This window comes from Streptomyces sp. NPDC055254, from assembly GCF_053606025.1.
Genome location: NZ_JBSGQV010000011.1, coordinates 112,508 through 167,493, shown reverse-complemented (window position 1 = coordinate 167,493; position 54,986 = coordinate 112,508). Strand labels below are relative to the sequence as shown.

Annotated in this window: 57 protein-coding genes (2 of these 57 running past the window's edge); 18 read left to right on the top strand and 39 right to left on the bottom strand. The window is 72.8% G+C overall.

The window, feature by feature from the left end; translation table 11 throughout:
* The 6 genes from ACWFQ8_RS14560 to ACWFQ8_RS14535 form a co-directional block, all read right to left on the bottom strand.
* Positions 1-988, bottom strand: partial view of a phytoene desaturase family protein gene (locus tag ACWFQ8_RS14560; protein ID WP_453786558.1) — the 5' portion only. 602 nt of this gene lie to the left of the window's left edge; 988 of the gene's 1,590 nt are visible here — the first part of the coding sequence; the start codon lies at positions 986-988; the stop codon falls past the left edge of the window.
* Positions 981-1,433: an SRPBCC family protein gene (locus ACWFQ8_RS14555; protein ID WP_453786557.1), complete on the bottom strand. Its 453-nt coding sequence runs from the start codon at positions 1,431-1,433 to the stop codon at positions 981-983. Before ACWFQ8_RS14555 ends, ACWFQ8_RS14560 begins: the two co-directional genes overlap by 8 nt.
* Before the next feature lie 223 nt (positions 1,434-1,656).
* Positions 1,657-1,923, bottom strand: a complete 267-nt coding sequence (locus ACWFQ8_RS14550; protein ID WP_453786556.1) for a DUF4235 domain-containing protein — start codon at positions 1,921-1,923, stop codon at positions 1,657-1,659.
* Positions 1,920-2,384 (bottom strand): DUF3618 domain-containing protein, encoded by a 465-nt coding sequence (locus ACWFQ8_RS14545; protein ID WP_453786555.1) that lies wholly within the window; start codon positions 2,382-2,384, stop codon positions 1,920-1,922. The genes ACWFQ8_RS14550 and ACWFQ8_RS14545 overlap by 4 nt, the downstream gene beginning before the upstream one ends.
* Positions 2,381-2,794 carry a phage holin family protein gene (locus tag ACWFQ8_RS14540; protein WP_453786554.1) on the bottom strand — a complete coding sequence of 138 codons (414 nt, stop codon included), beginning with the start codon at positions 2,792-2,794 and terminating at the stop codon, positions 2,381-2,383. Before ACWFQ8_RS14540 ends, ACWFQ8_RS14545 begins: the two co-directional genes overlap by 4 nt.
* Positions 2,795-2,942: 148 nt before the next feature.
* Positions 2,943-3,989, bottom strand: coding sequence for a YihY/virulence factor BrkB family protein (locus ACWFQ8_RS14535; protein ID WP_453786553.1), 1,047 nt, complete (start codon positions 3,987-3,989; stop codon positions 2,943-2,945).
* Positions 3,990-4,226: 237 nt separating this feature from the next.
* Between ACWFQ8_RS14535 and ACWFQ8_RS14530 the strand changes: the two genes are divergently transcribed.
* Both ACWFQ8_RS14530 and ACWFQ8_RS14525 read left to right on the top strand, forming a co-directional pair.
* Positions 4,227-4,700 (top strand): hemerythrin domain-containing protein, encoded by a 474-nt coding sequence (locus tag ACWFQ8_RS14530; RefSeq protein WP_453786552.1) that lies wholly within the window; start codon positions 4,227-4,229, stop codon positions 4,698-4,700.
* A 99-nt stretch (positions 4,701-4,799) separates the two neighbouring features.
* Positions 4,800-4,961, top strand: a complete 162-nt coding sequence (locus ACWFQ8_RS14525) for a hydrophobic protein (RefSeq protein ID WP_453786551.1) — start codon at positions 4,800-4,802, stop codon at positions 4,959-4,961.
* 346 nt (positions 4,962-5,307) lie between these two features.
* Here ACWFQ8_RS14525 and ACWFQ8_RS14520 read toward each other — a convergent pair whose 3' ends face one another.
* The gene (locus ACWFQ8_RS14520; RefSeq protein ID WP_453786550.1) at positions 5,308-5,718 is read right to left on the bottom strand and encodes an SsgA family sporulation/cell division regulator; all 411 of its coding nucleotides are present in this window, start codon (positions 5,716-5,718) and stop codon (positions 5,308-5,310) included.
* A 413-nt stretch (positions 5,719-6,131) separates the two neighbouring features.
* Here ACWFQ8_RS14520 and ACWFQ8_RS14515 point away from each other — a divergent pair, with 413 nt between their 5' ends.
* Entirely contained in the window at positions 6,132-6,458 is a 327-nt protein-coding gene (locus tag ACWFQ8_RS14515) for a plasmid stabilization protein (RefSeq protein ID WP_453786549.1), read from the top strand.
* Between the two features lie 82 nt (positions 6,459-6,540).
* Positions 6,541-6,768 (top strand): DUF2945 domain-containing protein, encoded by a 228-nt coding sequence (locus ACWFQ8_RS14510; RefSeq protein WP_453786548.1) that lies wholly within the window; start codon positions 6,541-6,543, stop codon positions 6,766-6,768.
* A gap of 45 nt (positions 6,769-6,813) precedes the next feature.
* Here ACWFQ8_RS14510 and ACWFQ8_RS14505 read toward each other — a convergent pair whose 3' ends face one another.
* Positions 6,814-7,293: an MSMEG_6728 family protein gene (locus tag ACWFQ8_RS14505; protein ID WP_453786547.1), complete on the bottom strand. Its 480-nt coding sequence runs from the start codon at positions 7,291-7,293 to the stop codon at positions 6,814-6,816.
* A gap of 250 nt (positions 7,294-7,543) precedes the next feature.
* Here ACWFQ8_RS14505 and ACWFQ8_RS14500 point away from each other — a divergent pair, with 250 nt between their 5' ends.
* A complete protein-coding gene (locus tag ACWFQ8_RS14500) occupies positions 7,544-7,801 on the top strand; it encodes a hypothetical protein (protein ID WP_453786546.1) in 258 nt (85 codons plus the stop codon).
* Here the strand turns inward: ACWFQ8_RS14500 and ACWFQ8_RS14495 are convergent.
* From ACWFQ8_RS14495 to ACWFQ8_RS14485, 3 genes are all read right to left on the bottom strand, one after another.
* On the bottom strand, positions 7,784-8,671 hold the full coding sequence (locus tag ACWFQ8_RS14495; protein WP_453786545.1) for an SDR family oxidoreductase: 888 nt from the start codon (positions 8,669-8,671) through the stop codon (positions 7,784-7,786). The genes ACWFQ8_RS14500 and ACWFQ8_RS14495 overlap by 18 nt on opposite strands.
* Positions 8,672-8,756: 85 nt before the next feature.
* Positions 8,757-10,994, bottom strand: a complete 2,238-nt coding sequence (locus ACWFQ8_RS14490; RefSeq protein ID WP_453786544.1) for a catalase — start codon at positions 10,992-10,994, stop codon at positions 8,757-8,759.
* 218 nt (positions 10,995-11,212) lie between these two features.
* Positions 11,213-12,397, bottom strand: a complete 1,185-nt coding sequence (locus ACWFQ8_RS14485) for a zinc-dependent alcohol dehydrogenase (RefSeq protein WP_453786543.1) — start codon at positions 12,395-12,397, stop codon at positions 11,213-11,215.
* Between the two features lie 169 nt (positions 12,398-12,566).
* Between ACWFQ8_RS14485 and ACWFQ8_RS14480 the strand changes: the two genes are divergently transcribed.
* Entirely contained in the window at positions 12,567-14,111 is a 1,545-nt protein-coding gene (locus tag ACWFQ8_RS14480) for an FAD-dependent oxidoreductase (protein WP_453786542.1), read from the top strand.
* An 8-nt stretch (positions 14,112-14,119) separates the two neighbouring features.
* Here the strand turns inward: ACWFQ8_RS14480 and ACWFQ8_RS14475 are convergent, their stop codons facing one another.
* The 7 genes from ACWFQ8_RS14475 to ACWFQ8_RS14445 all read right to left on the bottom strand — a co-directional run bounded on the left by ACWFQ8_RS14475 (position 14,120) and on the right by ACWFQ8_RS14445 (position 22,812).
* On the bottom strand, positions 14,120-14,938 hold the full coding sequence (locus tag ACWFQ8_RS14475; RefSeq protein WP_453786541.1) for a glycosyltransferase family 2 protein: 819 nt from the start codon (positions 14,936-14,938) through the stop codon (positions 14,120-14,122).
* On the bottom strand, positions 14,923-15,945 hold the full coding sequence (locus ACWFQ8_RS14470; protein WP_453786540.1) for a glycosyltransferase: 1,023 nt from the start codon (positions 15,943-15,945) through the stop codon (positions 14,923-14,925). The genes ACWFQ8_RS14475 and ACWFQ8_RS14470 overlap by 16 nt, the downstream gene beginning before the upstream one ends.
* Entirely contained in the window at positions 15,942-17,009 is a 1,068-nt protein-coding gene (locus ACWFQ8_RS14465) for a glycosyltransferase (RefSeq protein ID WP_453786539.1), read from the bottom strand. The genes ACWFQ8_RS14470 and ACWFQ8_RS14465 overlap by 4 nt, the downstream gene beginning before the upstream one ends.
* The gene (locus tag ACWFQ8_RS14460) at positions 17,006-18,100 is read right to left on the bottom strand and encodes a glycosyltransferase family 1 protein (protein ID WP_453786538.1); all 1,095 of its coding nucleotides are present in this window, start codon (positions 18,098-18,100) and stop codon (positions 17,006-17,008) included. Before ACWFQ8_RS14460 ends, ACWFQ8_RS14465 begins: the two co-directional genes overlap by 4 nt.
* A 228-nt stretch (positions 18,101-18,328) precedes the next feature.
* Complete coding sequence (locus ACWFQ8_RS14455; RefSeq protein WP_453786537.1) at positions 18,329-20,542, bottom strand: S9 family peptidase; 2,214 nt, start codon at positions 20,540-20,542, stop codon at positions 18,329-18,331.
* A gap of 41 nt (positions 20,543-20,583) precedes the next feature.
* Positions 20,584-22,365 carry an N-acetylglutaminylglutamine amidotransferase gene (locus tag ACWFQ8_RS14450; RefSeq protein ID WP_453786536.1) on the bottom strand — a complete coding sequence of 594 codons (1,782 nt, stop codon included), beginning with the start codon at positions 22,363-22,365 and terminating at the stop codon, positions 20,584-20,586.
* 231 nt (positions 22,366-22,596) lie between these two features.
* Complete coding sequence (locus ACWFQ8_RS14445) at positions 22,597-22,812, bottom strand: DUF6766 family protein (RefSeq protein WP_453786535.1); 216 nt, start codon at positions 22,810-22,812, stop codon at positions 22,597-22,599.
* Positions 22,813-23,047: 235 nt separating this feature from the next.
* Here ACWFQ8_RS14445 and ACWFQ8_RS14440 point away from each other — a divergent pair, with 235 nt between their 5' ends.
* Complete coding sequence (locus ACWFQ8_RS14440; RefSeq protein WP_453786534.1) at positions 23,048-24,274, top strand: spore photoproduct lyase family protein; 1,227 nt, start codon at positions 23,048-23,050, stop codon at positions 24,272-24,274.
* 1 nt (position 24,275) lies between these two features.
* Here the strand turns inward: ACWFQ8_RS14440 and ACWFQ8_RS14435 are convergent, their stop codons facing one another.
* The 7 genes from ACWFQ8_RS14435 to ctaD all read right to left on the bottom strand — a co-directional run bounded on the left by ACWFQ8_RS14435 (position 24,276) and on the right by ctaD (position 31,936).
* Positions 24,276-24,551, bottom strand: a complete 276-nt coding sequence (locus tag ACWFQ8_RS14435; protein WP_453786533.1) for an isoamylase early set domain-containing protein — start codon at positions 24,549-24,551, stop codon at positions 24,276-24,278.
* 95 nt (positions 24,552-24,646) lie between these two features.
* Complete coding sequence (locus ACWFQ8_RS14430; RefSeq protein WP_453786584.1) at positions 24,647-25,936, bottom strand: PP2C family protein-serine/threonine phosphatase; 1,290 nt, start codon at positions 25,934-25,936, stop codon at positions 24,647-24,649.
* A gap of 75 nt (positions 25,937-26,011) precedes the next feature.
* Positions 26,012-26,560 (bottom strand): isochorismatase family cysteine hydrolase, encoded by a 549-nt coding sequence (locus ACWFQ8_RS14425; protein WP_453786532.1) that lies wholly within the window; start codon positions 26,558-26,560, stop codon positions 26,012-26,014.
* 230 nt (positions 26,561-26,790) lie between these two features.
* Positions 26,791-28,572 (bottom strand): N-acetylglutaminylglutamine amidotransferase, encoded by a 1,782-nt coding sequence (locus tag ACWFQ8_RS14420; RefSeq protein WP_453786531.1) that lies wholly within the window; start codon positions 28,570-28,572, stop codon positions 26,791-26,793.
* Positions 28,573-28,841: 269 nt separating this feature from the next.
* Positions 28,842-29,762 carry a Rieske 2Fe-2S domain-containing protein gene (locus tag ACWFQ8_RS14415; RefSeq protein ID WP_453786530.1) on the bottom strand — a complete coding sequence of 307 codons (921 nt, stop codon included), beginning with the start codon at positions 29,760-29,762 and terminating at the stop codon, positions 28,842-28,844.
* A gap of 80 nt (positions 29,763-29,842) precedes the next feature.
* Entirely contained in the window at positions 29,843-30,181 is a 339-nt protein-coding gene (locus tag ACWFQ8_RS14410) for a hypothetical protein (protein ID WP_453786529.1), read from the bottom strand.
* A gap of 15 nt (positions 30,182-30,196) precedes the next feature.
* On the bottom strand, positions 30,197-31,936 hold the full coding sequence (gene ctaD, locus ACWFQ8_RS14405) for an aa3-type cytochrome oxidase subunit I (RefSeq protein WP_453786528.1): 1,740 nt from the start codon (positions 31,934-31,936) through the stop codon (positions 30,197-30,199).
* Positions 31,937-32,321: 385 nt separating this feature from the next.
* Here ctaD and ACWFQ8_RS14400 point away from each other — a divergent pair, with 385 nt between their 5' ends.
* From ACWFQ8_RS14400 to ACWFQ8_RS14380, 5 genes are all read left to right on the top strand, one after another.
* Positions 32,322-33,518, top strand: a complete 1,197-nt coding sequence (locus ACWFQ8_RS14400) for a hypothetical protein (RefSeq protein WP_453786527.1) — start codon at positions 32,322-32,324, stop codon at positions 33,516-33,518.
* A gap of 84 nt (positions 33,519-33,602) precedes the next feature.
* Positions 33,603-34,202 carry a hemerythrin domain-containing protein gene (locus ACWFQ8_RS14395; protein ID WP_453786526.1) on the top strand — a complete coding sequence of 200 codons (600 nt, stop codon included), beginning with the start codon at positions 33,603-33,605 and terminating at the stop codon, positions 34,200-34,202.
* A 264-nt stretch (positions 34,203-34,466) separates the two neighbouring features.
* Positions 34,467-34,943 (top strand): DUF1360 domain-containing protein, encoded by a 477-nt coding sequence (locus ACWFQ8_RS14390; protein ID WP_453786525.1) that lies wholly within the window; start codon positions 34,467-34,469, stop codon positions 34,941-34,943.
* A 101-nt stretch (positions 34,944-35,044) separates the two neighbouring features.
* Positions 35,045-35,488 (top strand): DUF4383 domain-containing protein, encoded by a 444-nt coding sequence (locus ACWFQ8_RS14385; protein ID WP_453786524.1) that lies wholly within the window; start codon positions 35,045-35,047, stop codon positions 35,486-35,488.
* A gap of 15 nt (positions 35,489-35,503) precedes the next feature.
* A complete protein-coding gene (locus ACWFQ8_RS14380; RefSeq protein ID WP_453786523.1) occupies positions 35,504-36,193 on the top strand; it encodes a hemerythrin domain-containing protein in 690 nt (229 codons plus the stop codon).
* 26 nt (positions 36,194-36,219) lie between these two features.
* Here ACWFQ8_RS14380 and ACWFQ8_RS14375 read toward each other — a convergent pair whose 3' ends face one another.
* The 6 genes from ACWFQ8_RS14375 to ACWFQ8_RS14350 all read right to left on the bottom strand — a co-directional run bounded on the left by ACWFQ8_RS14375 (position 36,220) and on the right by ACWFQ8_RS14350 (position 41,337).
* The gene (locus ACWFQ8_RS14375) at positions 36,220-37,104 is read right to left on the bottom strand and encodes a cytochrome c oxidase assembly protein (protein ID WP_453786522.1); all 885 of its coding nucleotides are present in this window, start codon (positions 37,102-37,104) and stop codon (positions 36,220-36,222) included.
* A complete protein-coding gene (locus ACWFQ8_RS14370) occupies positions 37,101-37,592 on the bottom strand; it encodes a DUF2243 domain-containing protein (RefSeq protein WP_453786521.1) in 492 nt (163 codons plus the stop codon). Before ACWFQ8_RS14370 ends, ACWFQ8_RS14375 begins: the two co-directional genes overlap by 4 nt.
* Positions 37,593-37,889: 297 nt before the next feature.
* The gene (locus ACWFQ8_RS14365) at positions 37,890-38,558 is read right to left on the bottom strand and encodes a DUF3618 domain-containing protein (protein ID WP_453786520.1); all 669 of its coding nucleotides are present in this window, start codon (positions 38,556-38,558) and stop codon (positions 37,890-37,892) included.
* Entirely contained in the window at positions 38,534-38,974 is a 441-nt protein-coding gene (locus ACWFQ8_RS14360; protein WP_453786519.1) for a phage holin family protein, read from the bottom strand. The genes ACWFQ8_RS14365 and ACWFQ8_RS14360 overlap by 25 nt, the downstream gene beginning before the upstream one ends.
* A 2-nt stretch (positions 38,975-38,976) precedes the next feature.
* Positions 38,977-39,735: a hypothetical protein gene (locus ACWFQ8_RS14355; RefSeq protein WP_453786518.1), complete on the bottom strand. Its 759-nt coding sequence runs from the start codon at positions 39,733-39,735 to the stop codon at positions 38,977-38,979.
* 309 nt (positions 39,736-40,044) lie between these two features.
* Positions 40,045-41,337, bottom strand: coding sequence for a preATP grasp domain-containing protein (locus ACWFQ8_RS14350; RefSeq protein WP_453786517.1), 1,293 nt, complete (start codon positions 41,335-41,337; stop codon positions 40,045-40,047).
* A gap of 228 nt (positions 41,338-41,565) precedes the next feature.
* Here ACWFQ8_RS14350 and ACWFQ8_RS14345 point away from each other — a divergent pair, with 228 nt between their 5' ends.
* Complete coding sequence (locus tag ACWFQ8_RS14345) at positions 41,566-42,456, top strand: SDR family oxidoreductase (protein ID WP_453786516.1); 891 nt, start codon at positions 41,566-41,568, stop codon at positions 42,454-42,456.
* Positions 42,457-42,537: 81 nt separating this feature from the next.
* Here ACWFQ8_RS14345 and ACWFQ8_RS14340 read toward each other — a convergent pair whose 3' ends face one another.
* On the bottom strand, positions 42,538-43,632 hold the full coding sequence (locus ACWFQ8_RS14340) for a carboxylate-amine ligase (protein WP_453786515.1): 1,095 nt from the start codon (positions 43,630-43,632) through the stop codon (positions 42,538-42,540).
* A gap of 151 nt (positions 43,633-43,783) precedes the next feature.
* On the opposite strand from ACWFQ8_RS14340, the gene ACWFQ8_RS14335 reads away from it, so the two are divergent.
* From ACWFQ8_RS14335 to ACWFQ8_RS14325, 3 genes are all read left to right on the top strand, one after another.
* A complete protein-coding gene (locus tag ACWFQ8_RS14335) occupies positions 43,784-44,533 on the top strand; it encodes a DUF72 domain-containing protein (protein WP_453786514.1) in 750 nt (249 codons plus the stop codon).
* A 92-nt stretch (positions 44,534-44,625) separates the two neighbouring features.
* Positions 44,626-46,686 carry a DUF4139 domain-containing protein gene (locus tag ACWFQ8_RS14330; RefSeq protein ID WP_453786513.1) on the top strand — a complete coding sequence of 687 codons (2,061 nt, stop codon included), beginning with the start codon at positions 44,626-44,628 and terminating at the stop codon, positions 46,684-46,686.
* A gap of 8 nt (positions 46,687-46,694) precedes the next feature.
* Positions 46,695-48,254, top strand: a complete 1,560-nt coding sequence (locus tag ACWFQ8_RS14325; protein WP_453786512.1) for a DUF4139 domain-containing protein — start codon at positions 46,695-46,697, stop codon at positions 48,252-48,254.
* Between the two features lie 7 nt (positions 48,255-48,261).
* On the opposite strand, the gene ACWFQ8_RS14320 is transcribed toward ACWFQ8_RS14325, so the two are convergent.
* Complete coding sequence (locus tag ACWFQ8_RS14320) at positions 48,262-48,690, bottom strand: Fur family transcriptional regulator (RefSeq protein ID WP_453786511.1); 429 nt, start codon at positions 48,688-48,690, stop codon at positions 48,262-48,264.
* A 234-nt stretch (positions 48,691-48,924) separates the two neighbouring features.
* Between ACWFQ8_RS14320 and katG the strand changes: the two genes are divergently transcribed.
* Complete coding sequence (gene katG / locus ACWFQ8_RS14315) at positions 48,925-51,114, top strand: catalase/peroxidase HPI (RefSeq protein ID WP_453786510.1); 2,190 nt, start codon at positions 48,925-48,927, stop codon at positions 51,112-51,114.
* Between the two features lie 77 nt (positions 51,115-51,191).
* Here katG and ACWFQ8_RS14310 read toward each other — a convergent pair whose 3' ends face one another.
* The 5 genes from ACWFQ8_RS14310 to ACWFQ8_RS14290 form a co-directional block, all read right to left on the bottom strand.
* Positions 51,192-51,596: a hypothetical protein gene (locus ACWFQ8_RS14310; protein WP_453786509.1), complete on the bottom strand. Its 405-nt coding sequence runs from the start codon at positions 51,594-51,596 to the stop codon at positions 51,192-51,194.
* Positions 51,597-51,724: 128 nt separating this feature from the next.
* Positions 51,725-52,207 carry a hypothetical protein gene (locus ACWFQ8_RS14305; protein ID WP_453786508.1) on the bottom strand — a complete coding sequence of 161 codons (483 nt, stop codon included), beginning with the start codon at positions 52,205-52,207 and terminating at the stop codon, positions 51,725-51,727.
* 196 nt (positions 52,208-52,403) lie between these two features.
* Positions 52,404-52,781: a fic family toxin-antitoxin system, toxin component gene (locus tag ACWFQ8_RS14300; RefSeq protein ID WP_453786507.1), complete on the bottom strand. Its 378-nt coding sequence runs from the start codon at positions 52,779-52,781 to the stop codon at positions 52,404-52,406.
* Positions 52,781-53,020 carry a hypothetical protein gene (locus ACWFQ8_RS14295; RefSeq protein ID WP_453786506.1) on the bottom strand — a complete coding sequence of 80 codons (240 nt, stop codon included), beginning with the start codon at positions 53,018-53,020 and terminating at the stop codon, positions 52,781-52,783. Before ACWFQ8_RS14295 ends, ACWFQ8_RS14300 begins: the two co-directional genes overlap by 1 nt.
* A 57-nt stretch (positions 53,021-53,077) precedes the next feature.
* Entirely contained in the window at positions 53,078-53,737 is a 660-nt protein-coding gene (locus ACWFQ8_RS14290; RefSeq protein ID WP_453786505.1) for a VanZ family protein, read from the bottom strand.
* Positions 53,738-53,867: 130 nt separating this feature from the next.
* Here ACWFQ8_RS14290 and ACWFQ8_RS14285 point away from each other — a divergent pair, with 130 nt between their 5' ends.
* Complete coding sequence (locus ACWFQ8_RS14285; protein ID WP_453786583.1) at positions 53,868-54,554, top strand: DUF4230 domain-containing protein; 687 nt, start codon at positions 53,868-53,870, stop codon at positions 54,552-54,554.
* Positions 54,555-54,633: 79 nt separating this feature from the next.
* On the opposite strand, the gene ACWFQ8_RS14280 is transcribed toward ACWFQ8_RS14285, so the two are convergent.
* On the bottom strand, positions 54,634-54,986 hold the 3' end of the coding sequence (locus ACWFQ8_RS14280) for a SpoIIE family protein phosphatase (protein ID WP_453786504.1). 2,110 nt of this gene lie beyond the right edge of the window; 353 of the gene's 2,463 nt are visible here — the last part of the coding sequence; the start codon falls outside the window, past its right edge; its stop codon occupies positions 54,634-54,636.

Sequence of the window (54,986 nt, the reverse complement as noted above, 5' to 3'; positions counted from 1 at the left end):
CGGTCCACGGCACGGGTCCCGTCAGCGCCCAGTCGACCTTGAACGTCGCGAAGTCCCACTGGAAGCGTTCCAGATCCCGCAGGAGGCGGGCGGGCAGGTACTCCTCGCCGACGAGCTCCTGGTACAGGGCCGGCGCCGAGGTGTCGGCCAGCACGGCCCGACGCGCACCGACGCCCTCCCCGCCCGCCGTCCGGACCCCGACGGCCCTGCCGCCCCGTACGACGACGGACGCGACCCGCTCCCCGCAGCGCAGGGTGCCGCCGCGGCGCCGGAGGCGGCGTACGAGCGCGGCGGTGAGGGCGCCGGCGCCTCCGACGGGGACCGGGAAGCCGTACGTCTGTCCGAGCATCGACATCAGCCAGCCGAATCCGCCACTGCCGGCCGCTTCGGGGGCCAGATCGGCGTGCAGGGCGTTCCCGGCCAGCAGCAGCCGACCGCCCTCCCCGGCGAACTCCTCCTCGCCCAGGCGGCGTACGGGCAGGGCCAGGTTCCGGGCCAGCCGCAGGCCGCCGGTGGCGCGGAGCCGCGAGGCGACGCGCAGGCCGGCCCGGATCGGCGGGAAAGGGGTGAACAGGGCCCGCACCACATCGGGCCCGAGCCGGTTCCAGACCTCGTGCATGTCCCGCCAGGCGTCACCGTCACCGGGCCCGAAGGCCGCCAGACCGGCGGCGGTGTCCTCCACCCGGCGTTCGAGCACGGCGCACCGGCCGTCCACCAGGGGGTGGGCCAGGACCCGTGGGGCGTGGCTCCAGCGCAGGCCCTCGGCCGCGAGGTCGAGGCGGGCGAGGACCGGGGAGGCGGCGGCGAGCGGATAGAAGGCGCTGAAGAGGTCAGAGACGTAGTCGGGGTGGACACCGCGGTCGCTGCGGACCGCCCCGCCGGGCGCCTCCTGCGCTTCCAGGACCTCCACGCTCCAGCCGGCGTCGACGAGCAGGTTCGCGGCCACCAACCCGTTGGGGCCCGCGCCGATCACTACGGCGTCAGGCATGGCCTACTTCGTGGGGCTGCTGCTCCACGAGGGCGGCCAGACGGGCCAGCATGCCCCGGTGCCGGAGTTGGAGCAGGACCTCGACGGCGGAATTGTGGAGGGTTCCGCCCAGGCCGCGCAGGGGGTGCTCGTCGCATACGACCAGGGTTTCCTCACCCCAGGGGCGGAGTTGGAGGAAGATGCGCGCCGTGCCCAGCGACTTGAACGCCGCCTCCAGTTCCAGCTCCCGGCCGGGCTCCCGGTGGCGGACCGTCGTCACCCCCTCGGCGGACCACGGGCCCAGTCGCACCGTGTAGCGCAGACGCGCGCCGACCTCCGGCCAGGACTCGTCGAGCGGCGTGGACTCGGAAGGCCCCACGACCCACTCGCCGTAGAGGTTCGGATCGGCGAGTACCGCCCAAACGGCGTGGGGGGAGCGGTGGATCAGCTGATTTCGGACGGCCATGAGAAAGTTCCTTCTGCTGGAACGGCTGTGCGAGCGCCTCTACCGCAAGGTCATGCCATCGTCCCACCGATCACCGAAGCGGTCGCGTCGGGTGTGGCCCGGGCTCCGGTCGCCGCGCCGCCGCCGCAGCGCCCGCCGCGTTCCGCGTCCTACGGGGGCGGGCGCCCTCCGCGACGCGGAACGCGGAGGGCGCACTGTCCGGTCTGGCGCTCGCCACGGCGGGTCAGCCCGGCCAGGTGCCCGTCACGCGCCGGGTGGCGATGGCGCCCGATCGGTCGACCGCCGCCTTGACCACGGCGAAGATGGCGCCCTGGATGGCTGCGGCGATCAGGATCTCCTGCCAGGAGCGGTTCTCATCCGTCGCGTCGGGCGCGTCGCCCTGGCCTTCGACGACCTTCCAGGCCTGTTTGAACGCGGCCCCGGCGATCATGCCGCTGACGGCGCCCAGAGCCAGCCCGACCGGCCGGTACGCGACCTTGGAGGCCTTCATCGGCGGCCTCGGGCGCGTCGGACCAGCAGGAGGACGACCAGCGCGGCGCCGACGGCGAGCAGCGGCTTGCGGTTGGCGCGCGCCGCCGTCGCGGCCCGGTTGGCCTGGTCGAGCACCGGGTCGGGGGTCTTCTCGGCCGCCAGGTGGCCGGCGCGGGACGTGGCGTGGACGATCCGCTCGGAGACCTGGGCGGCCCGGTCCAGGACGGGGTCGGGCGTCTTGTCCTTGACCACCTGTACGGCCTGCTGGGCCGCGGCCCGGACCTGGTCGGTGACCTGGGCGGTCTTCTCCGCGGCCTGTTCCCTCACGGCGGCTGCCTTCTCCTTCGCCTGGGCCTTCACGTCGGCCTTGCCGGCCAGCGCCTCGACGGTCTGCCCCAGTTCGTCACGGGTGTGCGCGACTTGCTCGCGCAGCTCCTCGGGGGTGGGTGTGCCGATGTTGGTGCGCGGTTCGTTCGTCATCGGTGCGCTTTCTCCTTGATCTCGGCCACGTCGGCCTTCACGCTGTCGATGGTCATTTCCGGGGCGGGGGCACCGGCCTCGGCGATCTGCTTCTTCCCGGCCTTGGCCGCGACGGCGGCGACGATCGCCAGCACCACCGCCAGAATGAGGGCCGCGGCCCATACGGGCAGGACCAGGGCGAGCGCCGCGATGCACGCTGCGATCAGTGCCTGCGCCGCCAGCATCCCGATCAGGCCGGCAGCGCCGAAGAGGCCGCCGCCCTTCCCGAAGCGCTTGCTCTTCTGGGTCATCTCCGCCCGGGCCAGCTGCATCTCCTCGCGGACCAGCTCGGAAATCTGCCGGGAAGCACGCGAGACCAGTACGCTCACGGATTCATCGGTGCTGTGGGTCTGCCGCTCTATCGTGCTCATCGCGTGTCACCCTGCCTTCATCCTCAGTCCGCGTCACTGTCAGTGGCGCGGGTACCCAGCATTGGGCCGGACACCCGTCCCGCGCGCGGTTGATCCTTCGTGGAAGCAGAATGTGAAGGGGCCCGCAGTGCGCGAGCCGGCGCCGCCCTCACTGCTCCATGCGGTGACGGTCCTCGTCGCTCCACGCTCGGGTGTCGCGGGGCTCGACGTACGGTTCCTCGTCCTTGGGCATACCGCCCGCGATCGCGCGCTGGCGGACCATTTCGGCGTCGAATTCGAGGCCGAGGAGGATCGCGAGGTTGGTGATCCACAGCCAGACCAGGAAGACGATGACACCCGCGACGGTGCCGTACGTCTTGTTGTAGGAGGCGAAGTTCGCCACGTAGAAGGCGAAGCCGGCCGAGGCGATCATCCAGATCACCAGCGCGAGGAAGCTTCCGGGCGTCACCCACTTGAAGCCGCGGCCCTTGGCATTGGGAGCGGCCCAGTACAGCAGCGCGATCATGATGGTCACGAGGAGCACGAGGACCGGCCACTTCGCGATCGACCACACCGTCAGGGCGCTGTCGCCGATCCCGAGGGCGGTGCCGACCTGGCGGGCCAGGCCACCGGTGAAGACGACGATCAGCGCGCTGGCGCACGCCAGGACCATCAGGGTCACGGTCAGCATGAGGCGCAGGGGCAGCACCTTCCATACCGGCCGGCCCTCGGGGATGTCGTAGACGGCGTTCGCGGCGCGGATGAACGCGGCGATGTAGCCGGAGGCGGACCACACGGCCACGACGAGTCCGACGACCGCCAGGAGCGAGCCGACGCCGCTGCGGCCCTGCAACTGCTCCACCGCGTCACTGATCACGTCGCGGGCGGAGCCGGGGGCCAGGTTCTGCAGGTTGTCCAGCACCTGCTGGGTCGCGGACGCTCCGGCCACGCCCAGGAGGGACACGAGCACCAGCAGCGCGGGGAAGAGCGCCAGCACCCCGTAGTACGTCAGAGCGGCGGCGCGGTCGGACAGCTCGTCGTTCTGGAACTCTTTGACCGTCCCGCGCAGCACCTCCCGCCAGGAACGCGCGGGCAGTTCCGTGGGCTGGTCCGGGGCCCGCTCCTCGACCTGCGCGTCCGGCCCCGCGTCGGCACCGCGCTCGTTGTCGCCATGTGGGTGGTCGCTGCCATGGCCTCGGTTCGGTAGGAGATTCATACCCAGCGGCTGTCCAGCCGTGCGCCAGTCATGTCAGTGCGGTACCGACCGGGACAAACTTCTTCGTCCCTCGCGCGGCGGCGGCCCGACCGGGTGGGCGCGAGCCGTCAGCGTTCGGCGTAGGGACGTCGCCTGTACGAGGCATCCCGCCGGGCGAACAGTGTCGCCGCCACCCCACCGGGTACACGGGGTCAGGGCGGTCGGCTGTTCGCCCGTGGACGACGCGAAGGAGATCCGGTGGACGGGATCGTGCTGCTCAAGGAAGACCACAAGACGGTCGAGAAGCTGTTCAAGCAGTTCGAGAAGGCCGAGGAAGACGATCACACGACGAAGCGGAAGATCGCCGACCAGGTGATCGAGGAGCTCACCACGCACGCGTGGATCGAGGAGAAGATCTTCTACCCGGCCGCTCGCGAAGCCGCGCCCGACACCAAGGACCACGTCCTCGAAAGCGTCGAGGAGCACCACGTCGTGCTGTGGATGCTCTCGGAACTGAAGGACCTCGACCCGGCCGACGAGCGGTTCGACGCCAAGATGAGCGTACTGATGGAGAACGTCCGCCACCACGTCGAGGAAGAGGAGAAGGAGTGGTTCCCCGACGTCCGCAAGGCGATGGGCCGCAACCGTCTCACGGAACTCGGGGAGCGGATGGAAGAGGCGAAGAAGACCGCACCTGCCGATCCTCTCGCCGTCCCCAGCGCCGACCAGTAGACGCGGCCTCCGCTCCGCGCTCGCTCCTCCCTTGACGCGCCGTCACGTACGCATGCTCTCGTGGCGGTCGGGCAGACGGCGGTTCGGAGGTTGATAACTATGGTTCCCCTGCTGCTCGTTCTGCTACTGGCCCTGGCCCTGTTCGTCGGCGGTTTCGCGGTGAAGATTCTCTGGTGGGTGGCTGTCGCGGTACTGGTCCTGTGGCTGATCGGTTTCCGTGCCCGCCCGCAGGGCGGCAGCGGCCGCTGGTACCGCTGGTAGCCGGCTGACGAGAGCGCCGGACGGTGGTGGCCTGCCGCCCCCTTGATCGAGGGGGCGGCAGCCGCGCGTTGGGGGGGGTGTTCCCCTCGTGGTTACGGAAGAGGGCTCTCGTCGCGCGGAGTCCGGCGTGGCGGGCAGGCGAAAGGCCCGGCCCCACGATGGCGGGGGGATGCCACCACGCGGCCGGGCCTTCTCGGAGCTCCGCGCCGCTCACCGCCGCGGACTCCCGTGTCCACGCGTATGACCGCTCCGCGTCGGGGCAAACGGTCGAGACGCATCTTTTCTCGGAGCGAGCCGGCGGCGGGTCCCGGCCACGCCGCCGGCGGCCGTGTCCCTCGCTCGGACGTCAGCGGGCCAAGAACTCGTCGAGGAGCTTGTCCACGTCGAGGAACTCCTCGCCCGCCCGGATGACGGCGTACGTCCGGTCCAGGAAGCCCGCGAGATCGCGGGCCTCCAGGAAGAGGACGGCGTCCCCCTCCCCTTCGGCGCTGGGGCCCCGCAGACAGACGCGCATTTCGTCGGCGCCGTCCGCCGTATGAGGGCTGAAGCGGACGTCCCCCTCGCCCACCGGGCGCTGGAGTCCGTCGGCGAGCATCTGCCGGTCGAAGTGCCAGTTGGCCAGCACGGCATGGCCGTCGAAGAACGTCGCCCGCACCACGTACGGGTCATCGGCGTCGTAGGAGAGGCGGGCGGGGAGCGGCACGCGGTCCCCCGCCGCGTCGAGGCGGACGACGATCAGGGCAGACACATGGGGCATCGGGGGACCTCCGGGATGGGCTGCACGGCTGCACTCGTCTGCCCCGCATCCCGCCCGGCACACAGGTCCGACCGGGGGAACCTCCCGGCGAGCGGGTTGGCGCCCGATGCACTGGCCGGACATCGAGCAGGACCCGGATGCTCTTGGCGAGGTGGCGCTCGGCGTCCCACTGCGAGTCCGCCCACAAGGGCCGGTCGTCCGTAGGCCGCTCGTGGCGAGGACGTCGGAGCGCAACGCCGCGTCCCCGAGCAACGGCCCGTACGCGGGGGTCGGCGCCCCGGCTCGGCCGACCGGCCCGGCCGGCCTGCGGCTGCGGCTGCGGCGGGCACGGCGTCCGACCGCGGCGAGATGCGGAGGGACGGGGTTGCCCCCAGTATGGCGTTGACACCACACCTCCCAGGAAGGGTTTCGTCATGCCCCGAGGATCCGGTCCCAAGAGGGAACGCCAGTACGAGCACATCAAGGAGTCGGGTGAGAAGCGCGGCATGCCCGAGGGCCGCGCCGAGGAGATGGCCTCCCGCACGGTGAACAAGGAGCGCGCCCGGTCGGGTGAGAGCAGGACGGCGAGTCGCGGCTCCACCCGGGGCACGTCGGCCCCGCAGCGCGGCGGTGAGAAGTCCGGTGGCGGCGGCGCTTCAGACCGCACCAAGGACGACCTCTACCAGGAGGCGAAGAAGCGCGGCATCGACGGCCGCTCCACGATGACCAAGCAGCAGCTCAAGAGCGCGCTCGACCACTGACGCGCGGCGCACGGACCCGCGGCCGGACCGGGACCCTCGCGACCGGCCGGCACCCGCAGTGAGCGATCCGACGGAGGCGGCCATGGGACAGGACAAGGAACCGCAGCAGGGTGACGAGGTCTCGTGGAAGAGCCACGGCCGGACCGTCCCCGGCACGGTGAAGAAGAAGATCACGAAGCGTACCCGGGCGGCGGGCCGCACCGTGGACGCCTCCGCGGAGAACCCGCAGTACGAGGTGGAGAGCGACAAATCGGGGCGCTCTGCCGTCCACAAGCCGGACGCGCTGCGCAAGAAGGGCCGCTCCGGCTGACATCGGGGCGGCCGGAGGGCCGGCGGGCCGCTCCGGCCGCCCCGCTCACGACGGGGGCTCGGGGTCCCGGTCGGACCGGGGCCAGACGTACGGCAGATGGTCCGGTACGCCGGGGAACCGCTCCCGGTACAGGTCCGGAGCCTTGCGCACCAGCGCCGACTGGTGGCTGCGGTGGAAGTCCGGGTCGCCCAGCCACGGCGGCAGGTCCCCGTCGGCCGCCAGCTGCTCCTGCGACCGCAGGTCTCCTCCCGGCAGCCACCCCCGGTAGTCCTCCACCAGGGTGACGGCGCAGGTGTCGGCCCGCCCCGAGGCGGTCCACTCCCCGCAGACGTCCAGTCCGTACCGGACCAGGGCCTCCTCGTAGCCCGTCCACATCCGCACCGCCGGATGCCTGCGCCAGCCGTAGCCGGGAACGATCAGGCCGCGCAGTACTTGCAGTGCCTCGACCCGCTGTTTGCCGAGCCGCCGCCCGTCCAGCACGGCGGCCGAGGCTCGGAACGAAGGGAACGGCAGGAACGTCTGCATGCGGTCTCTCCTCGCGTCGGCCTCCTGTGCCCGGACGTACGCGGCCGGGACCCCCTCCCAACATCCCACCGCGGGGGGCGCGGCCGTGCGTGGCGCGACCGAGCGGGTGGCGCCGGGCCGTCGAGTCCTCACGATCCCCCTGTCCCGTGTGCCCACCCTTCGGCGCAGCGGACCTGCCGCGAGGGGGGCCGCCCGCCCTCGCGGCTCCCCTCCCCGCCCGACGGACACCGAGTTCTTCGAACGCGCCGGCATGCTGGCCACCAGGGTCGGTCGGGCGAAGAAGGACGACCCGGCCCAGGTGGCCGAACAGGCTTACGCCGCCCTCATGGCCGGCCGGGGCAAGATCGTGGCCGGTTCCCTCAAGACGAAGGCCCAGGGTGTCGCCCACCGCGTGCTGCCCGACCGCCTCAAGGCCGGGGCGCACCCCCGCATGGCCGAGCCCGGCCCAGCCGGTCCCCCGGAGGCACACGGGACCGACAACCGTGGTGCTTCACGGGACGTCCCGTAGCCCCTCCTCGGCCGCGCGACCGCCGGCGCCCAGCAGACCCGTGGCTTCGAGCGGGGCGGCGCGTTCGAGGCGGGGCAGTGCGGTGCGGGCGACGCGGGTCACGACCGGCGGCAGGAACGCCCGTACCGGCTGGACCGCGCGCAGCCAGGCGGGCACGTAGACGGTTGCCTTCCGCCGTTCGGCCGCGGTGACCAGGCGGTCCGCGACGTGGTCGGCCGGGTACACCTTGCGTGCGGGGGGCGGCATGTGCGCGCGCAGTTCCCGCAGGACCACGTGCCGGTCGCCGTCCCGGATCATGTCGGTGTCGGTCCAGTTGATGTAGGCGATGCCGACGCCGACCCCCCGGTGGGCGAGTTCGGCGCGCAGCGCGTGGGCGAAGGACTCCACGCCGGCTTTCGAAGCGCAGTAGGCGCTCATCAGCGGAGCCGTTCCCATCGCCGCCAGTGAGGCGACCTGCAGGAGGTAGCCGCGGGTGTCGAGGAGGTCGGGCAGGAAGGAGCGGGCCGTCACGGCGCTGCCGATGAGGTTGACCTCGATGACGCGGCGCCACAGCTGCGGATCGGATTCCGTGAACGGCCCGCCCTCGGCGACTCCGGCGTTGCTGACCACCAGGGACGCCTGCCCCAGGCGGGCGGTGACGCGTCGGGCGGTGTCCGCCATGGCCGCGTCGTCGGTGACGTCGACCTCCCAGGAGGCGCAGTCGTTGTGCAGCGTCCCGGCCACCTCGGCCAAGCGCGCTCCCTCCAGGCCCAGCAGGGCCAGCCGGGCTCCGCGGGCGTCCCATGCCCGGGCCAGGGCGGCCCCCACCCCCCGCGCCGCGCCCGTGACGACCACCGTGCGGCCCCGCAGGGGCTGTGTGCGCGTCCGCATGTCCACTGTTCCTCCGCCCGTGCGCCGCTGCCCGGCCCGAACCCGGCACGACGGCCGGGCCCGTACCCGGCGCGTCACGCGGGGATCAGGCGGCGGCCGGGAACCTGTCCCAGGCCCGGTGCCCGGACAGGGCGGCCCGGACGGTCTCGACGACCGCGGCGCCGTCCTCTCCGAGGGCGAGGCCGGGGCCGTCCGTGGCGATGCCGACGGCTGCGAGGAGCCGGTCCGCGCCGTTCCAGCCGCCGAGGGCCTTTCCATGGCGGTATGCCTCGGTCAGCAGGAGTACGACGCGGGGGTCGGCACCCTGCGGCGCGGGCGCGCCGGCTTTCGCGTCCCGCGCGCCGTAGGCGTCGGAGCCCGGCTCGGGTGCGCCGGCGCACAGCAGGGCGTCGAACTCGACGGAGCGGGCCGTGGCGAAGGTCCGCTGCACGGCGATCGGGTCCCCGTCGGAGCCGAGGGTGCCGCCGGTGGGGGCGATGACGAGGGGCACCATGCCGGCGTCCAGGACGGCCTGCCGGGCGGCCCGTACGCCGTCCAGGTCCGCCGCGGGGTCGGCGATGATGCCGATCACGCGGCCGTCGGTCGGCCAGGTCGCGCCCAGCTGGGAAAGGGCGGGGCTGGGGTCGACCGCGACGAGCGGCTCGGTGGCCTCGGGGGCCGGCAGGCCGAGGCCCGCGGCGACCTGCTCGCACAGCTCGGGGTCGATGTTCGCGAGGACCTGAAGGGTGCGTTCCTTCACGGCCTGCTCGTAGCACTTGTTCAGTTCGAAGGTGTAGGCGGCGATGATGTGTTCGCGCTCGGGCGGGGTCATGCTCAGCCAGAACAGCCGGGGCTGGGTGAAGTGGTCCGAGAAGGAGGCCGGCGCCTCACGGATCTTGCTCGCCTCGGGGACCTTCACGGGCGTCTCGATGAAGGCGCCGGTGTCGGCTCCCGCCAGGAAGGGGCAGCCGCCGTCGAGGCTGTTGGGCCGGTACGGGGCGACGCCCGTGTGCACGGCGCTCTGGTGCATGCCGTCGCGGAGCATGTCGTTGACGGGGGCGTGCGGCCGGTTGATGGGGATCTGCCCGAAGTTGGGGCCGCCGAGCCGGCTGATCTGGGTGTCGAGGTAGGAGAAGAGCCGGCCGGCGAGCAGCGGGTCGTCGGTGACGTCGATGCCGGGCACGAGGTGGCCGGGGTGGAAGGCGACCTGCTCGGTCTCGGCGAAGTAGTTCTTGGTGTTGGCGTTCAGGGTCATCAGCCCGATGGGCTGGACCGGTGCGAGCTCCTCCGGGACGATCTTCGTGGGGTCCAGGAGGTCGATCCCCTCGAACATCTGGTCGGCGGTGTCGGGGAAGACCTGGATGCCCAGCTCCCACTGCGGGAACGCGCCGGCTTCGATGGCGTCGAAGAGGTCGCGGCGGTGGAAGTCGGGGTCCATGCCGTTGATCAGCTGAGCCTCCTCCCACACCAGGGAGTGCACGCCCAGCTTCGGCTTCCAGTGGAACTTCACCAGCGCGGTGTCCCCTGCCGTGTTGACCAGGCGGAAGGTGTGGACGCCGAAGCCCTCCATCATCCGGTAGGAGCGGGGGATGCCGCGGTCGGACATGTTCCAGAGGGTGTGGTGGGTGGCCTCGGTGTGCAGGGACACGAAGTCCCAGAACGTGTCGTGGGCGCTCTGCGCCTGGGGGATCTCCCGGTCCGGGTGGGGCTTGCCCGCGTGGATGATGTCGGGGAACTTGATCGCGTCCTGGATGAAGAACACCGGGATGTTGTTGCCGACCAGGTCGAAGGTGCCCTCGTCGGTGTAGAACTTCGTCGCGAACCCGCGGGTGTCGCGCACCGTGTCGGACGACCCGCGAGAGCCGAGGACGGTGGAGAACCGTACGAACACCGGCGTTTCCACGTCCTTGCCGAGGAACGCCGCCTTCGTCACCTCGCCGGCCGTGCCGTAGCCCTGGAAGATGCCGTGCGCGGCGGCGCCGCGGGCGTGCACCACCCGCTCCGGGATCCGCTCATGGTCGAAGTGCGTGATCTTCTCCCGCAGGTGGTGGTCCTGGAGCAGCACCGGCCCGCGCGCCCCGGCCTTGAGGGAGTGGTCGGTGTCGTACAGCCGCGCCCCCTGCGCGGTGGTCAGGTACGCGCCGCTCTGCGCCGCCCGCGCCTGGTCCGCCCCCGTGGCCTGGCCGGTGGGGCTCACGGTCTCCGGCCCTTCCTGGTCCGCCTTGGGCGGCAGGGGCTCCGTGGGCGTCGTCGGCTCGGCCCGGCTCGGCGACATCGGGCCCGGCTTGCCGGGCAGGCCGTCCTCGCCCGGCTCGGGGGCGGCAGAGGTGTGCTTCGTGGTCATCTGTTCTCCCAGGGACGGTCTGCTGGACGCTTCACCCATGACCGGGAAGCGTCCGCTCTCAAACGGGAGGCGGGTGTTTCTCACCCGCCTCCTCATGGCACCCGTCGCCCTCACGGGCCGGGCATGACCGTCGCCTACCCCCTCCACCCGAACGAACCCTGTCGTTTCCCCGCGGGGGTCAGGGAGCGGGGATCGGGAGTGGGGTCGGAGAGTGGGCGTCAGGGAGTGAAGAGGACCTTGACGGCGCCGTCCTGCTTCTTCTGGAACATCGCGTACGCGTCCGGTGCCTGCTCCAGGGGCAGCCGGTGCGTCGCGAAGTCGTCGACGCCGAGGGGGTCCCCGTCGGTGAGCAGGGGGAGGATGTCGTCGACCCAGCGCCAGACGTTGGCCTGGCCCATCCGCACCTGCAACTGCTTGTCGAACATGGTGAGCAGCGGCAGCGGGTCGGCGGCGCCGCCGTACACGCCGGAGATCGAGATGGTGCCGCCCCTGCGGACGAGGTCCACCGCGGTGCAGAGCGCTGCGAGCCGGTCGACTCCGGCACGTTTCATCATGGCCGCGGCGATGCCGTCCGGCAGGAGGGTGGTCACGCCCTGTGCGGCGGCGGCGACACGACTGCCGTGGGCCTCCATGCCCACCGCGTCGATGACGGCGTCGGGTCCGCGGCCGTCGGTGAGCCCGCGGACGGCGTCCACCAGGTCGTCGCCGCACTCGCGGAGGTCCAGCGTGTGGATGCCCCGCCGACCGGCCCGCTCCAGGCGTTCGGGAACGAGGTCGATGCCGATGACGGTGCCGGCGCCGCGGTGTGCGGCGATACGGGCGCACATGTCCCCGATGGGGCCCAGTCCCAGGACGGCGACGCTGCCGCCCGGCGGAACGGACGCGTACTCCACGGCCTGCCACGCCGTGGGCAGCACATCGGAGAGGTAGACGAAGCGCTCGTCGGACGGCTCGTGCGGGACGTGGATGGGGAGCCTGTTGCCGAACGGGACGCGCAGGTACTGGGCCTGCCCGCCCGGCACTTGGCCGTAGAGCTTCGTGTATCCGAAGAGGGAGGCGCCGGTGCCGTGCTCGTGGACCTGCGTCGTCTCGCACTGGGACTGCAGGCCCTGGTCGCACATGAAGCACGACCCGCACGAGACGTTGAACGGAATCACCACCCGGTCCCCCGGTTTCAGGGCGGTGACCTCGGGCCCCACCTCCTCGACGACTCCCATGGGCTCGTGGCCCAGGATGTCACCGGGGTCGAGAAAGGCACCGAGGACCTCGTAGAGGTGCAGGTCCGATCCGCACAGACCGGTGGTCGTGATCCTCACCACGACATCGTCGCCGTCCTGGATCGTGGGGTCGGGCACGGTGTCCACGCGTACGTCCCGCTTGCCGTGCCATGTGAGTGCCCTCATGACGCCTCCTTGCCGACGGTGCCGATTCGTTTCCGTGAGGCCGCGCCTCCCCCGGTCCCTCACGGTGCGCGTGCCCCCCGGCCGTGGCGACGAACCGGAGCGGCGGGGATTTCCGGCCCGGGGCGCCGGGAGCGCGCATCAGGCGGGTCCGCCCGGGCAGTCGCCGGACATGAACCGACTTCTGGACACCGACAGCTCCTACTGGATGCGGACGGCCGCCTTCCCGTCCTTCGCCCCCCTCACGGGGGACACGGATGCGGACGCGGCGGTCGTCGGCGGCGGCATCGTCGGCATCAGCACGGCCTGGGAACTGGCCCGGGCCGGGCTCAGCGTCGTCGTGCTGGAAGCGGACCGGCTCGCGGGCGGTGTCACGGGGCACACGACGGGCAAGCTCACCGCCCTCCACACCGCCGTGTACGACACGCTCCGGTCCGAGCACGGGGAGGACACGGCCCGCCAGTACGCGGCGTCCCAGAGCTCCGCGCTGCGGCACGTCGTCGAGGTGGCCGAGGAGCTGGGCATCAGCTGCGAACTGGAGCGGCGCCCGGCCCTCACCTACTGCGAGGAGCCCGACGGCGTCGAGGCCCTGCGCGCGGAGGCGGAAGCGGCCCGGTCGGCCGGTCTCAGTGCTTCGTTCGTCACCGGGACCGGCCTGCCCTTCCCCGTCGCGGGCGCCGTCCGGGTGGAGGACCAGGCTCAGTTCCATCCACTGAAGTACCTGCGCGGGCTCGTGGCCGACATCGTGGCGCGCGGCGGCCGGATCCACGAGGGCACCCGTGTCACGCAGCTCGACGACGGGGACCCGTGTCGGCTCACCACCGGTTCCGGGGCGACCGTCTCGGCCCGCCACGTGGTGGTGGCCACCCACCACCCGGTCTTCGACCACGCCGTCCTCGCCACGCGGCTGACCCAGCACCGTGACCTGGTCGTCGCCGGACCCCTTCCCGCCGGCCGCGACCCGGAGGGCATGTACATCACGCAGGAGGGCGGCAAGCGGTCGGTCCGGACGGCGCCGCTCGCGGACGGCGGCCGGCTCCTGATCGTCACCGGAGAGGCGTTCACCCCCGGCGAGGGTCAGGACACCGAGGCCGGGTACGCCCGGCTCGAAGCCTGGACCGGGCAGCACTTCCCCGGGGTCACGACCACCCACCGGTGGGCGGCGCAGGACAACAGCGCCACGGACACGCTGCCCCTCATCGGCCGCCTGCCCATGCAGGGCGAGAACGTCTACGTCGCCACCGGCTTCGCCGGCTGGGGCATGACGGGCGGGGTCCTGGCCGCAACGGTCATCGCCTCCCTCGTCGGCGGCGAACGGGAGCCCTGGTCCGGTATCTACGATCCCGGCCGCTCCGGCTCCGCGCTCCGCTCCGCGCCGACGTTCCTCAAGGCGCAGTGGGACACCGGCAAGCACTTCGTCAAGGACCGTCTGGACACGCTCGGCGACGGCACGAACGGTCCCGTCCGGACCTTGCGGCCGGGCGAGGGGACCGTGGTCCGCGCCGATGGCCGGCCCTGTGCCGTGCACCGCGACGACGAGGGCGAGCTGCACGCCGTGTCCGCCGTCTGCACCCACATGGGCTGCCTCGTGGCCTTCAACAACGCCGAGCGGACGTGGGAATGCCCCTGCCACGGCTCCCGCTTCGGCATCGACGGCGAGATCCTCCAGGGACCGGCCCTCACCCCGCTGGAACGGCGGGACCCCGGCACGCTCTGACCCGCCCGTCAGCCGCCCCTGCACCACATGTCGGTGGCGGGGACGTACCGCACCAGTCCCCGCGCCGCGAACTCCCGCAGCCACCCCTCCATCGGCCAGCTGCCCCAGCGGCGCCGGTAGACGGCTCCGTTGCGGAGGATGTCGTCGAGGTGCTGGACCGGGGGGTGCCGGGTGGGGTGGTACTGGTGGTAGGCCGGGGCGCCGCCCACCCACCACAGGTCCACTCCGCTCCGGGCCGCGGTGGCGGCGTAGTCGGTGTCCTCGGCGCCGTATCCGGTGTAGTCCTCGCAGAATCCGCCGACGCGGTCCCAGGTGGGCGCCGTGAGGGCGAACGACAGCGACCAGAAGAGCCGCGGGTCTCCCCCGCGCAGCACCTGGCCGTCCGAGGGTGCGGGGCGGGCCGGGTGCGGCGGGGCCGCGCCGGCGAGGTCGTCGAGCCGGTAGCCGTGGACGGGTGGGGGCGGCAGGTAGGCGACGGTGCCGCACAGCAGCGCGCCGTCCCGGGCGGCGCGGGCGTAGCCGTCGAGGAGCGTGGGGCCGGGTACGCAGTCCACGTCGAGGAAGACCAGCAGCTCGGCCCCGGCCGCGAGGGCCCGGGCGGCTCCGGCGTTGCGGGCGGCGGCCAGCGGGAGGCGTCCGTCCTCCAGGGGCAGGGTGACGACGTCCGCCGGCGGGTGCCGGTCGGCGACGAGGGCGTCGATGCCGGGGTCCGCCATCGAGACGACGACGTAGTGGTCGGGGGTGCGCGTAGCGCGTGCGAGGCCGTCCTGCTGCAGGAGCAGGTGAGGGTGGCGGCCCGCCGCCAGGGTGATCACCGCGGTGCGCACGCGGTCTGCCTCGACGTCGACGTGCGCCGGGCCAGGTCCGTGAGCAGCCGTCCGGCCCTGCGGGCGCCGTCGCCGGACGACCAGTGCTTCCAGCGGTCCTGCCGGGCCTCCGCTTCGGCCAGCAGCGCGGTCCAGGCGTGCGCGGGCGGCCAGTGGTCCCGTACGGTCGCCAGGCCCGCCGCGCGCAGGGCCCGCGCGGTGGCGTGCTGCTCCCCGTGCGGCCGGTCCTGGGGGATGACGACGGTGGGGACCCGGGCCGCGGCGCACTCCGCGACGGCGTTCTGTCCCGCGTGGGTGACGACGACGGTCGCACGGCACAGCACCGGCCAGGGGTCCTCGGTCCAGCCGGTGTGGGCCCCGCCGAGAAGGGTCCAGGACCAGCCTGGGGTGGCCCGGGCCGCCTCCTGGACTCGGCCGTCGGTGAGGTCGGCCCCGCCGGCGCCCAGCATCACCACCACTTCCCTGCGGGAGGCACGGTCGCCGCCGCGGTCGGGGCGGATCCGGCCGTCGTAGCGGGAGATGCCTCCGGTGTGCACGGTCTTGGCGTGCCAGTGCGGGGGCCAGCCCGGCTCGGGCAGGGACCGCGGCCAGGGAGCGAGGAGGGCGTCCGCGAGGTCGTAGGCGAGGCGGTGGGCCTCGTCCCGCCGGTCTCCCCGCATGGCGGCGACCACGACGGGGGTGCCCATGAGCCGCGCCAGGGTGGCGGCCTCCACCGATACGTCGCTGACGAACAGCGCGGGGGCCTGCCGGCCGATCCAGTCGGCGAGGATGCCCATGCGCTCCCGGTGCCCCGGATGGTGGACGGGTACCCAGTGCAGGCGCCCCCGGGCCGTGGGATCGACCGGAGCGTCCACGGCATCCTTCGGCAGGGACACCCAGCCTCCCGTCCACGACGGCGGCCGGGGCAGGGACGAGAGGAGGGTGACCGGCTCCCGCACGTGCGCGGCGATGCACTGCGCGCGGTGCAGGTGCCCGCGGCCCTGGTGATGGACGTAGTACCCGATCACCGCACCACCTCCTCGTACAGGTCGGTGTAGGCGGCGGCCGTGCGGTCGAGCGAGCAGAACCGCTCCGCCCGGCGGCGGGCGTCCCGGCGGTCGAGCTTCATGGCGTGCGGGACGAGGTCCGCGAGCGCCGCCACGTCCCCCGGCGGTGCCAGCAGACCGCACTCCGGGGTGAGGATCTCCGACAGTGCTCCCCGGTCGAACCCGCACACCGGCGTGCCGCAGGCCAGCGCCTCGGCGACCACCAGTCCGTACGGTTCGTCCCAGCTGGGCGTGACCAGTGCGGCGGCGGCCGAACCGAGCAGCTCGACGAGCTCCCGCCGGTCCAGGTGGCCGACGTACCGCACGTCCTCCCCGAGCAGCGGGACGATCATGTCCTCGAAGTAGGCCCGGTCCGAGATCGGCCCGGCGATACGCAGGGGCACACCGGCGGCGCGGGCCGCTTCGACGGCCAGGTGGGTCCCCTTCTCCGGAACCAGGCGCCCGGACCACACGAGGTCGCCTCCGCCCGGCCCGGGTGTCCAGAAGTCCGTGTCGATGCCGTTGCGCACGACGCGTGCGGCGGGCACGGTGGGCCGCCAGGCTCCGGCCGTGAACCGGCTGACGGCCGTGAACGTCACGGGGCAGGTGTCCTGGACCCTGATGGCGGACTCCAGCCACGGGGTGGGCGGCGTGTGCAGCGTGGTCACCACCGGGACGCGCAGGGCCGAAGCCATCGCGACGGGGAGGTAGTGCAGGCTGTTGTTGTGCACCAGGTCGAAGCGGTGCTCGCCGTCCCGGGCGAGTTCGAGCATCAGCCCCAGGTAGGCGTGGTGCTCGGCCATCCACATCGTGCTGGGCATACTGGCGTCCGAGCGGGCCGCGGCGCTCAGCACGACGCGGCGCACCGGGAGTTCGCGCGCTCCCAGCGCCGGGTCGGATCCGGGCGCCGCGAAGAGCTCCACGTGGTGGCCGCGCTGGTGCAGGGCGTGCGCGAGCCCCCAGGTGTGGGCTTCCAGGCCTCCCGCGAACGGCTCGATGATCGGAAACCGTGCCGACGCGATGAGGGCCACCCGCAGGCCGCTCATCGAAGCGAACGCGCGTAGAGGGCGCGGTGGGCGGCGGCGAGTTCGTAGCGCTCCCGTGTGCGGTGCGCCGGGGTGGCGCGCGGCGCCGGCCCCTGCGCGTAGGCGGTGCGTACCGCCGCGCGCAGGGACTCCTCGTCCAGTCCGCCGTGCTGGGAGTGCCCGTAGGTCAGGCAGGGGCGCTGTTGCGCGTAGAAGCCGCAGTCCGGGGCCGCGACCGCGGTGCCCAGGTCGTGGCACGCCTCCAGCCATCCGGAGTGGGTGCCGAAGAGGTACGGCAGCACCGAGAGGTCCAGTGATTCCAGGTAGTCCCAGAGCTGGTCGTCGTCGAAGTAGTCGTGGACGGCGAGCGTCAGGCGGCCCCGGTCCGCGAGTTCCCCGAGGTCGCGCAGCAGATGGGGGGCGTGGGCCGGGGAGGCGGGGTCCGCCACCTCCCGGTGGATGTCGACCTGGAGTTCGGCGCCCGGGAGCTCGGCCACCGTGTCCGCGAGGATGCGGACGACCGGGAGGACGGACATGTTGGGCCGCAGGCTCTTGGCGTGCACTCCGACCCGGAACCGGTCGTGGCGGGGGCGGGGGCGGGCGATGCGCGGCAGTTCCACCACGTGCGGATGGGGAAGCACGGTCGCCGTCCGGTTCCAGCGGCTGCGGATGCTCCGAGCGGCGCCCGGGGTCAGCGTGACCAGGTGGTCGGCCGCGGGAACGACCACGTCGAGGGCGGCGTCGTGGGCGGCGGGGTCCGGCTGATGGGGGTTGCGGAGGTCGTGCACCGTGTAGACCAGGGGCTTCCCGTGGCGGCGGAGGGCGTCCACGAGCGCGGTCAGCTGGGCCGGGCTCTGGGCGTCGAAGCCGAAGTGCAGGTGGAAGAGGTCGAAGTCCTGGTGGTGCGCGCTCACCCAGTCGGGGTCCAGCATGACCGGCGGCCACCACCGCTGCGACGTGCTGGGCACCCCGGTGGGCCGGGGGTCCCGCAGCCGCCGTACCCCGTCGGGCTCCGGTGCGGAGCAGTGCCGTACGTACACGTGACCGGCGGGCACCGAGGCGACGCGGATCTCACGACCGGATCGAGCGTGCTGCGGCTGCCGTTCGGTCACGGGGGGACTCCTCGGGTGGGGGGCTGCGTGGCGCGGGTCGTGGCCGATACCAGTCTGTTGCCCACCGCGGGAGCGCGCACGCGGGGCGCCAGGGGCGCGGCGGTCGGGGTGCCGGCGGTCGGGGTGTCGCGGTCGGTGTCGCGGTCGGTGTCGCGGTCGACCAGCCGGGGACCCGGCCCCCGGGGTGCGCCGGCGGGGTGCCGGCGCTCCCGTACGGTCGCGTCCGTGTCAGCCGAGGTGCTGTTCCAGCCAGTCCGCGGCGGCTCGCCGGTAGAGCCGCCGGTTGTCCGCCCGCAGGAACTCGTGGCCCTCGTTGTACAGCGTGAGCTGTCGCGCCGGCACGCCGCGGTCGTTCGCGGCGCGGACGAACTGCTCCGATTCGGTGGGCGGCACGTTGGTGTCGTACTCGCCGTGGACGGTCAGGACGGGAGCGCGCAGCTGATCGACACGGCTCATCGGGGACAGGGCCCGCAGCAGTTCCCGGTCGTGCTCGGGGTGGCCGTACTTCGCGGCGGCGGACTCGGCGATCCATGGTTCCGTGCCGGCGAAGAAGGTGGCGAGATCCGACATCCCGCAGACGGCGACTCCGGCGCGGAAGAGGTCCGGATGCCACACCAGGCCGGCCATGGTGAGGTAGCCGCCGTACGAGCGGCCCATCACCCCGAGCCGCAGCGGGTCGGCGTATCCGAGCGAGACCACGTGTGCGGCGCAGTCGGCGACGTCGTCGATCGCCGCGAACCGGCCGGCGCCGAGGTCGGCGTCCACGAAGGACCGTCCCCAGCCGGACGAGCCGCGGACGTCGGGGGCGAACACGTCCAGGCCCCGGCCGAGGAGCTCGTGGTACAGCGGATTGAACACCGGCCGCTCCTGTTCCTCCGGTCCGCCGTGCAGGTGGATCACGCAGGGAGCCGGCCGGCCCGGGGCTCGGCCGGGCGCCCTGTAGTACCAGCCGCCGAGCACGAGCCCGTCGCGGGCCTCGCAGCGCAGGGGCACCGGGCGTACCGGGGGCCGCCCGGGCGGGACCGCGTCCTCGTCGCGGGCCGTCCAGCCGGCCCGGGCGGGCACGAGACCGATGTCCAGTTCCCAGATGCCGGGCCTGCGGCGCGAGCCCGACAGGGCGGCGAACAGTCCGCCGTGCTCCACCGGGGCGATGCGGGTCACCACCTCGTGGGGCAGGACCGGGTGGTGCCGGGGCCCGACCTCGCCCTCCGTGTGGGTGAGGGGGAGTCCCACCTTCTCCAGCTCGGTGGCTCCGTGCACGTTCCAGGCGAGGACGGCCCACCGGCCGTGGTCGGGTACGCCCAGCAGATCGAGGGCGGACCGCTCACGCTCGGCCGCGACCGAAACCTCCCGGCAGCGGCCCTCCTCGTCGAGCCGTACCCGCAGCAGGGCCGCGAATTCCCGCTCCAGGTCGCTGCGCAGCCACAGCGTTCGCGCGTCGGCGGAGAACCGGCCGATCCAGGGGTCACCGTCGGCGACGCGCAGCGTGAGGGCGGTGCGGCCCGAGGCGGTGTCGAGTACGAGGCCCTCCCGGTGGCCGCGGGGGCCGCGGCGGACCAGCGCGAAGCGGCCGTCCGCACTCGTGTCGCACACGCGCAGCGACGCGGCTCCCTCCTCGCTGAACAGCAGGACGGGCGCCTTCTCCCCGTCCGGGTCGATCAGGTAGGCGGCCAACCCGCCGTTCCGGGCCGGACCGGGGTCCGCGACCGGCGCGCGGCCCGTGGGCGGGCCGGCGGGGGCGAGCACGGACGGCACCGGGTCCCGGTGGACGGCCCGGTGGGCCGCCCCGGGGTCGAGCAGGGTCGCGGGGCCTCCCCGTTCGGACCAGGCGGCGCCCGGTGCCATGCCACCGGCCGCCGCCTGGTCGGCGTCCGGGGTCACGTGCCCCGGTCCCCCGTGCTCCGAGGCCGTCGTGGAGGGCTGGGAGACCGTGACGGCGAGGGCCGTGCCGTCACGGGTCCAGCACCCCAGGTGGGCCGAGCTCTCCGGCTCGGCCCCCGCGAGCACACGGCGCCCGGTCCCGTCCGGGCGGACCACCATGACCCGGGTGTGCTCGCCGCCGCCCGGGGCGGAGGTGTAGGCGATCCAGCGCCCGTCGGGAGACCAGGCGACCTCCGTCACCGGTTCTGGGTCACCGTCCAGTACGTGGGCCTCCGTCCCGCGTGCGGGCCCGCTCCACAGCTGGGGGACCCCGGCCCGGTCGCAGATGAACGCCACGTACTCACCCGTGGGGTCGGCCGAGGGGTACCAGCACCCGTGGGCGGGGAGCAGGGTCGGGGGGTCGGCGCTGCGGCGGTCGGCCATCCGCACCGGCACGGGGGCCGGCGCGGGGGCGGGCGCGGGGGCCGGCGCGGGCGGCCCGGTGCCCTGGGCCACCGGGACGCCCGGGGTACCGTGGGTGCCGGGCGCGTGCTCCAGGGATTCGGTGTGCTCCAGGGGCATGGGTCGTCTCTCGCGTGCTTCCGCTTCCAGGGGTCGACGGTTCAGTGGATACCGTGCGCTTGCAGCCAGATCTCCAACGACGCGACCTGCCACAGGGTGTTGGCCCCGCGTTTGCTCCGGTGGCGGTTGGGCTCCGCGAGCAGCCGGCGGACCACGCCCTGGTCGAAGACGCCGCGCCGCAGCGCTTCCGGGGCGGTGAGGGCCTCGCGGACGCGGGCCAGCACGGGCGGGGCCATGTTCCGCACCGCGGGCACCGGGAAGTAGCCCTTGGGGCGGTCGACGATGTCCCGGGGCAGGACCGTCCTTCCGATGTCCTTGAGCACGGCCTTGCCGCCCTGCGCCAGCTTGAGCTCCGGGGGGCAGGCGGCGGCGAGTTCGACCAGTTCGTGGTCGAGGAACGGCACCCTCGCCTCCAGGCCCCAGGCCATCGTCATGTTGTCGACCCGCTTGACCGGGTCGTCGGGCATCAGGGCATGGACGTCCATGCGCAGGGTCGCGTCCAGCGCGGTCTCGGCGCCCGGGGCCGCCATGTGGGCGCGGACGAAGTCCCTCGACGCGTCGTGGTCGGCGGTCAGGTCCGGGTGCAGCATGGGCGTGAGATCGGCGTGCGTGCGGTCGAAGTACGCGCTCGCGTACGCCTCGTCCGCGTCCGGCCGCGCGGCGGCGGCGATCTGCGGATACCAGTGGTAGCCGGCGAACACCTCGTCGGCGCCCTGCCCGCACAGGACGACCTTGACCTCCTTGGACACCTGTTCCGACAGCATGTGGAACGCGACGGCGTCGTGGCTGATCATCGGCTCGCTCATGGCGCCGATCGCGGCTTCCAGGGCCGATGGCAGCCGGTCGGAGGGGATCATGAACTGGTGGTGGTCGGTGGAGAAGAGGCGGGCGACGCGGTCCGAGTACGCGAACTCGTCCCCCTCCTCCCCGTTCTCCGCCTCGAAGCCCATGGCGAAGGTCGCGACGTCGGCCTGCCCCTCCTCGGCCAGCAGCGCCACGATCAGGCTGGAGTCGAGGCCGCCCGACAGCAGGACGCCCACGGGGACGTCCGCGACCGTGCGCCGCCGCACCGCCGTGCGCAGCGCGTCGTGCATCGCCTCCCGCCACAGCCCCGGATCCTCGCCGAGCTCGGAGTGCCGGGTGTACGACGGCTGCCAGTAGCAGTGGTCGCGGTGGGTGCCGTCCCGCTCGACGACGCGGACGGTGGCCGGCGGGATCTTCCGGACGCCGGAGAGCACCGTGCGGGGCGCGGGGACCGTGCCGTGCCAGCTCAGGTACTGGTGCAGTGCCACCGGATCGAGCGAGGTGTCCACTCCCCCGCCCGCCAGCAGGGCGGGCAGGGAGGAGGCGAAGCGCAGCCGGTCACCGTCCTGGGTGACGTACAGGGGCTTGATGCCGAGCCGGTCCCGGCCCAGGACCACACGCCCCGTGTGGTGCTCGACGACCGCGAAGGCGAACATGCCCACGAGGGACTCGACGCACGCCCGGCCCCATTCGGCGTACGCCTTGACGACCACCTCGGTGTCGGAGTCGGAGAAGAAGCGGTGTCCGAGCCCTTCGAGGCGGCCCCGCAGCTCCCGATAGTTGTAGATGCAGCCGTTGAAGACCGCCGTGAGGCCCAGCTGGGAGTCCGTCATGGGCTGGGCGCCGCGCTCGGACAGATCGATGATCTTGAGGCGGCGGTGGCCGAGGGCCACCGCGCCCTGCGACCAGGCGCCCCGGCCGTCGGGACCCCGCGGCTCCAGGGCATCGGTCATGCGCTCGACCGCCGCGAGGTCGGGCCGCCCTCCGTCGAAGCGCACCTCTCCGCTCAAGCCGCACACGGGGCACCTACCGCAAGGCCGACACCGCGGGAGTGCCCGGCACCGGGGCCCTCGCTCTCCGTCGCGGACGGGGTCACGTACACCATCACTACTCTCCTGTACCGGTCCGGCCGACGCCGCGCGGGTCTACCCGAACGGGCGATCGACATATGAGGGCGCCTGCCCGCGCCGGCGCCCTTTAAGCCGTGGCGCGAACGGGCGGCCGGGGGCGCGCGCCGCGCGGCCGGGGCATCAGCCCTCGACGCCGGTCGAGGTGGGGACGGCTCCCACGGGCTCGGACTCGAAGCCCCGCTGGACCGGCCACCCGGTGCCGAAGACGAAGAGGAAGAACTGCGAGAACTCCGACTGCCAGTTCTCGGTGACGTCCGCGGCGAAGTCGGAGGTCGTCACGTACTGCGCCAGGCCGATCCGCTGGAGCCCGTCCACGGCGCCCCAGCCTCCGCGCACGCCTTTCCGAGGACGCCGGGGACTCCTGCGCACGTCGCGGCGCGCGCGACACTCGCCGTCGCCGGTCCGGGTGGCGAGCCCGCTGCGGACTGGAGGTTCGGATCCACGCGTTTTCTCCTCACGGAGGGCGCCACGGCCACGGCATTTCCTACGTATGCCCGTGTAAGCTGAAAAATCCGACCGTTTCCACCGCATACCACCCGCCCGGCCCTCCGCCGGCTCTCGGAGTGCACTCATGGGCCAGCCCCCGCAGCACCACCGGCCCCGTCGGCCTCCGCCCGTACCTTCCGATGACCGCGCCGACGCCCTGTTCGGGCTGGAGGACCTGCGCTTCGGGCCCACCGGTGCCCGAGCGGCGCGTTCCGGTCCGCTCGTCGGACCCTCCTTCCGCGACTCCCCCGCCGCCCGCCGGCTGCTATCGGTACGCGAGATCCACGCCGAGCCGGCAGCCGCGGCCTCCCCGCGCGGGCGGCAGATCCTGGCGCGCTTTCCCGAGGCCGAAGTCATCGACGTGGACTCGCACTGGCGCATCCCGGAACTGCACGGCAACGAGGGCAACCTCGAACGCTGGGTCCGCGTCAAGAGCGAGGTCCTCGTCCTGGGCGAGAAGAAGACCCTGACCACGCGGGTGAACGGGCGGTCCGCCGACTGGATCGCGCCCGGCTCGGCGAACGGCTGCGCGATGGCCTGCGCCTACTGCTACGTGCCGCGCCGCAAGGGTTACGCCAACCCGATCACCGTGTTCACCAACATCGAGCAGATCATCGCCCACCTCGGCCGGCACGTCGCACGGCAGGGTCGCAAGCCCGAGCCGAACCAGTGCGACCCGACCGCGTGGGTCTACGACATCGGCGAGAACAACGACTGCTCGGTGGACGCCCTCATCAGCGAGAACACCGCTGACCTGGTCAACGCGTTCGCGCTCTGGCCCACGGCCAAGGCGTCCTTCGCCACGAAGTTCGTCAACCCCGATCTGCTGCTCCTCGATCCGCGCGGCCGCACCCGGGTGCGCTTCTCGGTGATGCCGCCGCAGGACTCGCGTCTGCTGGACATCCGCACCAGCCCGGTGGAGCAGCGCATCGCGGCTGCCGCGGACTTCCTGGAGGCGGGGTACGAGGTGCACTTCAACCTCTCGCCCGTCGTCATCCGGCCCGGTTGGGAAGAGGACTGGACGCAGTTGCTGCGGCGCATGGACGACGTTCTGCCCCGTGCGGTCAAGGAACAGGCGGCGGCGGAGGTGATCATGCTGACGCACAACGAGGACCTCCACCAGCTGAACCTGGGCTGGCACCCACGGGCCGAGGACATGCTGTGGCGGCCCGACATCCAGCAGCCCAAGCGCTCCGAGAACGGCAGTTGGAACGTCCGCTACCGCAACGCCGACAAGGCCGCGGCCGTCGACACCGTCCGTCGAATGGTGTCGGCCGCGGCCCCGTGGTTGCGGATCCGCTACGCGTTCTGACTCACGTGTGCAGGCGGCTGTTGGTCCCGTCGTGCCCGTCCGCCTGGTCCTCGTCGAACCAGTGGTCGCCTTCGGCGAGGTAGCGGAAGGAGTGCACGCTCTTGGCGGGCAGCACGACGCTGACGGCGCGCATGCCGTCTCGGCGGGCCTCCAGAGGGTGCGCGCCGGGCTGCCACTCGTTGAAATCGCCGACGACGCTGACCGCACCGGGCGGGGCCTCGGCCGGCAGGACGAAGGTGACGTGGACGCGGTCCTTGACCTGCTTGCGCTCCAACATGGGTGAGGGGCTCCTGCCAGCAGAGGGTTGGTGCGCCCATTCTCGGACCGCGCCCCTGGGACGGCCCTACGGCGCGGCCGCCACGACGGCCCGATTCACCCTTGCGGCAGTCCCTGAGGGCGGGCCGCGGGCGGGCGCTCCCGTCGCGTGGCGGGGTCGGTCGGCGGCAGGCCGGCCAGGGCCGCCGCCTGCCCCGTGGGGTGCGGGGTGGGGCCGAGCCATTCGCAGAACAGGACGGTGGCGTCGTCCTGGAGGCGGCCGTCATGGTGTTCGAGTACGGCGTGGATGAGGCGGCGCAGCGTCTCGGGAACGGGCAGGCCGGCGGCATGGTGGCGGATGAGGAAGTCGACGAACCGGCCGAGGCCGAACTCCTCCTCGCCTGCCCGGCGGGCTTCGGTGATGCCGTCGGTGTACAGCACCAGTCGGTCGCCCGGCTCCAGTTGGTGGCGGCACAGGGTCGTGGGGAGACCGAGACCGGTGCCCATGGGGTGCGCGGGCGGACAGTTCAGCAGCGTGCTCCACCGGCCGCCGCGGATGACCACCGGCGGGTGATGACCGCGGTTGACCCAAGTCAGGAGGCCGGTACGGGTGTCGAGTTCGGCGAGGACACCGGTCGCGTAGCGCGTCCGACCGTACTCCTCGATCAGTACCTCCTCGATCCGCTCGCTCGTCTCGACCAGTCCCGCGCCCTGCCGGCGCGCGTTGCGGCAGGCGCCCATCGCGAGGGTCGCGGTGAGTCCCGCGGCCGTGTCGTGTCCCATCGCGTCGAACAGCGACAGGTACACCATGTGTCCGGCGGTCGCGTAGTCGTAGGCGTCCCCGCTGATCCGGTAGGCGGGCTCCATCGCCGCGCTGATCACCACCCGGCCGTCGGCGTAGGTGTGCGGCGGCATCAGGTGCCACTGCATCTCCGCGCCGACGGCGAGCGGCTCGATGCGGGTCAGCCGGGCATGGGAGTCACTGCTGCGCCGCTTGCTGTCGATGATCAGGGCGAGCAGGGCGGACAGCGATTCCATGTCCTCCAGCGCTGTCCGATCGGCCTCGGGAGCGGTGATGCGCAGAACACCCAGGCGTTCCGTGCCGTCCAGCAGCGGAACCCACCAGTGGCTCCCCTGCTCGCCCGCCTCGGCGCCGGCCAGGACCTGCCCGAGCTGATACGCGCGCCCCGCCACGGTGCCCTCGATCTTCAGCTCGGTCTCCTCCCCCGCCGCCGTCTGTCCGGCATCGAGCTCGTCCCCGGTCAGCAGACGCATCACGGCGCCCTGCAGATCGACGACATAGATCAGCACCTGGGAGAAACCGACCCCCGCCGCGTACTCGGCCGTCTTGGCGGGCAGGAGCTCCGGCGGCATCAAGTGGCTCGCCGACAGCAGTCCCACCAGCATGCGCCGGCCTTCTGCGTACCGGTCCCGGTCGTTCACCGCAGCACCTCGGGCTCCGCCTCTTTCGGTCACTCGGGCCTACCGCGCGGCATCGAAGGTGATGTCGTCGACCGCGCGGATGTCCGCGGACATGTTGGTACGCATCATCCGCAACGCCGCTTCGGCCAGGTCGACGTCGATGTGGGCGACCGCGTCGGCCGCGACGACCACGTCGAAGTGCCGGATGTGGGCGTCCAGCGCCGAGTACAGCACGCACTGCTCGGTCACCTGTCCGCACAGGACCAGTCGCTGGGCGTCGAGTTGACCCAGGAGGTAGGCCAGCGGCGTTTCGAAGAAGACGGAATGCCGGGCCTTGACGACGAAGAGCGAGTTCTCGTCGGGCGCGACCGGCTCCACGAGGTCGGCGTGGTGGCCGTCGAGGGCCGCCCGCAGGATCTCTCCGTGGTGCGAGCGCCACTCCCCGAAATTGTCGTTCACGTAGATCACGGGCGAGTCACTGGCCCGAGCGTGTTTCAGCAGCGTCGTGACCCCGGAGAGGGCCTCACGGACGGAGGGGACCAGGGCCTCGGCGTCTTCGTGCGCGTACGTGTTGAGCATGTCGATGACGATGAGCGCCGTACGAGGCATGGGGCCCGCCTCTCGTCCCGTGTGTGCCGCAGCGGGCGGGGTGCGCTCCGCTCCGTGGTTCCAGTCTCCCTCATCCGCGGTCGCCGTGTGTCTTCGTGTGCCGGACGCACAGGTGCGCGGGGCGTCGTACGCGGGTGGCGGCCCTTCCGGTGCACGGCGCCTCCCCCGTCTTCCCAGGTCACCAGCCGGCGGCCCGGTCGGCCTGAGCCTCGACCGCCGAACGATCGGCCTCAGTTCACGCCGTGGGTCTGCAACCAGATCTCCAGCGAGGCCACCTGCCAGAGCGTGCTGGCTCCCCGCGTGGTGCGGTGCCGATCGGGGTCCGCCAGCAGCTCGGCCACGCGGGCCTGGTCGAAGAGGCCCCTACGGCGGGCCTCCGGGGCGGTCAGGGCCTGCCGTACCAGGCTGAGTACCGGCTCGGCCATGTGCCGGACGGCCGGCACCGGGAAGTAGCCCTTCGGGCGGTCGACGACGTTGCGGGGGAGGACCTGCCGGCCGATGTCCTTGAGGACTCCCTTGCCGTCCCGCGCCAGCTTGAGCTCCGGAGGGCAGGCGGCGGCGAGTTCGACCAGTTCGTGGTCGAGGAACGGCACCCTCGCCTCCAGGCCCCAGGCCATCGTCATGTTGTCGACCCGCTTGACCGGGTCGTCGGGCATCAGGGCATGGACGTCCATGCGCAGGGTCGCGTCCAGCGCGGTCTCGGCGCCCGGGGCCGCCATGTGGGCGCGGACGAAGTCCCGCGAGACGTCGCGCTCGACGGCCGTGTCGGGGTGCAGCAGGGAGGCGACCTCGTCGTGCGTGCGGTCGAAGTACGCGTCGGTGTAGGCCTCGGGCGCGGCGTCCCGGCCCGCGGCGGCGATCCCCGGGTACCAGTGGTACCCCGCGAACACTTCGTCCGCGCCCTGCCCGCACAGCACCACCTTGACGCTTTTGGCGACCTGCTCGGCCAGCAGGTGGAAGGCCACCGCGTCATGGCTGACCATCGGCTCGCTCATGGCGCCGATCGCCGCCTCCAGGGCCGCAGGCAGCCGGTCGGAAGGAATCATGAACTGGTGGTGGTCGGTCGAGAACCGGCGGGCGATCAGGTCGGAGTACCGGAATTCGTCGCCCTCCTCACCGCTCTCCGAGGCGAACCCCATCGCGAAGGTCGGCAGGTCGCTCTGCCCTTCCTGCGCGAGCAGGGCCACGATCAGGCTGGAGTCGAGGCCGCCCGACAGCAGGACGCCCACGGGGACGTCCGCGACCATGCGGCGCCGCACCGCCGTGCGCAGCGCCTGGTCCACGGCCTCCCGCCAGCGCACCGGGTCGTCGCCGAGCTCCTCGTGGCGGGTGTAGGACGGCTGCCAGTAGCAGTGGTCGCGGTACGTGCCGTCCGACTCGACGGTACGGACGGTGGCCTGGGGCAGTTTGCGGACGCCGGAGAGCACCGTGCGGGGCGCGGGGACCGTGCCGTGCCAGCTCAGGTACTGGTGCAGTGCCACCGGGTCGAGGGAGGTGTCCACTCCCCCGCCCGCCAGCAGAGCGGGCAGCGAGGAGGCGAAGCGCAGCCGGTCACCGTCCTGGGCGAGGTACAGGGGCTTGATGCCGAGTCGGTCCCGGCCCAGGACCACGCGCCCCGTGTGGTGCTCGACGACCGCGAAGGCGAACATGCCCACGAGGAATTCGACACAGGCGCCGCCCCATTGGCCGTAGGCCTTGAGCAGCACCTCCGTATCGGAGTCCGAGAAGAAGCGGTGCCCCAGCCCTTCGAGCCGGGCGCGAAGCTCGCGGTAGTTGTAGACGCAGCCGTTGAAGACGCCGGTGATGCCCAGTCGGGGGTCGGTCATGGGCTGGGCGCCGCTCTCCGAGAGGTCGATGATCTGGAGCCGGCGGTGGCCCAGGGCCACCGCTCCTTGCGACCAGAAACCCCTGCCGTCGGGACCTCGTTCCTCCATGGCGTCCGTCATGCTTTCGAGCGCGGTGAGGTCCGGTCTCCGGCCGTCGAACCGCATTTCTCCGCTCAAGCCGCACATGACACGCCCCCTGTCCGTCGCACCTCGCGGAACCACGTCTGCGCGTACCGTGTGTCCGGGGTCCGGGGCACTGTGACCATGACGCTCACTCCCGCGCGCCGGCGATCGGTGTCGTGCGACCCCGACCGGCCAGGCGATCGACATACCGGGCGGCTACCCGTCCCCGCCCCGATCAAGCAGACGGAACGGGAGATACTGCTCGGCCCCGCGGCCGGTGCGGGAGCCGCTGTACGCCGCGGCGCGGAGGGAGGGCCACCCGACCGAGGCGGTTACGCGGCCGCCCGCCCCTGATGGCCGCGGTGGCGCAGTCGGGCTTCTACGTGCCCCTCGGCGACGCGCGTCTCGAAGGAGGGCTGCGGCGCGGTCGCGGGACCCCGTACGTTCCAGCCGTCGGTCAGCCGGAAGACGCTGCCGTGCCAGGGGCAGCGGACACAGCCGTCGGCGACCTCGCCTTCCGACAGCGCGCCCGCCATGTGCGAGCAGCGGTCGGCGAGGACGTGCACCTCTCCGCCGGTTTGGCGGACGACGACCACATCGACGCCGTCCACGGTGGCCCGGGCCGGACGTCCCACGGGGAACTCCGACACCGGCCCCACCCGGTGCCAGCCCGGGGACACCAGGTGCGGCACGGCCTCCGCGTGGTTGGCGCCCGCGGCCTGGCGGTAGGCGAGGTGGCCTCCCAGCGCCCCGCCCGCGCCCACGGCGGCCAGACCGGCCACGGCCAGGAGACGGCCCTTGACGGGGCGCCCCCGCAGGCGGGCCGTGAGGGAGGCGGCGTACAGCGAGACGGCGCCGATGTTCGCGACGGCGTGGACCAGCCCGACGCGGGACTGCTCGGGCGGCAGTTCCGCCCAGTCGGTCCAGCCCGCCACGGCCGCGGGCGCCGCTCCCGCCAGACCGAGGGCGATCAGCGTCCGGGACGCGCGGTCCTGTCCGGGGCAAAGGTCCAGGACGGCTGCCGACAGCCAGGCCCCGACCGGTACCTGTACGAGCAGGGGATGGACCGGGTGGCCCATCGGCAGCCCGTGCAGGGTGTCGCGGGCCGGTCCGAGCGGTACGGCGCGCACGGCGCGGCGCACCGCGCGCACCAGTCCGTCGGTGGCGGTCGACTGCTCCACCCGCTCCACGGCCCGGAGCATCCGTCCGGGGCCCGTCCGCTGTGCTCTGCGCTTCCCGCGGTCCGTGTCCATGCCCGCCGCCTACCCGGGTCGGGGCGATCGACTCGGCGCGAGCCCGGGACATTGCCTCGCCGCATCCGCGGCGGCGCGGTTCAGGTCCGGCAGAGGATGATCAGGACGGCGGTCCAGAGAGCGAAGACGCCGACCGCGAGGCCGGTGGCGCGCCGGCAGAGCTGACCGTACCGGTCGGCGTACTCGTTCTTGAGTTCCGCCGCCCGCGCCACGGTCGCGGCGAGCATCTCCCGGCGCAGGCTCAGGTGGTGCTGGGCGAAGCGGGCGCTGATCTCGTCCTGCTCGCCGGGGCCGAGCCAGGTGAGGGTGCGGACGAACGCCTGTCCCGCCTCGCGTGCCTCCCGAAGGGCCGCCTGGCTCATCAGGAATCCCTCGATCCGAGCCAGCCCGGCCGCCGGGTCGTCCGGGCGCTCGCTCATCGGCGCGCTCCCCGGCTATTCGGCCTGGTCCGGACCCGGCCCGGGGAGCGACCCCCGCGGACCGGAAGCCCTGTCCTGGTCGATGACGTCGCGTTTGTGGTCCCCCGCGTAGTCGAGGGCGGCGATCTCCGGGTGGTGGAGGTCGAAGGCCGGCGATTCGGACCGCACCCGGGGCAGCGTCACGAAGTTGTGCCGGGGAGGCGGGCAGGACGTGGCCCATTCCAGGGAGCGGCCGTAGCCCCACGGGTCGTCGACCTCGACGCGGGGCGCGAACTTGGCCGTCTTCCACACGTTGTAGAAGAAGGGCAGTGTCGAGGCGCCGAGGAGGAAGGCGCCGATGGAGGACAGGGTGTTCAGTGCGGTGAATCCGTCGGCGGCCAGGTAGTCCGCGTAACGGCGCGGCATTCCCTCGGCTCCGAGCCAGTGCTGGACGAGGAAGGTCATGTGGAAGCCGATGAACAGCGTCCAGAAGTGGATCTTACCGAGGCGCTCGTCGAGCATCGTGCCGGTCATCTTCGGCCACCAGAAGTAGAAGCCGGCGAACATCGCGAACACGACCGTACCGAAGACCACGTAGTGGAAGTGGGCCACGACGAAGTAGGAGTCGGTGACGTGGAAGTCCATCGGGGGCGAAGCCAGGATGATGCCGGTCAGGCCGCCGAAGAGGAACGTGACGAGGAATCCGATCGACCACAGCATGGGCGTCTCGAAGGAGAGGGAGCCCTTCCACATGGTGCCGATCCAGTTGAAGAACTTGACCCCGGTCGGCACCGCGATCAGGAACGTCATGAAGGAGAAGAACGGCAGCAGCACGGCTCCCGTGGCGAACATGTGGTGCGCCCACACGGTCAGCGACAGGCCCGCGATCGCGACGGTCGCCCCGATCAGGCCGAGGTACCCGAAGATGGGCTTGCGGGAGAACACCGGGATGACCTCGGTGATGATCCCGAAGAACGGCAGCGCGATGATGTAGACCTCGGGATGCCCGAAGAACCAGAAGAGGTGCTGCCACAGGAGCGGGCCCCCGTTGATCGGGTCGAAGACCTGGGAACCGAACTTGCGGTCCGCCTCCAGTACCAGCAGGGCCGCCGCGAGGACGGGGAAGGCGAAGAGCACCAGGACCGAGGTCAGCAGGATGTTCCAGGTGAAGATCGGCATCCGGAACATGGTCATGCCCGGCATCCGCATGCAGATGATCGTCGTGACGAAGTTGACCGAGCCCAGGATCGTGCCGAATCCGGAGAGGGCCAGGCCCATGATCCACATGTCGCCGCCGATGGACGGCGTGCGCGTCACGTTGCTGAGCGGTGTGTAGGCGGTCCAGCCGAAGTCCGCGGTCCCCTGCGGGGTGAACAGGCTGCCCACGACGATCAGGCCGCCGAAGAGGAACAGCCAGAACGACAACATGTTCAGCCGCGGGAAGGCCACGTCCGGCGCGCCGATCTGGAGCGGCATGATCGCGTTGGCGAAACCGGCGAAGGTCGGGGTCGCGAAGAACAGCAGCATGACGGTGCCGTGCAGGGTGAACGCCTGGTTGTACTGCTCGTTCGAGACGATCTGCAAGCCCGGCCGGGCCAATTCGGCCCGCAGCAGCAGCGCCAGTACCCCGCCGAGGATGAAGAAGATGAACGACGCGATCAGGTACAGGTGCCCGATCTTCTTGTGGTCCGTGGTCGTGAGCCAGGAGACCAGCACGCTCCCTCGCGTGCGGCCCGGTACCGGGATCGGCGTGACAGGCTCGGTCGACGTCACCATGGACGATTCCTTTACATCGGAAACCCGGTACGGACGCGCCGCCGCCTCGCCGGTAGGTCGCGCCCGGTCCCAGGTGTACTACGGATAGTGACGAAAGGCCAAGCGTGCGCCGCCCGGTAGCCCGGTCGGCCCACAACTTCGCCGCCGACGACCGGGGCGGCACGCGCCGGCCGGGCACGGCGCTGGGCCGACCGGGTGGGGCAGCGCGTCGCGCGGCGGATGGGGCCCCCCGGGGCGGGTCGGTGCGGAAACCTGTGGGAGGCCTGGGAGGTTCTGTCTGGATTCGTCGTTTCGTGCTGTCGTTCGGTGGCATCCGGTCCCAGGTCCGTAGGCGTGCTCCGGCTGGAGCGCGCGGGACGCACTTCGTGGGAAGCCGGTGACCGTCATGGCCTTCAACCCGCTCGAACAGCGCGGTATCCCCCTGGACCGCCAGCTGCGCAGCTGGCGCGAACTGAACGTCTCCCCGATCGACCCCGACGCGAGCGACCCGTACACCCGGTGCCGCATCATCACGATGAACGGCATCGAGGTCGAGGCGATCCTCTTCGGCCACATCTTGGCCCGCAACTGCGTGGATCCGGAAGTCAAACGCCAACTGGCCCGCACCCGGTACATCGAGGCCCAACAGCAGAAGGTCGTGAACTGGCTGCTCCCCGGAGTGTCGTCGGTGCTGGAGACGACGATCGCCTACGAGCAGGTAGCGGTGGACCTGACCTCGTGGGTGGCGCGCATGGAACCGGACCCTTACCTGCAGCAGGCGTACCAGTTCGGCGTGCTGGAGGACTTCGACCACCTGTACCGGTACGCGAACCTGTACGAGATGATCGAGCACCGCAAGGCCGAGGCGATCGTCGACGGCCTGACCGAGGTGATGCCGGGGCGCCCGACCCGGATGCACCACCGTAATCCGGTGGACAACGTGCGCGACCCCTACGACAAGACCCGCACCGATCCGCTGTCGAAGCTCCACGCGCTGACGATCCTGTCGGCGGAGCAGCAGACGATGAACTTCTACATGAACACCGGTCCCACCTACATGGAGCCCATCGCCCGGCAGCTCTACCAGGAGATCGGTCTCATCGAGGAGGAGCACGTCACCCACTACGAGTCCCTCGTGGACCCGGGGGAGACCTGGTGGGAACAGCTCGTCACGCACGAGTACAACGAGTGCTACCTGTACCACTCCTTCATGGAGCAGGAGAGCCACCCCAAGGTCAAAGCCGTGTGGGAGCTGCATCTGAACATGGAGCTGGAGCACCTGCGGATCGCGTGCGACCTGATGCGGCGCCACGACGGGCGCGAGCCGGAGGAGATCCTCGCTCCGGAGCTGCCGAACGTGGTCACCTTCGAGCCGAACAAGGCCTACCTGCGGGAGCTCCTCGCGACCCAGATCGACCTGACCACGCTCGGCGCGGGCTACGTACGGGAGGCGCACGAGCGCTTCGAGAAGATGCAGGCGCAGATCCACGGCGGGGAGGCTCCGCCCAGCGACCGGGTCGTGGAGCAGCACCAGGAGATGTTCGGGCGGGACTACCGCGTCGAGACCGAGGGGCCGCACCCCGACCCGTCGCAGCGCGCGTGAGCCGGCCGGTAGGCGCCGCCGGTCCGGGGTCCGATGCCGGCCGGCGCCGGACCCGACGCACACCCCGTCTCCGAGGAGGATCTTGTGAAGGACGATGAGAAGCAGGTCGGTGACCCTGCGGCCGGCGAGGACGTGGTGGCACTGCTCGTGCGCCAGCACGGGCAGATCCACAGCCTCTTCGACGAGGTGCGGCTCGGCGAGGGTGATGCCCGCAAGGACGCCTTCGAACGCCTGGTCCGGCTCCTGGCCGTGCACGAGACGGCGGAGGAGGAGGTCGTGCACCCCCATGCCCGCAGTGCCTTCGAAGGCGGAGACGACGTCGTACAGGAACGGCTCGCGGAGGAGAACGCGGCCAAGGAGATGCTGGCGAGCCTTGAGGACATGGGTACCGGTGACCCGAAGTTCATGCCGATGCTGCTCTCCCTGCGCGACGCCGTCCTCGTGCACGCCCGCGCCGAGGAGCGTTACGAGTTCGCCCAGCTGCGCCGCACCAGCTCCCCGACCCGCCTCATGACCATGGCGAAGGCCGTCAAGGCCGCGGAGAAGCTGGCCCCGACCCACCCCCACCCCGGGGTGGAGAGTGCCTCGGCCAACATCGTGGCGGGCCCCGTAACCGCGCTGGTGGACCGGACGCGTGACGCGGTCCGGAGGGTCATGGACAAGGACCGGGACTCCGACGCCTGAGCAGCGCACCGGGCAGCGACGGGCGGGACGGGGCGGGACGCGTCATGGCGCGCCCCGCCCCTCTGACCTGGACCGGTCCGCCGGACGGGCCGCGCGCACGCCCGGCCCGGCGCGCACTGCCCGCGGGAACGGATCGCGCCCCGCTCCGGCGCGTGTCCGGGCCGGAGCCGGGTAGGCGCCCCTGCGCAGGTGACGTAGTGCCGATCCACCGCGACTACGACGACGTGAGCGACGGCCCGCGAACGGGCGGAACGAGGCGGTTCGATGGGGACATTCCAAGGTCTGCGGTCCCACGGCGGGCACCTGGGTGCGATGGCGGGGTTCGCCGGGTACACGGCCGGCTGGGTCGTGCTCCACCACCGGACCGGACGGCCCCGGTCCGTCTCCCCGGGCCCCTGGGAGCTCCTGCTCACCGCTACGGCCACGTTCCGGCTCAGTCGCCTCATCGGCAAGGCCACCGTGGCCCGCCCCCTGCGGGCCCCGTTCACCCGGGTGGACGACGCCGGCGCACCGGCGGAACTCAACGAGACCCCGCGGGAGGAGCCGGGCCGCAAGACGATGGGCGAGTTGATCAGCTGCCCGTTCTGCCTGAGCGTGTGGGTCGTCGCCAGCTTCACCGGCGCCCGGGCCGTCTGGCCGGAAGCCACCCGCACGGTGACCGGAGCCCTGACCGCACTGACCGTGTCGGACGCCTTGCAGTTCGGCTACTCGATGCTCTCGCAGCGGGCGGCGGACCACTGAGTCCCAGGAGATGCTGCTCATGCTCATGGACCCGGTCGTTCTTCCCCACGGGGGCACACCATGATCGCCCGCCATCCGCTTCGGCGTGAAGGAGAACCCTCATGACCACGCACACCCGTACCACGGGCAGGACGCCCGTACAGCTCGCCGCCCTCGTGGTGGGAGCGGTGTTCCTGCTGGTCGGTGTCCTCGGGTTCGTACCCGGCATCACCACCGACTACGAATCCCTGCGGTTCGCCGAGCACCACTCGGAGGCCAAGCTGCTCGGGATCTTCCAGGTCTCCGTCCTGCACAACATCGTCCACCTGCTGTTCGGCATCGCCGGCATCGCCATGGCCCGCACCGCGGGCAGCGCCCGCGCCTTCCTGATCGGCGGCGGCGTGATCTACCTGGTCCTGTGGATCTACGGCCTGATCATCGACCACGACAGCGCCGCCAACTTCGTTCCCGTGAACCCCGCCGACAACTGGCTGCACTTCTTCCTCGGCATCGCCATGATCGCCCTCGGTGTCCTGCTCACCCGCCGCCCGGCCCTGCGCCGCTGACGGAAGGACGGTCCCGTGTCCCGGTCCATCGCACAGCAGAGCGTCGAAGAGCTCGGCGGGGAGTCCAGCGTGCTCACCCGTCAGCGCCGCGACCACGCGGAACTCGACCGCCTCATGCACCTGTACGAGTCCGCGTCCCTGACCCTCCCGCAACGTCAGGAGGTGCTCAAGGACATCGTCCAGCTCACGTTCAGCCACGCTTTCGCCGAGGAGACCGTCCTGTGGCCGGCTCTGCGACGGCTCGCTCCCGACGGTGAGGAACTCACCTCCCGGGTCGAGGAGGAACACCAGCAGATCAACGAGCTCGTCACCGAGATCGGCTCCCTCGACCCGGCGGACCCTCGGCACGACGAGCTCGTCAGCGAGGCCTTCGCCCTGATCCGGCAGGACATCCGCGACGAAGAGGACCTGCTGCTGCCGCGCCTGCAGGAGGCGATGGACCACGACCGGGCCCGGCTGCGGCGGCTCGGCTCGGCGTGGGAGACCGTGCGGCGCACCGCCCCCACCCGCCCGCACCCCGCCGTCTCGCGCCGGCCTCCGGGCAACGCGCTGGCGGGGGTCCCGCTCAGCGCCTTCGACCGAACCCGGGACCTGCTCGCGGCCACGACCACCGATGTCCCCCGCAGCCGCCTGATCGCCGCGGCCCTGGTGGCGGCGGCCGTGGCCGCCTGGCTGACGGGTACGGTCCTGCGCCGCCGGCGCTGAGTACCCGCGGCGCCCCGGCCGCTGCCTCAGCGGGCTTCCGGCCGGGGCGCTTCGTCCGGCTCCGGCCGACCGCGCCGCTGCCGGAGCAGGGTCCTGCCGACGAGCGGCCGGCCGCCCGTTCCCGCGCGCCTGGCCCGGGCCCGCCCGGTGGCGCCGTACCACTGGACGGCCAGGACCAGGGCCAGGGAGAGTTCGACCAGGTCCCCGCCGTAGTACATCAGTCTGGCTCCGGCCTGCAGGTCGGCGGTGGTGAACGCGGTCCCGGGTGGTGCGGTGGCGTACAGGCCCTTGGCGAGGACGGCGTGCAGGGCTCCGGCGGCCAGCAGCGTGCCGGCGCGGACGCCGAGGCCGCCGCCGCGGGGGCGCACGGGGTCGAGGCGGCAGACGGCGAAGGTGAACAGCAGCCCGCCGGCCAGGACATGGGCGTGCACGAGGGCGTGCAGGAACGGCTGCGACTGGGCCGCCGCGAACAGCGGGGTGCGGTAGAGCAGCCACAGGCCGCCGAGGTCCACCAGGGCGGCGACCGGCGGGAGGACCAGCACGCTCGCGGGACGGGAACGGGCGACGGCCGGCAGGGCGCGGCGCACGGACCCGGGCGGCAGGCTGCGCAGGGCCAGTGTGAGCGGGCGGGCCAGGACGAGCAGGAGCGGGGCGACCATGCCGGTGAGGAGGTGGACGCCCATGTGCGCGGTGAACGGCCCACCGGGCACGGGGCCGAGGGCGGGCCAGGCGAGGGCGCCCCCGCCCGCGGCGAAGGACACGTCCCGCAGCCACGGCCAGGCGTCGCCGCGGCGCCTGAGCCGAGCGGCGGCGAGCAGGTACGCGGCGGCGACCGCCAGCGCGGCCGCCGCGGTGGCGACGACGATGTCCGGGACGGCGGCCGGGCCGGGGTGGAGGTGGCCCGGTGTCACGGCGGGGCGTCCCGCGCCGAGCGGCGGTGCGCGGAGAGCGCGAGGCCGCAGCCGGCGAGCAGGAGGAGCGCGCCCGAGGCGTTCCAGACCACGTCGTACGGTGCCGGTTCCACGCCGTAGCGGATCTGGTGCAGGCGCAGCAGCTTGTGGTCCACGATGCCGTCGAACAGCTGGAAGCCGCCGAGGCCGATGAGGAATCCGGCCCAGGCATGGCGTGCGGAGAGCGCTTCGCGTCGGCGCAGGTCGGCGTACAGGAAGAACCCGGCCACGAGGCCCAGGAGTTCGGCCGTGTGGAGCAGGCCGTCGGACATCAGGCCGACGGCGGGGGTGGAGCGGTCGTAGAAGTGGTGCCATCCCAGGACCTGGTGGAAGACGACCTCGTCCACGGCGGCCATCACCGCCGCACCGATGAGCGCGCAGGCCGCCGCCGACCGGCGACCGTCACGTCCGGGCCCGGCCCCGGGCGCGGTGCGCGCTCCGTCCCTCACCGCGGGACGCGCCGGAAGCCCGGCGCGCGGCGGGACGTCTCGCCGGACCCACCGCTCCGGGGGCCCTCCTGATGGTCTTTCAGGAAGCGCGCCATCTGCTCCAGGACGCTGTCGAGGTCCCGCCACGGTGTCGTCCGGTCCTCGCCGTCCGCGGCGGCCGCACCGCGACTCGTCCTCGATGGGTGGGGCGTCATGATCCACCTCTTGTCCTGGCAGACGCGCTGCCGACCGGTCGAGTGCGGGGGCCCGACACCGGAGCGCTGCGCTGGTGTCGGGCCCGCCGGGTCGAGGCCGCGTCTAAACGGGAGGGCGGTGGGCGCCGGGGTTCTCGCGGACCTCGGCGGCCGTGTCCCGTCCTACCTGGCGCAGTTCGCCGGCGGTTTCCTGGCCGGCGGTCTGCGCGTGCTCTTGCGTGGTGGACACGGCTTCCTGAGCGGTCCCCTTCACCGATTCGACGGCGTCAGCGACGGGTTCCTTCAACTCGTCCCGGACTTCCTGGGCGGCCTGGACCGCGGTCTGCTTCACGGGTTCCAGCAGCTCGTCCGAGTGGTCCCGCAGGTGCTGTCCGGCCTGCTCCTCCACCGCGGTGGTCGGCAACAGGGCGGCCGCGAGCATACCCGCGCCGAAGGCCATCAGGCCGGCGGCGAGCGGGCTTCCCTGGGTCTGCCGCTTGATCTGGGCCGGGGCCTGCTGGAAGGTCTCCTGCACGGTGCCGCCGACCTCCTTGGCCGTTCCCGTCACACTGTCGGCGGCCTGATGCAGGCTTCCGGAGGTCCCGTGCGCCGCGTCCTGTGCCGTGCCCATCACACGCTCCTTCACTCCACTCACGTGGTCGCGCATCGAGTCGACCTTGCGGCGGGCCACCTTGCTCGGGGTCATCCTGTCCGCCAGGAGGTCGACGTTGCGCGCCAGGTGCGCACGCCGGTACTCCACGTCGTTCCTCAGCTCGTCGGGTGTCGTGCCCATCGGGCGTCCTCCTTCAAGGTCTCCACGGTCTGTTCCGGCTTGAGGTTGACGGTGCGCAGCCGCTTGCGGCCCGCCGCGTACAGCACCCCGCCCACCACGGCCCACAGGACGGTGACGATCAGGGCGGCCCAGGCCGGGTCCATCACGTTGGCCAGGGCGAAGACGACGGTCAGACTGCCGAAGAGCAGCACGGCATGACCGGCGTAGCCGGCGCCGCCGAGCATGCCGAACGCCTTGCCGGCCTTGGCCGACTCCTGCTTGATCTCGGCCTTCGCCAGCTCGATCTCGTCCCGGACCAGCTGGGACAGGTCCTGGCCGATCTCACCGATCAGATCACCGAGGGACGGCTCGGCCGCCGTTGAGAACGGGGGCGGCGGCGCGGGCGCCGTCGGACGCTCCTGGGAGGAGAGAGCCATGCTCAGATCCCTCCCCCGGGCCGCGCCGGGCCGCCGTAGGGAGGCGTACTCGCCGGCGGGTAGGCGGGCGGCGCCGGGGTGACGTGCGGAGGCTGCGACTGCCCGTAGGTGTCGAGCGGGTCCTCGTAGCCCGCGGGGATGCCGCCGCGTGGCACGGGGCGCCCCACTGCCGGGTCACCCGGCTGCGCGGGCCTTTCGACGGCGGCGCGCTCGGCGGCGCCACGGTCCGCGGAGGCACCGTCGGCGGTCTCCGACGACGCGGCCGCGCCGACGCTCTTTCCGGCGCGCGCCACGACGAAACCGGCCAGCGCGGCACCCGCGAGGAAGACGCCCGGACGGCGGCGAGCAAAACTCTGCAGGTCGCTGACCAGTCCCTCCGGTCCCCGCTTCTCCACATGGTCGGCCATCTGCTGTCCGCCGTCGGCTATCTGGCGAGCCATGTCCGCCATCGTGGAATCCGGCTTGCCGTTCTCGCCCAGCTCCCTCAGTTCCTGTGACAGCCGGCGTACGTTCTCCGCCAGCCGCTGCGTCTGGGATTCGGCCTGACCGGCCAGCTGGGAACGCAGTTCGCCCACGAGGTCCCGAGCCTGCGCGGTGGCCTCGCCGACCACGTGGGCCGCCTGCTCCTTTGCCGTACCGCCCACTTCGGCGGCCTTGGCCCCGACCAGCGACGCACTCTCGCCGGCCTTGTCCTGCACGGTGTGCGCTACCGCCGTCGTCCTGCTTCCGTCCTGGCGGCTCGCATCCTGGAAGTCACTCAAGGCTCCTCCTGGTGAATGGCGTGTCAACGTTTCAGGGGGGCGCCTGCCCTCCATTCGCGACCTCACCCCCACAAGAGCGAAGTGACTCGCGAAGGCCCCCGCGGCCCGCACGAGGAACGTTTGGAGCCGCGACAGGCGTGAAGAAGCGCATCGACACCGAGCACGTCGCACCCGTCGACATGCCTGATCGCGGGCCGCTCCGTGGTGATGCAGGGGCACACGTTCCGAGGAGGAGAGCATGGCTCGGCCGTCCGCCCCGACACGTCCCGGGGCGGACGGCTGCCGGCCCCGGAGCCGGGGAACCGCCGGTCAGGCGTTCTCGAACTCCTCGAATTCCAGGGCCTTCGCCAGGGCGACTTCCAGCTCCCGCACCAGGCCCGGGTGCGCGGCGGTGACCGCGTAGCGCCAGGAGCGGCCGTCCGTCGGAGCGTCGGCGTAGAGCACCACCCCCTCACCGCGCTGCGGATCGAACGCGAGAGCGTGTCCGCGCAGCCGGTCGGCGGCCTCGTCGAAGCCGAGGGGTCGCCGTGTGAGCCTCTTCGACACCGCCCACGCAGGACGTGCGACCCCGGACGCGCCTGCCAGTCGGCCGACCATCGCGTGGGGTGTGGTGGTCGCGGTACGGCGGACGTTGCTCTCGCCGGCGTACGCGACGCCGTCCGCGGTGATGAGGGCGTCCAGACCGAACGGGCCGAGGTATCCCCGGTTCGCGAGGTACCGGCCCAGCCCCGTCCCCCACTCCTCCAGTTCGGCGGCCACATGCGCACACGACGGCGGCAACGGCGAGACGTACCCCGTGAACGAGCCCCGTTCCGTTCGCATCGCACCGCTGAACAGGGCGCGCGTCCCCGACACCGTGTTCTCCATCTGGATGCTCACGGACTCGGCCACCGGCAGGCACTCCTCCACCACCCACGTGCCCTCCGGGCCTCCGACGGCGTCCAGGACCAGGGGTGCGCCCCGTACGTCCTCCCGGGAGAGGAAACGCAGACCGTGGCCGCCGGCGGAACGGTCGGGCTTGACCACCACGCGCTCGTGCCGCTCAAGGAGCTCCCGCACAGCCTCCGCCACGTCCGGGCGACGGCACACCCGCCCTTCCGGCAGACGCATCCCCACCTGCTCGGCGGCCCGTCGGAAGCCGGCCTTCGTGTTCAGGAGCATGACCGTCGGCAGGGCGGCGGCGGCATCGTCGATCGAGGGGTAGGGGTGCACGGTCACCCCGAGGTCCCGTGCGAACGCGAGGGTGGGCGCGTCCTGGGCCGTGGGCAGCAGAGCCGTCCCCGGTCGACCCGCGTGCGCCCGCACCCGTTCGAGGAGTCCGGCCCGGCGGACCGCTTGCGCAAGGGGTACGGCGCCGAACGACGGCACCTCGATGACCGGCGCCTCCTCGGCCGACACCCCCGTCAGGGCGCTCACGTACCGGCGGAACGCGCCGCTCAGCGGTGCCGGGCTCACGAGTACGTCCCCGGGCCGCAGCAGCCATGCCTTACGTGGCGCCTGCTGCGCCCACTGGGCCAGGACCGGACCTTCGTCGAGGTCCACCGCCACATCCGAGAGGAAGTTGGCGAAGACGACCATGGGTCCCGCATTCGGCTCGCTCACCGCTGATCCTCCCGCCGCTCCCGGTGTGCCGGTGCCCGGTGGCTGCTTTCGCGGCACGGGAGCCGCCTACCCGCACCGGGCGGTTCGAGACCGCCGGCCGGGCCCTCATCCGCGGGTTCCTCGCACGGGCGGCGTGAGACGCGGGCGGACGGGGGTACGCGCACCACGACCGTGGCGCCACCACCCCCGCCCACGGTTCGTCCACCCCCAGCACGCACGGGAGGTTCCATGTCCCAGGAAGCACCCCGGGTCCCCGATCCCACGACCCTGCACCCCCGCCCTCCCTTCCCCGACCAGCAGCAGGACCACCCCGGCAGCACGGAGTCGATGGACCCCCGGCCCGACCACGGGGAGGAGTCCTACCGCGGTCACGACCTGCTGCTCGACCGGGTGGCGGTCGTCACGGGCGGGGATTCGGGAATCGGCAGGGCCGTCTGCCTGGCGTTCGCCCGGGAGGGCGCCGACGTCGTCTTCACCCACCTCCCCGAGGAGGCGGACGAGGCGGCGGAGACAGCGCGCTTGGTCCGCGACGCGGGCCGCACGGCCGTACCGGTCCGGTGCGACATCCGTGACGAGGACCAGTGCACGGCGCTGATCGACCGGGCCGTGGACGAACTCGGGCGCGTCGACATCCTCGTCAACAACGCCGCCTATCAGATGTCGCAACCCGACGGCATCGAAGCGATCACCACGGAGCAGTTCGACCGGGTGATGAAGACCAACCTGTACGGGATGTTCTGGCTGTCCCGCGCGGCCCTGGCCCACCTGCCGCGCGGCGGATCCATCATCAACACCACGTCGGTCCAGGGCTACCAGCCGAGCCCGCACCTGCTCGACTACGCCATGACGAAATCGGCGATCATCTCCTTCACCCACGGTCTGGCGCAGATGGTCGCGGAGCGGGGCATCCGCGTCAACGGCGTGGCCCCGGGGCCGGTGTGGACGCCGCTGATCCCCGCCACGATGCCCGATGTGAAGGAGTTCGGCGAACAGTCGCCGATGGGCCGCCCCGCCCAGCCCGCCGAGATGGCGCCCGCCTACGTGTTCCTGGCCTCTCCGGCGGCGAGCTACATCACCGGGGAGATCGTCAACGCCACGGGTGGCACGCCGCTGCCCTGACCCCGCCCCTCCGCCCGAACAGCCCGGCCCGCGTGCGGGTCGGGCTTTCGTCGCGCCGCGGACGGGGCATCCGGTCGGACCTCAGTCGGACGAGGTGACGCCCGTGATCAGTTCGATCAGGCCCGGCAGTCCGCCCTCGGACAGGGCCCGGCGCTGGCGGTCGGCGGGGGTTCCCACCTGCAGGAGCCGGTGGACGAGGGCGCTCACTCCGCGCAGGTCGCCGGCGTCCTCCAAGGCAGGGGTGAGGTGCCGCAGCAGCGCGTACAGCACGTCGCCGCTGCTGTGGGGCCGGCCGAGGATGTCCACCAGTGTCCCGTTCAGGCCGTGCCGGGCCGCGTGCCAGTTCCCGGCCTGCACCAGCTCCGGCGGGGGCGCGGACAGCGGCAGGCCCGCCTTCTCCTCGGCGATCGCCGTGGCCACCAGCGCGCGGACGATCCCGGCGAACATCACGGCGTCGTCGGCCCGGAGCTGGACGTCCAGGCAGCGCACCTCGATCGTGGGGTAGCGCTCGGACAGCCGCGCCTGCCAGTACACCTGCCCCCGGTCGGCGATGACTCCCGACGCCACCAGCCCTTCCAGCCGCCGTTCGTAGTCGGCGAGCCCGTCGAAGTGCGGCGGCGGACCGCTGACGGGCCAGCGGCCGAACACGATGGTGCGCCAGCTCGCGAAGCCGGTGTCCCGGGCGTCCCAGAGGGGTGAGTTGGCGGACATGGCCAGCAGGGTCGGCAGCCAGCCGTTGATCCGGTTCAGTACCGCGACGCCCGTCTCCCGGTCGGGGACGCCGGCGTGGACGTGCATGCCGCAGATGAGCTGCTCGTCCACCAGCTGCCGGGCCTCCCCCTCCATCCTGAGGTAGCGCAGCGTCGGCGTCACGGGAACCGGTGAGGTTCCGCGCAGCGGCGCCGCGCCGGTGGCCGCGATCCGGCAGCCGTTCGCCTCGGCCGCCGACGCCAGCGCGTGGCGCAGGCGCAGCAGGTGGCCCCCTACCTCCTCCAGCGTCGAGCAGACCGGGGTGGCGACCTCGATCTGGGCCTGCAGCAGTTCGTCCTGGACTTCGGCGCCCTCCGCGAAGGGGCCCAGACCCGCCGTGCGGCGTACGTCCTCGACGAGCGGCGTCGGCTCGCCCGTGACGGGGTCCACCAGCAAGTACTCTTCTTCCACGCCTACTGTGATCACGTCATGCAACTACCCGGTCACCTCGTGATCATCCTCGCGGACGGGCACTGGGGTCACCCGGAAGAGGGCCGACGGGACCGGCGGACGCAACCGGGCACGGCCGGGCACGGCCGGGCGGCATGACGCGTGCCCGGTAGGGCAGGCGGACCGTATGGCCGTATTCGTCGGCACCTCCGGATGGCAGTACCGGGACTGGTCGGGCGTGCTCTACCCCTCGGACCGGCCGCAGCGCCTGTGGCTGGAGGAGTACGCGCAGCACTTCCGCACCGTCGAGGTCAACAACGCATTCTACCGGCTGCCGTCGCCCGAGACCTTCACCCGCTGGCGCGCCCGGACTCCCTCCGGCTTCGTCATCGCCGTCAAGGCGAGCCGCTTCCTGACGCACGTCAAACGCCTGCGCGAGCCGGCGGAGCCCGTGCAGCGGCTCATGGCGCACGCCGCGCCCCTGGGCGACCGGCTCGGCCCGGTCCTCCTCCAGTTGCCTCCGACGCTGCGCGCCGACCCGGCCGCGCTCGACGCGTGCCTCGCCTGTTTTCCCGCCGGTACGCGCGTGGCCGTCGAGCCGCGGCACGAGTCGTGGTGGACCGCGGACGTGCGCTCCGTGCTGACCGATCGCGGCGCGGCCCTGTGCTGGGCCGACCGTCGGTCGCGGCCCGCCGCTCCGCTGTGGCGGACCGCGGACTGGGGCTACGTGCGCTTCCACGAGGGACGTGCCCGGCCCGCTCCCCGCTACGGCCGGACGGCCCTGCGGAGCTGGGCCGATCGCATCGCGGACACCTGGCCCGAGGACGCGGACGTCTTCGCCTACTTCAACAACGACCCGGGCGGAGCGGCGGTGGTGGACGCACGGGCCTTCGGTCGGCTGACCGCCGGCCCCCCGGGTGCGCGTCACGACGGATAGGGCGTCCGGAAGCCGTGCGGGGCCTCGTCGTCGCCCTCCGGCCGCTCCGGCGTAGGCTTCGCTCGGAATGAAGGCGGCGGGGGGCGGGGCACGTGACGGCGGGGACGGCGCGGGAGTGGGGGGCGACCCTCGATTCGGTCGTGGTGTACGCGCGGGGCGCGGTCTGTCGCCGCCTGGCCCGGGGCAGCGTGCCGCCCGACGGCCGGGTGCGGGTGCGGGGCCTGCCCCGCACGCTGGACCCGGGCTCGCTGCGGGCCCGCGTCCTGGGGGCGCCCGGGGTACGCGTCACCGAGGCCCGGGTGGAGGTCGAGGCCGGACCGGTCCGCACGCACACGCCCGACGCGCTGCGGCGCGAGGTCGAGCGGCTGGATGACGCGCACGCGGCCGCCCGGGGCCGCAGGGACCGGCAACTGGGCCTGATCGCGGAGGTCGCGGCGCTGCGCCCGGTCCCTCCCGTCCCCGTGCCCGAGGACCCGCACCGCCGCACCCCCGTAGAAGCGTGGCTGGAGCTCGCCGACTTCGTCGACGAGCGGCTCGCGGGACTGCACGCCCGCCTCGCCGAGCTGGAGGAGGCGCTGGTCGCCGTCGAGCACGAGCGCGCCGTCGCCGCCGACAGGCTCGCCCGCGCCTCCACCGACGTACCGTCGGCGCACGTGGAGACGACGGTCTGCGCGGTGCTCGCCCTCGACGGCGCCGATGGCGCGGAGGGGGACCCGGAGGTGGAGGTCGAGCTGGAGTACGCGGTGCCGGGGGCCGTCTGGGTGCCCACCTACCGGCTCACCCACCGCCAGGGCGACGGCAGCGGCCGTCTGGTGCTGCGTGCCTCGGTCGCCCAGCGGACCGGCGAGGACTGGACCGGCGTGCGCCTCGCCCTGGCCACCGCCGATCTGCGGCGCCGCACCGACCTGCCGAAGCTCCGTTCGATCCGGATAGGCCGCCGCCAGCCCGCGCCCGCGCCGTCCGGCTGGCGTGAGCCCCCGGCGGGGCTGGCCGACCTGTTCGCCGGATTCGCGGCGGCGGGCCCCGGCCCGGCCCCGGCCGCCTCTGGCGCGGAGACCGTCGTGGGCGGTCGCGCTTCCGGTCCCGTTCCCCCGCCCCCTCCCTCGCCGGCCCCGCAGGGCTACGGGGGCGCGCCGGACACCTTCGGCGGCGCGCCGGCCTTCCTCGCGCAGCCCGCACCCGCGCAACCGGCGGCCGCCGCCCGCCCCCGTACCGCTGCCCGGTCCTTCGCCGGGGCCCCTGCCGCCCCCGCCGGCATGGCACCGGCGGCGCCCCGCCCGGCCGCGCCGCCGCCCCCTGCGGCTCCGGCGGCCGGTCCCCCGCGGCCGAGCGGCGCCGAGCTCGACTACGCCGCCCTGATCCTGTCCGGACCCGAGGAACCGGGCACGCGCAGGGGCCGGCTGTTCCCCGGTTCGCCCTTCGACCCGGTGGCGGACGAGCAGCGCCGCCGCGCCGAGGCCGTGGCGGCGCTGCCGCTGCCCGGACAGGCCGTGCGGCCCCGTGAGTCGGCCGGTTCCTTCGACCACCGCTTCGACGCCGCCGCCCGCGCCGATGTCCCGTCGGACGGCACCTGGCACACCGTCACCGTCGCCGAGATCCCCGTCGGCCTGCGCACCGAGTACCTCTGCGTACCGTCCGTGGAGCAGACCGTGTACGCGACGTTGGTGCTCTCCAACGCCACCGAGCAGGCACTGCTGGCGGGCCCGGTGGAGGTCAGCGTGGACGGCGAGTTCCTGCTGACCGCCGCCCTGCCCACGCTCGCTCCGGGGGGTGTCCGCAGGGTGGGGCTCGGACCCGCCGAGGGCATCGGGGTGACCCGCCGCACGAACGTGCGCGAGTCGACCGCGGGCCTGCGCAACAACACCACCGTGCTCGACCACCGCGTCCACGTGGAGCTGGCCAACCGGCTCTCCGGGCCCGTCAGCGTCGAAGTCCGCGAGCGGGTGCCGGTCACCTCCGAACCGGACGTCCGCATCGAGGAGCGCGCCGACTGGACGACCCCCGAGGAGGGCACGGGACCCGAGCACCTCGCCCCGGGCACCCGCGTCTGGCGACTGGACCTCCCCGCCGGCGCCACCGCCGCCCTGAACGGCGGCTACGAGATCCGCATCCCGACCGGCAAGGCCCTGGTCGGCGGCAACCGCAGGAGCTGACACACCCCATGTCCACGGCCCCGGAGGCGATCGCCCTCCCCGTCACCGCCGTCACCTGCCTGGAGGACCGGGCGCACGTCGAGCGCGCCGCCGTGCTCGACCTGGAGGCCGGCGTCCAGCGGCTGCGGCTCGGACCGGTCAGTGCGCTGGCCGTCGACCGGACCCTGCACGCCGAGCTGGGCGCCGGTTCCGCCGCGACCGTGCTCGACGTACGGATCGTCCGCGGCTGGACGCCGCGCGGACCTCTGCCGTCCGTCGACGACTCCGCCCTGCGCCGCCACGTACACGCCCTCGAAGAGGAGCGGCTGGACCTGGAGTGGCGCCGGGACCGGCTGCGTACCCGCCTCGACCTGCTCGGCCGCCTCGCCGCCGATCTGCTGCGGGACATCGGGGAGGGCGCCGGCTCCGGAGAGAGCGACCGGCCCCGCTGGGTGCGGGAACTGGACCGGGTGGACGACGAGCGCGACACGCACGGCGAGCAACTGCGCACCGTGGAGGCCCGGCTGACCGCCCTCGCGGCCGAACTCGCGGACGTCCGGCGGGCCGTGCGGCTCGCGGAGGAGGAGCCGGCCGAGCTGGTCGGCCATGTCGAGTTGACCGTGGAAGCAGCCGTCGCCGGGCCGGTCGAGCTGCGGCTGAGCCACCTCACCCCGTGCGCGCTGTGGCGGCCCGCCTACCGCGCGGTGCTCGACGGGGACGCCCTCACTTTGGAGACCGACGCGGTGGTCTGGCAGCGCACCGGCGAGGACTGGTCGGACGTACGGCTGACCCTGTCGACCGCGCGCTCGGCGCTCGCCACCGACCCGCCCCGGCTGGGCGAGGACCGGCTGACGCTCCAGGACCGCTCCGCGGCGGAGCTCCGCACGGTCGACGTCGAGCTGCGCGAGGAGGAGATCGGATCCCTCGGCCCGGCCGCGGTGCTCGGCCTGCCCGGAGTGGACGACGGCGGCGAGGCGCGGGTGTTGAGCTCTCCCGCGGCGGTCTCCGTACCCGGTGACGGCCGCGCCCACCGGGTGCCGCTCTCCGTCTTCACCACGGCCGCGACCAGCGAGTACGCCTGTTCCCCCGAGGTCTCGCCGCTGGTCACACAGGTGGTGCGGTTCGACAACCGGTCCGGGCACGCGCTGCTCGCCGGGCCCGTGGACCTGGTCCGCGGCAGCGGGTTCAGCGGCCGAGGCACGCTGGACTTCACCGCTCCGGGCGCCCTCGTGGACCTCGCCTTCGGCAGCTGCGACGACCACGGGGTGGACCGGCAGGCGCAGGAGTCCCGCGACACCACCGGGATCATGCAGCGGACCGTGGTCACCCGTACGGTCCGGCTGCACCTGTCCCGTTTCTCCGCCCCGGGGGAACGGGGCGACCGGGTGGTCGTCCTGCGGGAGCGGATCCCGGTCTCGGAGGTTTCGGCCGTGGAGGTGCGCCTGCGCGAGGACGCCTGCTCCCCCTCGCCCGAGGGGGTGGACGACGACGGCATCGTCCGCTGGGACGTCACCCTTCCGCCCGGCGGCCGGCGCACGGTCACCCTCGTCTACGAACTGTCGGCGAGCGCCAAGGTCGCCGGGCTCTGAGCCCGTTTCATCCCCGCGGCGGGCCGGAGACGCAGGCGGGGCACAGGCCGCGGTAGGTGACCTCGACCTCGGACACCGTGAAGCCGAACCGCTCCTGCGCCGGGAGCCCGGTCATCGGGTCACCGGTCGGGTGGACGTCGCGGATGAGCCCGCACCGGGAGCACACCAGGTGGTGGTGCGGCCGGTGCGCGTTCGGGTCGTACCGCTTGGCGCGGCCGTGGGCGGAGAGTTCCACGACCTCGCCGAGCAGCACGAGTTCGCCCAGGGTGTTGTAGACGGTGGCCCGGGAGATCTCGGGGAGCCGCTGCGCCGCGCGGGCGTGCACCTCGTCGGCCGTGAGGTGCACGTGCTCCCCGCCCAGGGCCTCCGCGACCACACGCCGCTGGGAGGTCATGCGCCAGCCGCGTCCGCGCAGGCGCTCCAGCAGGTCACTCATCTCGGCTCACCTGTTCGGGCTCGGGGAATTGCCAGGAGTTTACCCCGTGGCCGTCCCGTGCATGTCCGGGCTTTGCCGGGAAGTGGACGAGGACTCGTGTTAGGCGCAATGCCCTGCGTGTTCTCGCGGCAGTGCGGTCCGCGGTGCGCGACCATACGGACGCCGACGCCCGTATGCGCTCGAAATACCGGCGTCGTCCGTAGCGGGATCACCGAGACAGGAAGAAGGACGGACGTGTCCGGCAGCGAAAGCGAGAACCCTGCAATCCCCTCCCCGACTCCCGAGCCGACCCGTCCCAGGACGAATCGGGACTGGTGGCCGAACCAGCTGGACCTCCAGGTTCTCCATCAGCACTCACCCCAGGCCAACCCCATGGGCGGGGGCTTCGACTACGCGGCGGAGTTCGCGACCCTGGACGTCGACGCGCTGAAGCGGGACGTCTTCGAGGTGATGACGGCCTCCCAGGACTGGTGGCCCGCGGACTACGGCCACTACGGGCCGCTGTTCATCCGGATGAGCTGGCACGCGGCGGGAACGTACCGCATCGAGGACGGCCGCGGCGGCGGCGGTTCCGGTGCCCAGCGCTTCGCCCCCCTCAACAGCTGGCCGGACAACGCGAGTCTCGACAAAGCGCGCCGTTTGCTCTGGCCGGTGAAGCAGAAGTACGGCCGGAAGATCTCCTGGGCCGACCTGCTGGTCTTCGCGGGCAACTGCGCGATGGAATCGATGGGGTTCAAAACCTTCGGTTTCGGTTTCGGCCGGGAGGACATCTGGGAGCCGGAGGAAATCTTCTGGGGTCCCGAGGACGCGTGGCTCGGGGACGAGCGCTACAGCGGAGAGCGGGAACTGACCGGGCCTTTCGGCGCCGTGCAGATGGGATTGATCTACGTCAATCCGGAAGGCCCCAACGGCAATCCGGATCCGCTCGCCGCCGCTCGGGACATTCGCGAGACCTTCGGGCGGATGGCGATGAACGACGAGGAGACGGCCGCGCTCATCATCGGCGGGCACACGTTCGGCAAGTGCCACGGTGCGGTCGATCCGGAGTACATCGGTCCGGAACCCGAGGCCTGCCCGGTCGAGCAGCAGGGCCTCGGCTGGCGGAACACGTACGGCAGCGGCACGGGCGTCGACGCGCTCACCAGTGGGCTGGAGGGCGCCTGGACCTCCGAGCCGACGAAGTGGGACCACGGGTACCTGGACAACCTGTTCCGGTACGACTGGGAGCTGACGACGAGCCCGGCGGGCGCGAAGCAGTGGACCCCCACGGATCCCGCGGCGCGCGACACGGTGCCCGACGCCCATGATCCGTCGAGGCGGCACGCTCCCATGATGCTGACGACGGACCTCGCGCTGAAGCTGGACCCGGTCTACGCGCCGATCACGAAGAGCTTCCACGAGAACCCGGACAAGCTCGCGGACGCGTTCGCCAAGGCCTGGTACAAGCTGCTGCACCGTGACATGGGCCCCCTGTCGCGCTATCTCGGTCCCTGGATCCCCGAACCGCAGCTGTGGCAGGACCCCGTGCCCGCGGTCGATCACGAGCTGGTCGCGGACGCGGACGTCGCCGCCCTCAAGGAGCGCGTCCTGGCGTCGGGGCTCTCCCTCTCCCAGCTGGTCACCACGGCATGGGCGTCGGCGGCGAGCTTCCGCGGGACCGACAAGCGCGGTGGGGCCAACGGGGCCCGGCTGCGCCTCGCGCCGCAGAAGGACTGGGAGGTCAACGACCTGCCCGAGGTCGCGGAGGCGGTCCGGACCCTGGAGGGGATCAGGCAGGACTTCAACGACTCCCAGGCCGGCGGAAAGAAGGTTTCGCTCGCCGACCTGATCGTCCTGGGCGGGTGTGCGGCCGTCGAGCGCGCCGCGAAGGACGCCGGGCACGACGTCACGGTCCCGTTCGCGCCGGGGCGTACGGACGCCTCGCAGGAGCAGACCGACGTGGAGACCTTCGCCGTGCTCGAACCCAGGGCGGACGGATTCCGCAACTACCTGCGGGACGGCGAGAAGCTGTCGCCGGAGACGCTCCTCCTGGACCGGGCCAACATGCTGACGCTGACCGCGCCGGAGATGACGGTCCTGATCGGCGGCATGCGAGCCCTGGACACCGGCTTCCGGCAGTCTCGGCACGGGGCCCTCACCGACCGCCCGGGCGTTCTCACCAACGACTTCTTCGTCAACCTGCTCGACATGGGTACGGAGTGGAAGGCGTCGGCCTCGACCGAGAACGTGTTCGAGGGCCGGGATCGCCTCACGGGCGAGGCCAAGTGGACCGCGACCGCCGTCGACCTCGTCTTCGGTTCGCATTCCCAGCTCCGCGCCCTCTCCGAGGTCTACGCGGCCCGGGACGCGGCGGAGCACTTCGTGCGTGACTTCGTGGCGGCGTGGGACAAGGTGATGAACCTCGACCGGTTCGACCTCGTCTGAGCTCCGCGACGGCGGTGGCCGCGCGGGCCCCGGGGCGCGCGCCCCGGGGCCCGCGGCCTGCCGGCCCGCCTGTTGCCTCAGTCGCCCCGACCGCGCCCGCGCTCAGGCGACCGGGCTCGGCGCCGGGCGCGCAGCCGTGCGAGGAGCTCGCCCGGCGTCCGGGCCGGCGGCGTGCGGCCCGGCCGCAGGCGCTCACTGCGGGTGAGGGGCACGCTGGGCATCAGGTAGCGCACGCCCTCCGTCTCCATCACGCAGATCGGGACCTCGCCGGCCTCGTCGGGATGATCGAGCAGGACGGCGAAGGGCCGCGGGCGCTCCCCCGCGAGGACGCCCCCCGCGGTGACCGTCCCCGTCCGGTGGCCCCGTACGCAGGCGATGACCCGTCCGTCGACCAGCACCTCCACGGGCTGGGACGGACGACCGCACAGGACGGTGATGGAGTGCCCGTCCTGATCCAGGTGAAAGCGGTGCCGTGAGCCCACGACAGCCTCCTCGCGGTCCTGACCTCAGCGTAGTCCCGCGCGCACGGGAGCTGCGTCCGAACAGGGGGGAGCGGGACCGGGCGGCAGGCCGCCCGGTCCCGCTGCGTCCGAAGAGGGGTCGGTAGCGGTCAGTAGACCAGCTTGTACGACACGTCCTTCGGGACCGGGGACGGCGCGGTGTCGCTGTACACCAGCCGGATCATGGCGTAGCGCTCGGTTCCCGGCTGCTCGGGCCAGGGCTCGGGACTGCTCAAGGTCACCGTCACCGGGTAGGCGCGGAAGCGGCCGGCCGCGCAGTTCGGGCGGCAGTCGTTCACCATGTCGGTACCGGTGGCCGTGGCGGTCTTCGCTCCCCAGGTGTCCCAGCGGAGGTCGACGAGCCGGTTGTTTCCGTCGCCGCAGGCCAGCAGGTACTCCTCCGGGCGGACCTGGCCCTCGGAGAAGCAGTCGACGACCACGACGGGATCCGGCGCGGGGGCCGGTACGGCCCCGGGCTGCGCGGAGGCGGGAATGACGGCCGCGACGAGGGCGGCCGCCGCGCACAGCAGGGTGGCCGTCCGCACCCCGGTCCTGGATCGGCGGGCCCGCCGGCCGCCTTGTGAAGCATCCACGAGCCACTCCTCGCCTGTTCCGACCGAGCGGCGCCGGCGCCGCACCTGCACTGTCCAGCCTCCTCCATCCCGGTGCACCGCGCACCCGCAGGACGGTCGGGAGCCTCGCAAGGGACCCGCCCCGTCGACGCCCGCGCCGTTTGGTGGGCGAGGGGGCGACACGCTCGGGTCCGTCGTCGTCAGGTGGTACGGGGCGTCAGCTGACGGTGGGCCAGGAGCGCAACAGGGCTGCGATCTGCGGGGCGGTGCAGGCCGGGGCGAGGAGGAGGTCCCGCAGGGCGATGGCGTCGTCGCGGGTGGGTTTGACCGCGATCCCCGCGGCCTCCAGGTACATGACGCCGGTCGCGGCGGCGACGGCGAGGTTGGAGCGCTCCAACCAGTGGCAGCGGCCCAGGGTGTGCACCAGGGCGGCCGCCTTGGCGTAGGGGCCGTCGTACAGGGGCTGCTCGAAGAGCTCGGCGCGGTGGCGGGCGACCGCCGCGACGGGGACGCCGTAGTCGTCGGGCGCGGGGTCGTCGGCCCCGGCGGCCTCCGCGACCTGCAGGATCCAGGGGACGTCGATGTGCAGCTCCATCAGGCGGCGCGCGATCCCGGGCGGGTCCGCCGGGCGTCCTCGGCCTCGTCGAAGACGTCCTGGTGCTCGGAGAGGAAGCGGGTGGCGGCCTCCACGGCGCGGGTCCGCAGTCCGCTGGCATCGTCCTGGACGAGGCGTGCGAGGTAGTCCCCGATGCTCAGCCCGAGGTCGGCGGCCCGCTTCTTGGCGAGGTCCGCGACGTCCTGGTCCACCCGTGCACCCAGCTGTGTCTTGGCCATGGCCCGTATGGTAACAGCTGTTACCGCGACCGGACAGCCTTCCGAGCACCCCGTACGTCACCCCGCCGACGGGTCCCGGCTCCCGGCCCGCTCGGAGACGGACGGGTCGGGGCCCGCCAAGGCCGGCCGCGGGGCGCGGCGGGTCCACCGGTGCCACCAGTGGTGGCGCCTCGGGTGGACGGCGCGGCTCATGCGCCGGCCGAGGAGCAGGTAGCCGATCAGCGCGCCGGCGGTGTTGAGGATGACGTCGTCCACGTCGAACGCCCGGCCCGCGACCAGCGCGCCCTGGAGCAGTTCGACGAGCGTCATCACGACGGCGGTCGGCACGGCCACCCGCAGCAGCCCCCGGGTCTGCGGCAGCAGCACGGGAAGCAGGAGGCCGAACGGGACGCCCAGCAGGAGGTTGCCGCCGAGCTGCTTGACGGAGTCCTTGACGGACGCCCCGTTGAGGTAGGCGTCGATCGACGCCCCGGGGCGGACGTTGCTGTGCACGAGGTCGACGGAGGCCGCGGACGGTTCCAGGGTGACGCGGGCCAGGGCGATGCTGAAGAAGACGGTGCCCACGAAGGCGACCAATACGGCCGCCGCCCGCAGCGCCGGGTGCGCGGGCGGCCGGCCCGTCGGGGCCGGATCCCGAGGGCCGGATGCCGCCGGATCCTGCGGGCCGGATGCCGCAGGGCTCCGCGGTACGGCGGCATCCGGCTTTCGTTCGTCCATGAATCGCTCCTTCTCGGGCCGGTCGGGTTCCGGCCGCGCGCATACCCCGGGAGTGCGGGTCCACGCACTCCGCGTGCGGGGAGCTCCGAAAGCCGTGGATGACGTTGTTCTGACGGGGCATCCGGTGTCCATGGAGACCCACGCGAACGACACCGTGCCGGCCGCGGGACCCGGTGCGGCGCGGCGGAGGTGGCGGACGGCGGCCCGGGCCGGCGTCGCCCTGGTGGTCGTGGCCGCACTGCTCGTACTCGCCGGACGCTTCCTCGCGGTACCCGGCCTGGACGAGCTGTTCGGTACCCGCACCCACGACCGCACCGGACCGGCCGTACTGAAGTCCCTGCGCGACATGAGCCGGTTCGAGGGGGCCGCGGGCGACTACCAGGTCGTGGTGGACCTGGAGCGCGACGCCCCCTTCCTCCCGGACGCGGTACGCGGCACCCGCACCCTGTACGTGGGCGCGGGCTCCGTCTCCGCCTACGTGGAGCTGGGCGGGCTCGACGAGCGGGCCGTGACGGTCGACGGCGACCGCGGCGAGGCGGTCCTGCGGCTTCCCCGGGCGACCCTCGGCGCGCCCGCGCTGGATCCGGGACGCTCGTACGCCGTCTCGAAGCAGCGCGGTCTGCTGGACCGGCTCGGCGACCTGTTCTCGAACAACCCGGCGGGCGAGCAGGCCGTGCAGAAGCTCGCGGTGGAACGGATCGGCGGGGCGGCCCGGGAGAGCGGGCTCACCCAGCGCGCCGAGCGGAACACCACCTTGATGCTGGAGGGCCTGCTGCGGTCCCTCGGCTTCGAGCGGGTGACGGTCACCTACGGCTGAACCGGCCGGTGTGCGAACGGCCCGCCCGCCCTGTCGGGCGGGCGACCGGGCGGACGGGCGGCGACCGGGCGGACGGGCCTCAGCCGACCTGGATGCCGATCACGCACGTGTCGTCGTCCGTGTCGGACCGGCTGTCGGCGAGGAGGCGGTCCAGTCGCCCGTCCAGGTCCCCGGCTCCGGCGGCCGCCGCGGTCACGAGGTGGCCGAGCGAGTCCTGGACCGAGGAGTCGCGCCGCTCCACCAGCCCGTCCGTGAACATCAGCAGGGTGTCGTCCGGTTCGAGCTGCACCGCCCGCTCGATGTAGGTGACGTCGGGCAGGGCTCCGAGGAGCAGGCCCTCGATGAGCGGGAAGACCTCCGCCCCGCCGCCGCGGACGAGTACGGGCGGCAGATGGCCCGCGCGCGCCCAGCGCATCACCCGGGTACCGGGGT

Bases quoted from the DNA above. Each gene is read 5' to 3' on its own strand.
- ACWFQ8_RS14555 (WP_453786557.1), bottom strand. From the start codon at position 1,433: ATGGCCGTCCGAAATCAGCTGATCCACCGCTCCCCCCACGCCGTTTGG.
- ACWFQ8_RS14550 (WP_453786556.1), bottom strand. From the start codon at position 1,923: ATGAAGGCCTCCAAGGTCGCGTACCGGCCGGTCGGGCTGGCTCTGGGC.
- ACWFQ8_RS14545 (WP_453786555.1), bottom strand. From the start codon at position 2,384: ATGACGAACGAACCGCGCACCAACATCGGCACACCCACCCCCGAGGAG.
- ACWFQ8_RS14540 (WP_453786554.1), bottom strand. From the start codon at position 2,794: ATGAGCACGATAGAGCGGCAGACCCACAGCACCGATGAATCCGTGAGC.
- ACWFQ8_RS14535 (WP_453786553.1), bottom strand. From the start codon at position 3,989: ATGAATCTCCTACCGAACCGAGGCCATGGCAGCGACCACCCACATGGC.
- ACWFQ8_RS14525 (WP_453786551.1), top strand. From the start codon at position 4,800: ATGGTTCCCCTGCTGCTCGTTCTGCTACTGGCCCTGGCCCTGTTCGTC.
- ACWFQ8_RS14520 (WP_453786550.1), bottom strand. From the start codon at position 5,718: ATGCCCCATGTGTCTGCCCTGATCGTCGTCCGCCTCGACGCGGCGGGG.
- ACWFQ8_RS14515 (WP_453786549.1), top strand. From the start codon at position 6,132: ATGCCCCGAGGATCCGGTCCCAAGAGGGAACGCCAGTACGAGCACATC.
- ACWFQ8_RS14510 (WP_453786548.1), top strand. From the start codon at position 6,541: ATGGGACAGGACAAGGAACCGCAGCAGGGTGACGAGGTCTCGTGGAAG.
- ACWFQ8_RS14505 (WP_453786547.1), bottom strand. From the start codon at position 7,293: ATGCAGACGTTCCTGCCGTTCCCTTCGTTCCGAGCCTCGGCCGCCGTG.
- ACWFQ8_RS14500 (WP_453786546.1), top strand. From the start codon at position 7,544: ATGCTGGCCACCAGGGTCGGTCGGGCGAAGAAGGACGACCCGGCCCAG.
- ACWFQ8_RS14495 (WP_453786545.1), bottom strand. From the start codon at position 8,671: ATGCGGACGCGCACACAGCCCCTGCGGGGCCGCACGGTGGTCGTCACG.
- ACWFQ8_RS14490 (WP_453786544.1), bottom strand. From the start codon at position 10,994: ATGACCACGAAGCACACCTCTGCCGCCCCCGAGCCGGGCGAGGACGGC.
- ACWFQ8_RS14485 (WP_453786543.1), bottom strand. From the start codon at position 12,397: ATGAGGGCACTCACATGGCACGGCAAGCGGGACGTACGCGTGGACACC.
- ACWFQ8_RS14480 (WP_453786542.1), top strand. From the start codon at position 12,567: ATGAACCGACTTCTGGACACCGACAGCTCCTACTGGATGCGGACGGCC.
- ACWFQ8_RS14465 (WP_453786539.1), bottom strand. From the start codon at position 17,009: ATGAGCGGCCTGCGGGTGGCCCTCATCGCGTCGGCACGGTTTCCGATC.
- ACWFQ8_RS14455 (WP_453786537.1), bottom strand. From the start codon at position 20,542: ATGCCCCTGGAGCACACCGAATCCCTGGAGCACGCGCCCGGCACCCAC.
- ACWFQ8_RS14440 (WP_453786534.1), top strand. From the start codon at position 23,048: ATGGGCCAGCCCCCGCAGCACCACCGGCCCCGTCGGCCTCCGCCCGTA.
- ACWFQ8_RS14435 (WP_453786533.1), bottom strand. From the start codon at position 24,551: ATGTTGGAGCGCAAGCAGGTCAAGGACCGCGTCCACGTCACCTTCGTC.
- ACWFQ8_RS14430 (WP_453786584.1), bottom strand. From the start codon at position 25,936: ATGCTGGTGGGACTGCTGTCGGCGAGCCACTTGATGCCGCCGGAGCTC.
- ACWFQ8_RS14425 (WP_453786532.1), bottom strand. From the start codon at position 26,560: ATGCCTCGTACGGCGCTCATCGTCATCGACATGCTCAACACGTACGCG.
- ACWFQ8_RS14420 (WP_453786531.1), bottom strand. From the start codon at position 28,572: ATGTGCGGCTTGAGCGGAGAAATGCGGTTCGACGGCCGGAGACCGGAC.
- ACWFQ8_RS14415 (WP_453786530.1), bottom strand. From the start codon at position 29,762: ATGGACACGGACCGCGGGAAGCGCAGAGCACAGCGGACGGGCCCCGGA.
- ACWFQ8_RS14410 (WP_453786529.1), bottom strand. From the start codon at position 30,181: ATGAGCGAGCGCCCGGACGACCCGGCGGCCGGGCTGGCTCGGATCGAG.
- ctaD (WP_453786528.1), bottom strand. From the start codon at position 31,936: ATGGTGACGTCGACCGAGCCTGTCACGCCGATCCCGGTACCGGGCCGC.
- ACWFQ8_RS14400 (WP_453786527.1), top strand. From the start codon at position 32,322: ATGGCCTTCAACCCGCTCGAACAGCGCGGTATCCCCCTGGACCGCCAG.
- ACWFQ8_RS14390 (WP_453786525.1), top strand. From the start codon at position 34,467: ATGGGGACATTCCAAGGTCTGCGGTCCCACGGCGGGCACCTGGGTGCG.
- ACWFQ8_RS14385 (WP_453786524.1), top strand. From the start codon at position 35,045: ATGACCACGCACACCCGTACCACGGGCAGGACGCCCGTACAGCTCGCC.
- ACWFQ8_RS14365 (WP_453786520.1), bottom strand. From the start codon at position 38,558: ATGGGCACGACACCCGACGAGCTGAGGAACGACGTGGAGTACCGGCGT.
- ACWFQ8_RS14360 (WP_453786519.1), bottom strand. From the start codon at position 38,974: ATGGCTCTCTCCTCCCAGGAGCGTCCGACGGCGCCCGCGCCGCCGCCC.
- ACWFQ8_RS14345 (WP_453786516.1), top strand. From the start codon at position 41,566: ATGTCCCAGGAAGCACCCCGGGTCCCCGATCCCACGACCCTGCACCCC.
- ACWFQ8_RS14335 (WP_453786514.1), top strand. From the start codon at position 43,784: ATGGCCGTATTCGTCGGCACCTCCGGATGGCAGTACCGGGACTGGTCG.
- ACWFQ8_RS14325 (WP_453786512.1), top strand. From the start codon at position 46,695: ATGTCCACGGCCCCGGAGGCGATCGCCCTCCCCGTCACCGCCGTCACC.
- ACWFQ8_RS14320 (WP_453786511.1), bottom strand. From the start codon at position 48,690: ATGAGTGACCTGCTGGAGCGCCTGCGCGGACGCGGCTGGCGCATGACC.
- ACWFQ8_RS14300 (WP_453786507.1), bottom strand. From the start codon at position 52,781: ATGGAGCTGCACATCGACGTCCCCTGGATCCTGCAGGTCGCGGAGGCC.
- ACWFQ8_RS14295 (WP_453786506.1), bottom strand. From the start codon at position 53,020: ATGGCCAAGACACAGCTGGGTGCACGGGTGGACCAGGACGTCGCGGAC.
- ACWFQ8_RS14290 (WP_453786505.1), bottom strand. From the start codon at position 53,737: ATGGACGAACGAAAGCCGGATGCCGCCGTACCGCGGAGCCCTGCGGCA.
- ACWFQ8_RS14285 (WP_453786583.1), top strand. From the start codon at position 53,868: ATGGAGACCCACGCGAACGACACCGTGCCGGCCGCGGGACCCGGTGCG.